Annotated in this window: 59 protein-coding genes and 2 tRNA genes (2 of these 61 only partly in view); 40 read left to right on the top strand and 21 right to left on the bottom strand. The window is 60.1% G+C overall.

Going from position 1 to position 56,605, the window contains the following annotated elements; genetic code table 11:
* The 3 genes from nfi to QMC96_00540 form a co-directional block, all read left to right on the top strand.
* Window positions 1–222: the final stretch of a deoxyribonuclease V gene (nfi, locus tag QMC96_00550; protein ID MDI6875247.1), read on the top strand. 480 nt of this gene lie to the left of the window's left edge; only the last 222 of its 702 coding nucleotides appear in the window; the start codon falls outside the window, past its left edge; it ends in the stop codon at window positions 220–222.
* A 466-nt stretch (window positions 223–688) separates the two neighbouring features.
* Window positions 689–1,144 (top strand): hypothetical protein, encoded by a 456-nt coding sequence (locus QMC96_00545; GenBank protein MDI6875246.1) that lies wholly within the window; start codon window positions 689–691, stop codon window positions 1,142–1,144.
* Window positions 1,145–1,281: 137 nt separating this feature from the next.
* Window positions 1,282–1,806, top strand: coding sequence for an HNH endonuclease signature motif containing protein (locus tag QMC96_00540; GenBank protein ID MDI6875245.1), 525 nt, complete (start codon window positions 1,282–1,284; stop codon window positions 1,804–1,806).
* A gap of 699 nt (window positions 1,807–2,505) precedes the next feature.
* Here QMC96_00540 and proS read toward each other — a convergent pair.
* Genes proS through QMC96_00525 form a run of 3 tightly spaced genes read right to left on the bottom strand, consistent with a single transcriptional unit; the run spans window position 2,506 to window position 5,352 of the window.
* Window positions 2,506–3,939 (bottom strand): proline--tRNA ligase, encoded by a 1,434-nt coding sequence (proS, locus tag QMC96_00535; GenBank protein MDI6875244.1) that lies wholly within the window; start codon window positions 3,937–3,939, stop codon window positions 2,506–2,508.
* Window positions 3,940–3,947: 8 nt separating this feature from the next.
* Window positions 3,948–4,514: a stage II sporulation protein M gene (locus QMC96_00530; GenBank protein ID MDI6875243.1), complete on the bottom strand. Its 567-nt coding sequence runs from the start codon at window positions 4,512–4,514 to the stop codon at window positions 3,948–3,950.
* Window positions 4,507–5,352, bottom strand: coding sequence for a DUF63 family protein (locus QMC96_00525; GenBank protein MDI6875242.1), 846 nt, complete (start codon window positions 5,350–5,352; stop codon window positions 4,507–4,509). Before QMC96_00525 ends, QMC96_00530 begins: the two co-directional genes overlap by 8 nt.
* A 12-nt stretch (window positions 5,353–5,364) precedes the next feature.
* Between QMC96_00525 and QMC96_00520 the strand changes: the two genes are divergently transcribed.
* Together QMC96_00520 and QMC96_00515 are read left to right on the top strand one after the other, a co-directional pair.
* Window positions 5,365–6,444 carry an NAD(P)-dependent glycerol-1-phosphate dehydrogenase gene (locus QMC96_00520; GenBank protein MDI6875241.1) on the top strand — a complete coding sequence of 360 codons (1,080 nt, stop codon included), beginning with the start codon at window positions 5,365–5,367 and terminating at the stop codon, window positions 6,442–6,444.
* Window positions 6,445–6,450: 6 nt separating this feature from the next.
* Window positions 6,451–6,900, top strand: coding sequence for a UPF0179 family protein (locus QMC96_00515; GenBank protein MDI6875240.1), 450 nt, complete (start codon window positions 6,451–6,453; stop codon window positions 6,898–6,900).
* Window positions 6,901–6,908: 8 nt separating this feature from the next.
* Here QMC96_00515 and QMC96_00510 read toward each other — a convergent pair whose 3' ends face one another.
* On the bottom strand, window positions 6,909–7,772 hold the full coding sequence (locus QMC96_00510) for an ADP-ribosylglycohydrolase family protein (protein MDI6875239.1): 864 nt from the start codon (window positions 7,770–7,772) through the stop codon (window positions 6,909–6,911).
* A 53-nt stretch (window positions 7,773–7,825) separates the two neighbouring features.
* Between QMC96_00510 and QMC96_00505 the strand changes: the two genes are divergently transcribed.
* The 13 genes from QMC96_00505 (at window position 7,826) to QMC96_00445 (ending at window position 17,907) form a co-directional block, all read left to right on the top strand.
* Window positions 7,826–8,107, top strand: a complete 282-nt coding sequence (locus QMC96_00505) for a UPF0058 family protein (GenBank protein MDI6875238.1) — start codon at window positions 7,826–7,828, stop codon at window positions 8,105–8,107.
* 7 nt (window positions 8,108–8,114) lie between these two features.
* A complete protein-coding gene (locus tag QMC96_00500; protein MDI6875237.1) occupies window positions 8,115–9,689 on the top strand; it encodes a tRNA uridine(34) 5-carboxymethylaminomethyl modification radical SAM/GNAT enzyme Elp3 in 1,575 nt (524 codons plus the stop codon).
* The gene (gene priS / locus QMC96_00495) at window positions 9,686–10,831 is read left to right on the top strand and encodes a DNA primase catalytic subunit PriS (protein MDI6875236.1); all 1,146 of its coding nucleotides are present in this window, start codon (window positions 9,686–9,688) and stop codon (window positions 10,829–10,831) included. The genes QMC96_00500 and priS overlap by 4 nt, the downstream gene beginning before the upstream one ends.
* Window positions 10,828–11,451, top strand: a complete 624-nt coding sequence (locus QMC96_00490) for a hypothetical protein (GenBank protein ID MDI6875235.1) — start codon at window positions 10,828–10,830, stop codon at window positions 11,449–11,451. The genes priS and QMC96_00490 overlap by 4 nt, the downstream gene beginning before the upstream one ends.
* 36 nt (window positions 11,452–11,487) lie before the next feature.
* The gene (locus QMC96_00485) at window positions 11,488–11,766 is read left to right on the top strand and encodes a 50S ribosomal protein L44e (protein ID MDI6875234.1); all 279 of its coding nucleotides are present in this window, start codon (window positions 11,488–11,490) and stop codon (window positions 11,764–11,766) included.
* Between the two features lie 6 nt (window positions 11,767–11,772).
* Entirely contained in the window at window positions 11,773–11,961 is a 189-nt protein-coding gene (locus QMC96_00480; protein MDI6875233.1) for a 30S ribosomal protein S27e, read from the top strand.
* 7 nt (window positions 11,962–11,968) lie between these two features.
* The gene (locus QMC96_00475) at window positions 11,969–12,757 is read left to right on the top strand and encodes a translation initiation factor IF-2 subunit alpha (GenBank protein ID MDI6875232.1); all 789 of its coding nucleotides are present in this window, start codon (window positions 11,969–11,971) and stop codon (window positions 12,755–12,757) included.
* Window positions 12,754–12,915: an RNA-protein complex protein Nop10 gene (locus QMC96_00470; GenBank protein ID MDI6875231.1), complete on the top strand. Its 162-nt coding sequence runs from the start codon at window positions 12,754–12,756 to the stop codon at window positions 12,913–12,915. The genes QMC96_00475 and QMC96_00470 overlap by 4 nt, the downstream gene beginning before the upstream one ends.
* Window positions 12,903–13,649, top strand: coding sequence for a proteasome assembly chaperone family protein (locus QMC96_00465; GenBank protein MDI6875230.1), 747 nt, complete (start codon window positions 12,903–12,905; stop codon window positions 13,647–13,649). Before QMC96_00470 ends, QMC96_00465 begins: the two co-directional genes overlap by 13 nt.
* A gap of 202 nt (window positions 13,650–13,851) precedes the next feature.
* A complete protein-coding gene (locus QMC96_00460) occupies window positions 13,852–14,037 on the top strand; it encodes a 4Fe-4S binding protein (GenBank protein ID MDI6875229.1) in 186 nt (61 codons plus the stop codon).
* On the top strand, window positions 14,021–15,217 hold the full coding sequence (locus QMC96_00455; protein MDI6875228.1) for an NAD(P)/FAD-dependent oxidoreductase: 1,197 nt from the start codon (window positions 14,021–14,023) through the stop codon (window positions 15,215–15,217). Before QMC96_00460 ends, QMC96_00455 begins: the two co-directional genes overlap by 17 nt.
* An 89-nt stretch (window positions 15,218–15,306) precedes the next feature.
* Window positions 15,307–15,954: a ribonuclease HII gene (gene rnhB, locus QMC96_00450; protein MDI6875227.1), complete on the top strand. Its 648-nt coding sequence runs from the start codon at window positions 15,307–15,309 to the stop codon at window positions 15,952–15,954.
* Between the two features lie 639 nt (window positions 15,955–16,593).
* Complete coding sequence (locus tag QMC96_00445; protein MDI6875226.1) at window positions 16,594–17,907, top strand: site-2 protease family protein; 1,314 nt, start codon at window positions 16,594–16,596, stop codon at window positions 17,905–17,907.
* A gap of 72 nt (window positions 17,908–17,979) precedes the next feature.
* Here QMC96_00445 and QMC96_00440 read toward each other — a convergent pair whose 3' ends face one another.
* From QMC96_00440 to QMC96_00415, 6 genes are all read right to left on the bottom strand, one after another.
* Window positions 17,980–18,831, bottom strand: a complete 852-nt coding sequence (locus QMC96_00440) for an ARMT1-like domain-containing protein (GenBank protein ID MDI6875225.1) — start codon at window positions 18,829–18,831, stop codon at window positions 17,980–17,982.
* A 43-nt stretch (window positions 18,832–18,874) separates the two neighbouring features.
* Window positions 18,875–18,948, bottom strand: a tRNA-Pro gene (locus QMC96_00435).
* 52 nt (window positions 18,949–19,000) lie between these two features.
* A complete protein-coding gene (locus tag QMC96_00430) occupies window positions 19,001–19,204 on the bottom strand; it encodes a hypothetical protein (GenBank protein MDI6875224.1) in 204 nt (67 codons plus the stop codon).
* A complete protein-coding gene (gene minD, locus QMC96_00425; GenBank protein MDI6875223.1) occupies window positions 19,201–19,986 on the bottom strand; it encodes a cell division ATPase MinD in 786 nt (261 codons plus the stop codon). Before minD ends, QMC96_00430 begins: the two co-directional genes overlap by 4 nt.
* Window positions 19,987–20,056: 70 nt before the next feature.
* A complete protein-coding gene (locus QMC96_00420; protein MDI6875222.1) occupies window positions 20,057–20,587 on the bottom strand; it encodes a hypothetical protein in 531 nt (176 codons plus the stop codon).
* A gap of 17 nt (window positions 20,588–20,604) precedes the next feature.
* Complete coding sequence (locus tag QMC96_00415; protein ID MDI6875221.1) at window positions 20,605–21,225, bottom strand: hypothetical protein; 621 nt, start codon at window positions 21,223–21,225, stop codon at window positions 20,605–20,607.
* 449 nt (window positions 21,226–21,674) lie between these two features.
* Here QMC96_00415 and QMC96_00410 point away from each other — a divergent pair, with 449 nt between their 5' ends.
* From QMC96_00410 to QMC96_00340, 15 genes are all read left to right on the top strand, one after another.
* Window positions 21,675–22,052: a roadblock/LC7 domain-containing protein gene (locus tag QMC96_00410; GenBank protein ID MDI6875220.1), complete on the top strand. Its 378-nt coding sequence runs from the start codon at window positions 21,675–21,677 to the stop codon at window positions 22,050–22,052.
* A complete protein-coding gene (locus QMC96_00405) occupies window positions 22,053–22,688 on the top strand; it encodes a response regulator (GenBank protein MDI6875219.1) in 636 nt (211 codons plus the stop codon).
* Between the two features lie 494 nt (window positions 22,689–23,182).
* Window positions 23,183–23,256: transfer RNA gene (locus QMC96_00400), tRNA-Lys, on the top strand.
* Window positions 23,257–23,340: 84 nt separating this feature from the next.
* The gene (locus QMC96_00395; protein MDI6875218.1) at window positions 23,341–23,592 is read left to right on the top strand and encodes a DNA-directed RNA polymerase subunit H; all 252 of its coding nucleotides are present in this window, start codon (window positions 23,341–23,343) and stop codon (window positions 23,590–23,592) included.
* Window positions 23,593–23,608: 16 nt separating this feature from the next.
* Window positions 23,609–25,168 carry a DNA-directed RNA polymerase subunit B'' gene (locus QMC96_00390; protein ID MDI6875217.1) on the top strand — a complete coding sequence of 520 codons (1,560 nt, stop codon included), beginning with the start codon at window positions 23,609–23,611 and terminating at the stop codon, window positions 25,166–25,168.
* Window positions 25,165–26,979: a DNA-directed RNA polymerase subunit B gene (gene rpoB / locus QMC96_00385; GenBank protein MDI6875216.1), complete on the top strand. Its 1,815-nt coding sequence runs from the start codon at window positions 25,165–25,167 to the stop codon at window positions 26,977–26,979. Before QMC96_00390 ends, rpoB begins: the two co-directional genes overlap by 4 nt.
* A 13-nt stretch (window positions 26,980–26,992) precedes the next feature.
* The gene (locus QMC96_00380) at window positions 26,993–29,629 is read left to right on the top strand and encodes a DNA-directed RNA polymerase subunit A' (GenBank protein ID MDI6875215.1); all 2,637 of its coding nucleotides are present in this window, start codon (window positions 26,993–26,995) and stop codon (window positions 29,627–29,629) included.
* Window positions 29,629–30,795 carry a DNA-directed RNA polymerase subunit A'' gene (gene rpoA2, locus QMC96_00375; protein MDI6875214.1) on the top strand — a complete coding sequence of 389 codons (1,167 nt, stop codon included), beginning with the start codon at window positions 29,629–29,631 and terminating at the stop codon, window positions 30,793–30,795. The genes QMC96_00380 and rpoA2 overlap by 1 nt, the downstream gene beginning before the upstream one ends.
* A gap of 11 nt (window positions 30,796–30,806) precedes the next feature.
* The gene (locus tag QMC96_00370; protein ID MDI6875213.1) at window positions 30,807–31,091 is read left to right on the top strand and encodes a 50S ribosomal protein L30e; all 285 of its coding nucleotides are present in this window, start codon (window positions 30,807–30,809) and stop codon (window positions 31,089–31,091) included.
* Between the two features lie 18 nt (window positions 31,092–31,109).
* Complete coding sequence (locus QMC96_00365; protein MDI6875212.1) at window positions 31,110–31,541, top strand: NusA-like transcription termination signal-binding factor; 432 nt, start codon at window positions 31,110–31,112, stop codon at window positions 31,539–31,541.
* Between the two features lie 321 nt (window positions 31,542–31,862).
* Window positions 31,863–32,414, top strand: a complete 552-nt coding sequence (locus QMC96_00360; GenBank protein MDI6875211.1) for a nitroreductase family protein — start codon at window positions 31,863–31,865, stop codon at window positions 32,412–32,414.
* 126 nt (window positions 32,415–32,540) lie between these two features.
* Window positions 32,541–32,813, top strand: coding sequence for a hypothetical protein (locus QMC96_00355; GenBank protein MDI6875210.1), 273 nt, complete (start codon window positions 32,541–32,543; stop codon window positions 32,811–32,813).
* An 893-nt stretch (window positions 32,814–33,706) separates the two neighbouring features.
* A complete protein-coding gene (locus tag QMC96_00350; protein MDI6875209.1) occupies window positions 33,707–33,937 on the top strand; it encodes a hypothetical protein in 231 nt (76 codons plus the stop codon).
* Window positions 33,938–34,034: 97 nt separating this feature from the next.
* A complete protein-coding gene (locus QMC96_00345) occupies window positions 34,035–35,933 on the top strand; it encodes a propionyl-CoA synthetase (protein ID MDI6875208.1) in 1,899 nt (632 codons plus the stop codon).
* 64 nt (window positions 35,934–35,997) lie between these two features.
* The gene (locus QMC96_00340) at window positions 35,998–36,240 is read left to right on the top strand and encodes a hypothetical protein (GenBank protein MDI6875207.1); all 243 of its coding nucleotides are present in this window, start codon (window positions 35,998–36,000) and stop codon (window positions 36,238–36,240) included.
* Window positions 36,241–36,438: 198 nt separating this feature from the next.
* Here QMC96_00340 and QMC96_00335 read toward each other — a convergent pair whose 3' ends face one another.
* From QMC96_00335 to QMC96_00320, 4 genes are all read right to left on the bottom strand, one after another.
* Entirely contained in the window at window positions 36,439–36,945 is a 507-nt protein-coding gene (locus QMC96_00335; protein MDI6875206.1) for a hypothetical protein, read from the bottom strand.
* Window positions 36,946–37,596: 651 nt separating this feature from the next.
* Window positions 37,597–38,637, bottom strand: coding sequence for a DUF1786 domain-containing protein (locus QMC96_00330; protein ID MDI6875205.1), 1,041 nt, complete (start codon window positions 38,635–38,637; stop codon window positions 37,597–37,599).
* Window positions 38,634–40,808: an anaerobic ribonucleoside-triphosphate reductase gene (gene nrdD / locus QMC96_00325; protein MDI6875204.1), complete on the bottom strand. Its 2,175-nt coding sequence runs from the start codon at window positions 40,806–40,808 to the stop codon at window positions 38,634–38,636. The genes QMC96_00330 and nrdD overlap by 4 nt, the downstream gene beginning before the upstream one ends.
* Window positions 40,809–40,852: 44 nt before the next feature.
* Complete coding sequence (locus QMC96_00320) at window positions 40,853–41,188, bottom strand: glutaredoxin family protein (protein ID MDI6875203.1); 336 nt, start codon at window positions 41,186–41,188, stop codon at window positions 40,853–40,855.
* A 411-nt stretch (window positions 41,189–41,599) separates the two neighbouring features.
* Here QMC96_00320 and thpR point away from each other — a divergent pair, with 411 nt between their 5' ends.
* Window positions 41,600–42,139: an RNA 2',3'-cyclic phosphodiesterase gene (gene thpR / locus QMC96_00315; protein MDI6875202.1), complete on the top strand. Its 540-nt coding sequence runs from the start codon at window positions 41,600–41,602 to the stop codon at window positions 42,137–42,139.
* Between the two features lie 23 nt (window positions 42,140–42,162).
* On the top strand, window positions 42,163–43,521 hold the full coding sequence (gene cca / locus QMC96_00310; GenBank protein MDI6875201.1) for a CCA tRNA nucleotidyltransferase: 1,359 nt from the start codon (window positions 42,163–42,165) through the stop codon (window positions 43,519–43,521).
* 901 nt (window positions 43,522–44,422) lie between these two features.
* Here cca and QMC96_00305 read toward each other — a convergent pair.
* From QMC96_00305 to QMC96_00290, 4 genes are read right to left on the bottom strand one after another with little or no spacing between them, the layout of a single operon-like run.
* Entirely contained in the window at window positions 44,423–45,445 is a 1,023-nt protein-coding gene (locus QMC96_00305) for a Coenzyme F420 hydrogenase/dehydrogenase, beta subunit C-terminal domain (protein ID MDI6875200.1), read from the bottom strand.
* Window positions 45,446–45,454: 9 nt separating this feature from the next.
* On the bottom strand, window positions 45,455–46,168 hold the full coding sequence (locus tag QMC96_00300; GenBank protein ID MDI6875199.1) for a hypothetical protein: 714 nt from the start codon (window positions 46,166–46,168) through the stop codon (window positions 45,455–45,457).
* Window positions 46,169–46,196: 28 nt separating this feature from the next.
* A complete protein-coding gene (locus QMC96_00295; GenBank protein MDI6875198.1) occupies window positions 46,197–47,705 on the bottom strand; it encodes a glutamate synthase-related protein in 1,509 nt (502 codons plus the stop codon).
* Window positions 47,702–48,754 (bottom strand): glutamine amidotransferase family protein, encoded by a 1,053-nt coding sequence (locus QMC96_00290; GenBank protein MDI6875197.1) that lies wholly within the window; start codon window positions 48,752–48,754, stop codon window positions 47,702–47,704. Before QMC96_00290 ends, QMC96_00295 begins: the two co-directional genes overlap by 4 nt.
* A gap of 397 nt (window positions 48,755–49,151) precedes the next feature.
* Here QMC96_00290 and QMC96_00285 point away from each other — a divergent pair, with 397 nt between their 5' ends.
* The 5 genes from QMC96_00285 to QMC96_00265 all read left to right on the top strand — a co-directional run bounded on the left by QMC96_00285 (window position 49,152) and on the right by QMC96_00265 (window position 52,770).
* Entirely contained in the window at window positions 49,152–49,283 is a 132-nt protein-coding gene (locus QMC96_00285; protein MDI6875196.1) for a hypothetical protein, read from the top strand.
* Window positions 49,284–49,502: 219 nt separating this feature from the next.
* Window positions 49,503–49,673 carry a hypothetical protein gene (locus tag QMC96_00280; protein ID MDI6875195.1) on the top strand — a complete coding sequence of 57 codons (171 nt, stop codon included), beginning with the start codon at window positions 49,503–49,505 and terminating at the stop codon, window positions 49,671–49,673.
* Window positions 49,674–49,804: 131 nt separating this feature from the next.
* Window positions 49,805–51,136, top strand: a complete 1,332-nt coding sequence (glnA, locus tag QMC96_00275) for a type I glutamate--ammonia ligase (GenBank protein MDI6875194.1) — start codon at window positions 49,805–49,807, stop codon at window positions 51,134–51,136.
* Window positions 51,137–51,229: 93 nt separating this feature from the next.
* Entirely contained in the window at window positions 51,230–52,426 is a 1,197-nt protein-coding gene (locus tag QMC96_00270) for an ammonium transporter (GenBank protein ID MDI6875193.1), read from the top strand.
* Between the two features lie 11 nt (window positions 52,427–52,437).
* Complete coding sequence (locus tag QMC96_00265) at window positions 52,438–52,770, top strand: P-II family nitrogen regulator (protein MDI6875192.1); 333 nt, start codon at window positions 52,438–52,440, stop codon at window positions 52,768–52,770.
* 1,105 nt (window positions 52,771–53,875) lie between these two features.
* Here QMC96_00265 and QMC96_00260 read toward each other — a convergent pair.
* The 3 genes from QMC96_00260 to QMC96_00250 form a co-directional block, all read right to left on the bottom strand.
* Window positions 53,876–54,373, bottom strand: coding sequence for a hypothetical protein (locus tag QMC96_00260; protein ID MDI6875191.1), 498 nt, complete (start codon window positions 54,371–54,373; stop codon window positions 53,876–53,878).
* 1,226 nt (window positions 54,374–55,599) lie between these two features.
* On the bottom strand, window positions 55,600–55,914 hold the full coding sequence (locus QMC96_00255; GenBank protein MDI6875190.1) for a hypothetical protein: 315 nt from the start codon (window positions 55,912–55,914) through the stop codon (window positions 55,600–55,602).
* A protein-coding gene (locus QMC96_00250) for an Mrp/NBP35 family ATP-binding protein (GenBank protein MDI6875189.1) crosses the window boundary here: on the bottom strand, window positions 55,911–56,605 show its 3' portion. The gene runs 250 nt beyond the window's last position; the window shows 695 of its 945 coding nt (coding positions 251–945); its start codon lies off the right edge, out of view; its stop codon occupies window positions 55,911–55,913. Before QMC96_00250 ends, QMC96_00255 begins: the two co-directional genes overlap by 4 nt.

Raw genomic sequence — 56,605 nt, 5'->3', positions numbered from 1 at the left:
CCCATCCGTTCAGATGGGAACGTGATTGGCATGGCAGTGCGGACGTCGGAGAGGGCAGCGCCGGTCTTCGTGTCCGTAGGGCACAGATTCGATCTCGAATCTGCTGTGAAGGTGGTTCTTACAGCATCCCGGGGTTACCGGCTGCCTGAACCTATCCGCCAGGCTCACCAGCTGGCAAACCGCGCTCGAATACGGGGTATAGAGGATCGATGCGTGCCGTGATCGCGAGCGAGTGGGGCAGCACAGCGGCGCAATGCTGCCGGGTGAAATGCAAAGCCCTGCCACACTTGCCGTATCGGACGGAACCGCGGGGGAGCGCATCCTGCAGCGCAGGTTCGACGGATATCATCGGAAATTTGCAGGAATCAATACTTTTAAGTCCACAAACCCCCAACTACATCGAGTAGGATCGGCTGGAGAGGCAGGATTTTCCCGCGGTTTGAACGGAATCCTGGTGCGAATCGGAGCCGCGTATGAAGCCGTTCGCGTCAGGGGACTCGAGGGGGGCAGCATGACAGAAATGCGCGCGGGATTTGCGTATTTCCCGATAACCGCCCTCCATGCGATATGTATATGAAGATACCCAGTACAACACAGAACTGAAGATGCACCGAACATCGATCGTAGTCACGAAGAGGATTCCTCCAGGCATACGGCAGGAACAGCCTCTTAAAAGGAGTAAACGCCCATGAGTTCACGGATCAATGCCCGCCACACCACCTGCCCCGGATGCCAGGAGGAGGTCTTTCTGGACGAGCTGGTGGGTGGACGCTGCCCGCTCTGCGGTTGCGCCCTTGAGGAGGAGGAAGACGCCTGCATGGAGTTCGAGGAAGGGCTGGACCGTTCCGATCTAGCCTGGATCGTATTGAACTACTTCATGTTCAAGCGGTTCGACGACATGGGAGTGAGCCCCCTCCAGATCATGGACCTGCTGACAGGATATGCAGACTCCTCGGGCTACGGCACGAAGAACGCGCAGACCAGCTACTACGAACTGGATCTGCCCATGTCCCGGTGGGACAGGCTGAAACCCAAGCGGTGCAAAAAATGCGGCCGAATCTTTGTCAATAATGGGCGAAAGGTCATGATCGGGGACCTGGCACTCCCCGGATATACCGTTCACTTCATCTGCCCGAACTGCTGAGGGCACTCTCACCTGTTTTCGCTCGGAACACAGTGCGATCCTGGACGATACCTGACTGCATTCGAACGGCTGCCAACGATGCGAACCTGTGCAAATTTCCCGCGCCGTCCGGCAACATCAGCTCCCGACTGCAGAGAATGTCAGGACGTCTGAACGAGAAACGGAGGCTGGCGGTCGGGGGCGGACGGGCAGCCGACCGCCGGGGTTCCAGGCTCGAGATCCAGCTCACACTGGACACGTTCGACACCCGCGTGGATCCCCTCTGCTGCGGACGGATCGAGTCGAATCGATTCAAGCGTCTCTGCTACCGCTGTCCGCATGCAGAACGAAAGGACGGGGAGCTGCTCTGCTCGCTCTCGGACCTTCCCGTCCGATCCTGGGACAAGTACGCCCTCCGGGGGTGGAAGAACGTCCGGAAAGCGATCCTAGAGCGCGACGCTTCCCGTTGCGCCCTCTGCGGCGGAAGTACCGCGCTGCATATCCACCACATCGACCAGGACAAGACAAACGACGATCCCGGCAACCTTCTCACCCTGTGCGGGATATGCCACGCGCGGGTGCATACGGTTCTGCAGAATACGGAAGAGTCCGGAAAGGGCCTGGATGCGCTCCGCAGCGTGCATCCCCCGCAGGGCAGCCCGGAAGAATCGGAGCCGAACTGAGAGGATGGCGGTTGGGCAGGAGGGCATCCTCCGACCCCCCGGGAACCGTGCCCGTCACAGGGCCTCCCTCCATTCCCCGATGGCTTCGACGCCGCACGGGTGGGGGGGTTGCCAGAAAACCTCTCGCCGCCAGAGCCCGGCGCCGGACGCACAGGGATATGCTGGGATTGCACATGGAATGGGGCGACCGGATTGGGGCTCCTGCCGCACGCCGGCTCCGACCCCTTCCTAGAGGTCGGTGCCTGCTCTCCCTGCAGGCGTTAGGGTTGCAGCAGCCCAATAGGATTGCCATTCCGGATCTCGCACCGCGGGATCGGAGACAAGGGGGATTCGTCCCCTTGGTGAGATAGGCCTGAAGAAGGAATGCGGGGGAACGAAGCCGTGAAAGGTCCATACGGGAAGGATCTGGCATTCCTTCATCCCGCGTAGCCTGGTCCGATACCTTCGGTTCGGCAAGATCCGGCGGCACGCTGCCCGGTCCCCGCCGCATTCGATCGATCCTTCGGATCGGTCGTCTCCAATGTCTGGGGGACTACCCGATCGGAACGCCAGCACTCCGATGGATCCTCCGCTGCATCCAGACCCGTGCTCGTGGCTGGTGCGAACGCCACGATCAGGATATGCGATGCAGGAGACAGAAAGACAGCCAAGCGCGATCCGTACCGCGTATCTCGGAAAAAGGGGATACGAGAGTGGTTGTCAGTAGGAGCGGGCGAGGAGAGCAGGCAGCCCGACTTTCCCGCAGACCGGACAGGGACCTTCCTGCGGCACTGCTATGGGGCACTGAAGATCTGTTCCGAGAATGCTCGCATCGACGTCCTTCTCGATGAGTTCTGCACACTCGGAAGACCCGCACCAGTGGATCACCACCATGCCCTGCTTCACCGCCTGGATCGCACCATCCAGATCGGACGCCACGCAGATCCGTGACTCCAGCCGCGCTCTGGCCCGAACCCGGATCTCTTCCTGCAGATCGGTCATGATCCCGTTCACCCCTTCCAGGATGGCGGAACGCTCAATCGAGGTGCGCCTGCCCAGCCGCGTCACGGCGGTTACAACCCCCGCGTCCAGGTCCCGGGGCCCGATCTCCAGCCGCAGGGGGACTCCCCGCATCTCCCAGTGATAGTACTTTGCACCGGGGCGGATCTCGCGGGTGTCCCGTCTCACCCGGATACCCCCCTGCCTGAGCTGCTCTTCAAGCTCGATCGCTGCCGCACTCACGTCGTCCCTCCGCCTCCCCATGAGGATGGGCACCACCACCACCTGGATGGGTGCGATCAGCGGAGGCAGAATGAGACCGCGATCATCTCCGTGCAGGCTGATGAGAGCCGCGATGCTTCGTTCGGAGATGCCGTAGCAGGTCTGGAAGGCATGCCTCTGGTCGCCTGTGGCGTCTTCGTACTGGATGTCGAAGGTCTTCGAGAAGTGATCTCCCAGGTGGTGGACAGTCCCGATCTGCAGCGTCCTTCCGTCCGGCATGACGGTATCCACGGCGATCGTGTAGTCTGCACCCGGAAATTTGTCCCAATCCGGCCGGCGGGACACGACGACCGGGATGCAGAGCCGGTCGTAGAACTCCCGGTAGAGATCGATCGCCCTCTTCACCTGCTCTTCCGCCTCCTCCCATGTGGCGTGGACTGTATGCGCCTCCTTGAACGATGTGATCTCCCGCACGCGGATGAGCGGGCGGGTATGCTTCGTCTCGTAGCGGAACGTATTCACGACCTGATAGAGCTTCAGGGGAAGATCCGCGTGCGAACGGATCCACAGGGCATACATCGGGTAGATCGCCGTCTCGCTCGTCGGACGCAGCGCCAGGCAGACGTCCAGCTCGGTCGACCCGCCGCGCGTCACCCAGTAGACCTCGTCCTCGAACCCTTTGATGTGCTCCGCCTCCTTCATGAACTCCTGGAAGGGTATCAGCAGGGGGAATAGCGCCTCCTGGTGATCCCGATCCATCAGTTCGCGGAGCTCGTGGTATACCCGCCTCCGTATCGCAAACCCGTACGGATACCAGACATACAGACCCTTCACCGGATACCGCACATCCAGGATCTCCGCCCTCCAGAGCACCTCGTTGTACCAGCTGCTGAAATCGTCTTTCTGGGGGAGGGCGCCCGTCTCTTCTTCCATAAAACACCTCAAATTACAAAATTTATGATTTCTGGCGTAATAAAGGCCTCTATCATCGACGCGACAGCGAGCAGGGGGACGACGATCGTGACGAATTTTCTGCCGAGGCCAAGCGCGTGCATCGCCGCGTCCTCCCCGAAGAACCACTCCCTGTAGAGCGCATGCGCCAGCATCAGCCCGAGCGATCCGGCGATGATGAACGAGGGCACCTCGAAGAGTCCGTGCGGCAATATCGCCGCGGCTACGAAGAGAAAGCCCTGCTGCTCCCGCACCAGCTCCAGGACCCCGCCTATCACCACGCCGTTCACGAGGAGGATGAAGAGTGTCAGGAGTCCGAATGATGCCCCACCCAGAAAGAGGAGGATGCTGGCCTGAAGGTTGTTCAGGAAGATCTTCGCTGCGAGGATGAGGGGATCGCCGCCCAGGACGTCGCCCACAATCTGCTCGCGCATCACCTCGAGAAGCGCTTTTCCCGACTCCGGACTGATAGAGACGGCCGCTGCACCCAGGAGGGCGGCGATACAGAAGATCACCAGGGTGGCAGCAATCGCCCTGCCGTACGTCAGCTCAAACATACAGCACCATCCGCATCATGTCCCTCACGCCCGGGGCCAGACCCACCACGATCATGGCCAGGATCACCAGGTGCCAGAGGGTCGAGTTCCCCTCCCTGCGGTACATCTCAAGCACATAGAGTGCAGGCACCACAACCGCGAGTTTGAGCGGGAACATGGCAAACGCGGTCCCGGTCCACTCGATCAGCACCGATCCCACCACATGCTGCTCCACGTACTGCAGGGGATGCAGGTCGATGCCAAAGGATGTCGCGCTGGCATCCAGCATGTGCCCGAAGATGAGGCATATATAGAGCGGATCGGCAACAAACTTCCATCCCAGGAGATACCGCACGGATAGCCAGACGGCGGCGGTAGTGCCGAAGGCGATGGCGAGAATGATCCCGAGAACATCCAGAGCGATGAGCGTCTCCGATATTCCGAACAGGAGGAGAACGAGCGCGACAAAAGCACATGCGACGATACCGATCCCCCGGTAGAGGCGCAGCCTGGCATCCGTGCTCGCGTTTGCGCGCACCCGCCGGGCCGTGTAGAGCGCACCCACGGTAAAGACGAAGAGGGAGAAGAATATGAGCGGCGTCACCAGAAGGAACTGGAGATCGGACTGTATCAGGCCGGTGTCCTGCACGACGCGGAGCAGCCCCCCAAGGACGACGTAAGGGAGTGTGGAGAGGATGAAGTCCCGATCCACCGCGATCCCCTCCCTCTCGAACCAGCGGTGGATCAAGTAGACGGCGGCGATGAGGAGGAGCGCGTAGGTCAGCGTATCGACCAGAGTATAGGGCTGACCGTAGCGTATGGGATCGATGTAGTATTTGTATACGAACTCCCTAATCATACCTGATATTAAATGAGCGCAGATGGCATAAAAGTACTCAAAAGGAAGGTTTTCGACAAGTCCAAGTGGATGCAGCTGCCCCGGGACGTAATCATCGGGCACGGCGTGCTGGACCAGCTGCCGGCAGTCAGCGAGGATCTGAAACTCGGCGATTCTGCGCTCATCATTTCCGGGAAGAGTACGATGCAGGTGGCGGGCAAACGGGTGGAAGAACTGCTGTCTGCTTCGTACGATACCTCGGTCCTCATTGCGGACGCGATCACGCCGGAGGTGATAGCGCAGGCGGAGTCGGATGCCGCCTCTGCAGACTTCCTCATCGGGGTCGGCGGAGGTCGCGTGATTGATATCGCGAAGATCGCCTCTTTCAACCTCGACCGCCCCTTCATCAGCGTGCCGACTGCCGCCTCCCACGACGGCATCGCTTCCGCGCGAGCGTCGGTGCCGACCGCAGAGGGAGCTGCCTCGCTCGAAGCCCATCCGCCCATCGCCATCGTCGCGGACACCGGCATCATCGCCTCCGCTCCGCACCGTCTGCTCGCCTCCGGATGTGCGGACATCATATCCAACTACACGGCTGTGCTGGATTGGGAGCTGTCCCATCGCCTCCGGGGGGAACCGGTATCCGAGTACGCCATGGCGATGTCGCGCATGACGGCGGAGATACTGGTGAAGAATGCGGATGCGATCAAGCCGCACCAGGAGGAGAGCGCCTGGATCGTCACGAAGGCGCTCGTCTCCTCCGGGGTGGCGATGAGCATCGCCGGCTCTTCGAGGCCGGGAAGCGGCGGCGAGCACAAGTTCAGCCATGCTCTGGACATCCTCGCGCCGAAGCAGGGTCTCCACGGCGAGAAGTGCGGCATCGGGACGATCATCACCATGTACCTCCACGGGGGCGACTGGCGATCCATCCGCAGCTCCCTGATGACGATCGGAGCCCCGACGACGCCGTCGGAGATCGGGATCGAGGATGGGGTCGCCGTCGAAGCCCTGCTGATGGCAAAGACGATCCGCCCGGAGCGGTTCACCATTCTGGACATGGGGATCACGAGAGAGGCCGCACAGAACCTGGTGCGAATGCTCTATCGGGAGTGAGGTCGAATGACGGATGGAAAACCGAAGGTGACCGTGATCGGCGCCACGCTCGCACGGCCCGGTCTCGACTTCATTTACGAGGGGGAACTGCCCGAGTGCGAGGTCTGCCGCGTGCGGAAGGCGTGCCACAATCTTCAGACGGGGAGAAAGTACCGCATCGTGGGCATTCGGGCAACGACGAAGCATGAGTGCCAGGTGCACGCCGGGGGCGCGTGCGCCATCGAGGTTGTCGAGTCGCCGATTGTCGGACTGATCAGTGCGGATAAGGCGATTGTGAACTCCAGAATTCTCTTCGAATTCTCCTGCAGCAGGAGGGAGTGCAAGAGTTACGACCTCTGTCACCCGGAGGGGATCATCGAGGGGGAGAGGTACGTAGTGGGGGAGATACTGGGCAATGCCCCGGAAGGCTGCGAGAGGGGCAGGGTGCTGAAACTGGTGGAGCTGCGCCCCGTATAAGCCCTCTTTTACGGACGTGAGACGGAGCAGAGATCTGCCGCGAGTTCGAGCAGGCGGTGCGCATCCTGCAGATCCTGCAGCCAGGGAGAGGGGATGGCTGCAAGGGTCTGCTCGGCGCCGGCAAGGGCTCCGCATATGGCCCCGACGGTATCCGCATCCCCGCCCAGATTCACCGCCGCGATGATCGCGTCGGAAAACGTCTCGCTCTCCAGGAACAGGGTCACCGCGCAGTGTGTGGCCTCCACGGCATCCAGGGACGGCAGCAGGGGATACCGTCCGAAGTCCTGCATGCGACAGAGAAGCTCGGTGTCCTCGCACTGGTCGAGCGCGAGATCGAAGGCCCTCTCCCGGGAGGCCCCCCGGCACAGGCTGCTCACCATCTGGTTGACGAACGCGGAGCACTCTCCCGCGACAGGATCGTAGTGTGTCAGGCGGGAGCAGCGGAGGCTCACAGTGCGCACGGCAGTGGGAGGGTAGAAGATACCGAGTGGCGGGCCGCGCATGACGCTGCCGTTGGATCGGCTCTCCCCCTTCCTCTGGTGGATCAACCATGCCGCCGTCTCGGGGCTGCACCCCCGCTCGATCAGATCGAAGGCGGCGGACGAGGTGGGGCCGAAGAACGACGGATGGGCATGGTAGGCGGCAACCAGCCGCTGTGCTACATCCTCTGCACAGAATCCCCTGCAGACGACGAGAGAGCGGGCAATGGCGATGGCCTGCAGGGTGTCGTCCGTGTACCCCCCGCGCCGGATACCGTGCAGCCCCCCTCCGATCATCCGGGTTATCTTCCGTCTCGGGGCGGGCAGACCCTCAAGCGGAGCACCCATGGCGTCGCCGACAGCGAGCCCCAGAAGGGCGCCGGCAGCATTCATCCCGTTCAATATAAAAACCACCATAAAATTATATGTAGGAAGGAAAAATAGTAATGTTTAAGAAAGGTGATGATGTGCAAAAAGAGGAACTGCTTCATCTACACATGCTGCTTGTTCATATCAAGAAATACTATGAAAGCGTAAGCGGGGTGGAGGTTCTGACCGGCAAATACGACTCCCTCGCGATCTCTCCCGTGCACATTCATAAAAATAAAATCCTGCATAAAAAAGCCATTCTCACACTGGGCGAGGAACTCGTGCAGCATATCAACATGCACCAGGTGCCGGGTTATGCGCACGATCTCGGCTCAAGAAAGGTGACGGCAGAGCACTAACAGCGCGATGGACGAAGAAGCCATCTATCGGGAGATCATCTCCCGGATCTCTTCTGAGCGACCGGGATCGTTCGATGTCGAAAGAATAAAAATCGATGTCTGCCGGAAATATGGTTTTTCCCCCATTCCCAAGAACTCGGCGATTCTGGCCGCCGCGGATCCGGAGAAACGGGATCTGATCCGAAGGATCCTGCAGGTGAAACCCACGCGGACCCTCTCGGGGGTGGCGCCCGTTGCCGTGATGACGTCCCCGGCGCCCTGTCCGCACGGAAAGTGCCTCCCCTGCCCCGGAGGGCCCGAACATCCGTTCCGGAGCCCTCAGAGCTACACAGGTGAGGAGCCGGCCGCGCTTCGCGCGCGGGAGCATGCGTTCGATCCGTACAGACAGGTGCATGCCCGGCTGGAGCAGCTCCTCCGCCTGGGGCATCCGGTAGACAAGGTGGAGCTGATCGTGATGGGGGGGACGATGACGGCACGTCCCGTCGAGTACCAGGAATGGTTCGTGCGCCGCTGCATCGAGGCGATGAACGCGTTCGGCAGCCCTGACGCTGCGCCTTCCGGCAGCCTCGAAGAGGTGTTCCTCGCGAACGAGACCGCTCTGGCGCGATGCGTCGCGACCACCTTCGAGACACGCCCGGACTGGTCCCGTCGGGAGCAGATCGGGGAGATGCTGCGCTTGGGGGTGACGAAGGTGGAGCTTGGCATCCAGCATTCGGAGGATCGCATCCTCGCCCTGAACCGGCGGGGATGCACGGTCGAGGATGCCGTGCAGGCGAACCGGCACCTTCGGGATGCCGGCCTGAAAGTGGGGTTCCACGTGATGCCCAACATGCCCGGGAGCAGCATCGAGACGGACCGCAGGATGTTCGAGACGCTCTTCGAGGATTCCCGATTCCGACCGGATTTTCTGAAGATCTATCCCACGCTGGTGACGCCGGGATCCGGGATCGAGGATCTCTACAGGCAGGGGGAGTACCAGCCCTATGCGGAGGAGGAACTGGTGGATCTGATCGCATACGCCAAATCCATCCTGCCCTCGTACGTGCGCCTGCAGAGGATACAGCGGGACATTCCCGCCAGATTGATCGTGGCCGGCTCCCGCCACTCGAACTTCCGCCAGCTGGCAGCCCGAAGGCTGAAGGAGTGGGGCAAGCGCTGCCGCTGCATCCGCTGCCGTGAAGCGGGGAGACTCCCCCCGCGGGAGACTCCGGGGATTGCCGTGCTGACCTATCCCTGCTGCGGGGGTACCGAGCACTTCATTTCTATGGAGGCGGGGGAGGCGCTGATCGGGTTTCTGCGCCTCCGATTCCCGTCCGCCGCCTTCCGGCCGGAGCTCGACGGCGCGGCGCTGATCCGGGAACTGCACGTTTACGGGAGCATGGTTGCCCTCGGCGCCCGCGCAGCGGAGGCGGAGTGGCAGCACCGCAGCTACGGCAACCATCTGCTCCGTGCGGCCGAGGAGATCGCCGGAAGTGCAGGGTATGCACGGGTTGCCGTCATGTCAGGGGTGGGGGTCCGCCCCTATTACAAGAAGCAGGGATATCAACGGGAAGGCCCATACATGATCAAGAGACTGGCATGAGACCCGCCACCGCCGAGTTCCTGAAGCAGCGGTTCACCGAGTACTACAGGAGAGTCAGCATCACCCCCCCGGCGGCGCTGGAACAGCGGGAATGGGGATTTGTCTTCTTCGACCCGGGCTCAACCGACATCCGCATGCGGCGCCACATCGGGTTCGGGAGCGCTGGGGAGCTCTCCGAGTACGTCCGGACGCTGGTTCCGGCGCACATCTACTACTCCAGTGCATACTACGAGGCCCCCTCCGCCGCGACGATGCCCGAGAAGCGCTGGAGCGGTGCGGACCTCATCTTCGATCTCGATGCCGACCACATCATGCGGGGACCCTACCATATGATGCTCGAGCGGGTGCGCGAAGAGGCGGAGAAACTTCTCCGCATGCTGATCGACGAACTGGGTTTCTCCGAGCGGAGCATATCCGTCGTCTTCTCGGGGGGGAGGGGATACCACATCCATGTCAATGACATCGCGGTGCGGACCTGGGGGAGCCAGGAACGGCGGGAGATCGTAGATTACGTCTGCGGGATCGGGCTGGACTCCCGATGCATGGCGCCCCACCGCTCCAGGCCTGCGCGCGGCTGGCGGCTCCGCTACCAGACGACGTTGCTTGAGTATCTCCGCTGGATACTCCAGCTGCCGGAGGGGGAGGCGCACCAGCACTGCATGAACGTAGCGGGCATGCGCGATAAGGAGGCGAAACGGCTCTGCAAGTACGCCGGAGATCTACTGAGCAGCGCTTCGCCCCGCCGTATGGCCGCATTCATGGCGAATCCGCTGCTTCAGCGGCTGATCGCGGCCGAACAGGGCGAGTTTTCCGCGAGGCTCCGCAAAACCGCCGCCCTCGCCGACGAGCCGGTCACGACCGACGTCAAGAGACTGATACGCCTGCCCACCTCGCTCCACGGCGGGAGCGGAATGCGCGTCACTCCTCTTTCCGTCCGCGATCTGCCGCAGTTCGATCCCCTGGTCGATGCAGTTATATTCGGGGAACGAGATGTACGGGTGGAGGCGAGCGCCACCCTCTCGATGCGCCTCCTCGGGAACACCTATGCGGTCGAGAAGGGAGAGAATACCGTTCCGGAGGCGCTCGCTGTATTCCTCTGCTGCAGAGGCCTTGCAGAGATCGCCGGGAGCAAAGGAGCATGAGACGCGAAGATCTCTTCCTCGTGCTGATGAATGAGAGGGAGAGCGAGAAGCTCTCCGAGATCCAGAGCGACACATTTGAGCATGCGCGGACGTACCTGGAGGAACTCTACGGACAGCTGCGCAGGCTGGAGGATCCGCTGAGCGATCAGGCGCGAAGCGTGATTGAGGAGATCAACTACATCCGCGACACCATCCGCTTCGTCTTCTATCGGCGAACCTGGAAGATCCTCACCCTCTCCTGCAAGCAGGTGGAGAACTACTACCAGGATAAAGACGAGATGCGGCGAATGCTCTCAGCGGAACGGGAGATGCTGGAGCAGGTTACGGCGGCCATCCTGAAGTGCAGGGAATGTCTGCTCGAGAGCCGGCTGGATCTCAACGGGAGCGAGCCGGAGGTGCCTGCGGCAGTCCTGCCGGCGGCCAAGGGCAGGGAGGAGTCAGAAGATGCCCCCTCCCTGCCGTACAGTCTCGTGCGGATCCTGAGCGATGTGGACCCGTTCATGGGTATGGACGGGAGGATCTATCACCTTGGGAGAGAGGATATCGCGACACTTCCCTTCAAGAATGCGGATGTACTCTGCGGCCGCAACATAGCCTTAAATATCAGGCCTATCAAATAATACTGGTATTCGAACTCAATACATGGGGCTCATTTTATGAAAATGCCAGCAAAATTCACCACGTACTGCCCTCACTGCAAGCGGCACGAGGTCGTGGAGGTCGAGAAGGTTAAGAAAGGGCGGTCCAGCGGTCTCAATTGGATCGACCGCCAGAAGGCGCGGCGCGGCACGGTGGGCAACAGGGGTAAGTTCTCCAAGGTGCCCGGCGGTGAGAAGCCCACGAAGAAGATCAATGTGCGGTATCGCTGCACGAAGTGCAAGAAGGCATTTCTGCGCGAAGGGTTCCGGATCAGCAAGTTCGAGTTGACGGAGTGAAGATCTGTGGTTCGACTGGAGAGAGAGAACAGGACGGCGTTCTGCCGCGTAAAGTGCCCGGAGTGCCAGAACGAGCAGCTGGTATTCGAGCGGGCCAGCAGCCGGGTAGACTGCGTGGTCTGTGGAGAGGTTCTTGCCGAACCGACCGGCGGAAAGGCGGTTATCAGAGGAGAGATCCTCGCGATCGTGAAGTGATTGCCGCATGCACGAGAGATCATGGCCGGACGAAGGCGAACTTGTGGTCTGCACGGTCCAGGAGGTCCGGGACTTCGTGGCATTCGTCAGTCTGGATGAGTACGGGGGACGCCAGGGCCTCATACCCATCTCCGAAGTCGCGACCGGCTGGGTAAAATACATCCGGGACTATATCCGGGAGGGGCAGAAGGTCGTATGCAAGGTGCTGCATGTGGATGCCCAGCGAGGCCATATCGATCTCTCTCTCAAGGATGTAAACGAGCATCAACGCCGCGAGAAGATTAGGGAGTGGAAGAACGAACAGAAGGCTCGTACTTGGATCGGATTCGTGAGCGAGGAGACGGGCGAAACCCCCCAGAAGATCGAGGAGAAGATCTACCAGGGTTATGGTCTCCTGTTCCCCTTCTTTGAGGATGCAGTCGTCAACGGAAAAAAGGCAGTAGATAAACTGGGGTTCGAGGATCCGGTCGCCTCAGTCCTGTTGCGCATCGCTGAGGAGAACGTTAAGATTCCGCGCGTGACCATCACGGGTTTCCTGGAACTGACATCCAGAAAGTCCGATGGCGTCAATGTCATCCGGCGCGCCCTCCGCAGCGCCCAGCTGAAGATGCCGGACGTGGACATCGAGCTCTCGTACGTGGGAGCTCCGATCTACCGCGTGAAGGTAACCGCGCCGGATTACAAACAGGCGGAGAAGGCCATTGAAAAAGCTGCCAATGCTGCCATCCGCGTGATGGAGAAGGCAGACGGCATCGGAAGATTCAGTCGGAAACAGAAGGCGGGTAAAGCCGCATGAGCCGCTGCATCCGACGCTGCCCTCGGGACAGGACGTACACTCTCTCACCCTGCTGCCCCCTCTGCGGTCAGGCGACCGTACCGGCGCACCCGGCACGATTCTCGCCCCTGGACGCGTATGGGCCCTACCGGAGGAGAATGAAGGCATGGAGCGCGTAACCGTTCAGTTCCTGGATACGACCGACGTGAAGGCGGACACCCTGATCGAGGGGCTCCCCGGCATCGGACAGGTCGGCAAACTGGTGGCGGAGTACATGATAGAGGAACTCTCCGCAGAGAAGATCGCCGAGATTCATTCCATTTACCTGCCGCCCCAAGTGATCATCGATCCGCAGGGGATCACCCACCTGGCCAATAACGAGCTCTACTTCTGGGAGGGTGAGGGCAGGAGGATCGTATTCCTGGTGGGTGATCACCAGAGCACGACGAGCGAGGGGCACTACATACTCTGCCAGAGCTACCTGGATGTCGCCGAGCATATGGGCGTTCGCCGACTGTACACCCTGGGCGGCTATGGGGTAGGGCACCTCGTGGATACGCCCATGGTCCTGGGCGCCGTGAATATGCCCCACCTCCGCGCCGAGGCCGAAGCGGCAGGCGTGACGTTCCGCCGGGACGGTACCGTCGGGGGAATCGTCGGAGCCTCCGGGCTCCTCCTCGGTCTTGGGGCGTTGCGGAACATGGAGGGGATCTGCCTGATGGGGGAGACCTCCGGGTATCTTGTCGACCCGAAGAGCGCATCCAGAGTTCTCTCCGTGCTCTGCAGACTGATCGGTGTCGCCGTCGATGCAACGACACTCCAGGATCGCGCCGCGGAGATGGAGCAGGCGATCGACCAGATCCGCGAAGGCGAGAAGGCCAAAGCGAAAGACGAGCTGAACTACATCGGATAGCCTCCCGGGAGGGCGGGCAGGTCGCAGGATGCCTTCCCTGCCCGTCCCGCCACACTTTTGCATCTGTCACGGCAGGGGAGCTATCTCCTTCCCATGAGCGATCCGCCCGGTCGGGACTCACTGTGGGAGAGATGGTGATGCAGCAGCCGATCCGTTCGATAAAAAGGAAGTATTATCGGCGTATCTGCCCAACATCAGATGAATGCTCACCATACGTAGAGATGTCTGTGGCTACTGCGGTGCCTGCGTTTCGGTCTGCCCGGCGGGAGCCCTGGAACTCATCGACGCCTACCTGACCGTGGATGACCACTGCACCGGCTGCAAGATCTGCACGAGAGCCTGCCCGCTGGGGGCCCTGGAGGTCGTGGACGATGAGACGGCAGTATGACGTCCTGGTCGTTGGTGGTGGGCCCGGCGGGGCGATAGCCGCGCGGACAGCGGCGCGGAAGGGGCTCTCGGTCTGCCTTGTGGAGAAGCGGCCGGCGATCGGCGTCCCGGTACGCTGCGCAGAGGGGATCGGGAAGGACATTCTGACCGAGTTCGTCGAGCCCGACGAGCGGTGGATCGCTGCGGATATCGAGCGGGCCCGAATCGTCGCTCCCGACGGATCCTCGATGACGCTCGAGGCCGGGATGGCCGGCAACGAGGTGGGATACATCCTCGACCGAAAGGTCTTCGATCGAGAGCTTGTCTGGCAGGCGGCGGAGGCGGGAGCGGATGTCTCCGTCAAGACCCGTGCGACTTCGCCGATCCTGGAGGGAGGGAGGGTGCAGGGCGCCGTGGTGGAACGCTGCGGCCAGGTTGAGCGGGTACGCGCCGATGTGGTCATCGCGGCGGATGGGGTGGAGTCCAAGTTCTCCCGCTGGTGCGGGATCGATACGACTGTCCCTCTCCGCGAGTTGATGAGCTGCGCCCAGTATCTGCTAACGGATATCGAGATCGACCCGCGTGCGACGGTCTTCTACCTGGGCAATGAGGTCGCCCCCGAGGGCTATCTCTGGGTCTTTCCCAAGGGGGAGCGGTCTGCGAACGTCGGCATCGGAATAACGGGCAGAAAGAGCGGATCGGGCCATCGTGCAAAGGATTATCTCGACCGCTTCGTCCGGCGTCAGTTTCCGGGAGGAAAGGCGATCGAGTGCATTGTGGGGGGCGTTCCGGTCTCGAAGCCTCTCCCATCCACAGTGGGGGACGGCCTCATGATCGTGGGGGACGCCGCCCGCGTCGTGGATCCCCTGACGGGCGGCGGAATCTACAACGCGATGTTTACGGGAGATCTTGCCGCCACAGTGGCCGCCGAATGCATCGGAGCGGGAGACTGCAGCCGTGAGCGGCTGATGGCCTACGATACTGCCTGGCGCACCTCCCGGATGGGTAAGGCGATCGAGCGCAACTACAAGATCAAGGAGTACTTCATCACCCTGTCCGACGAGAAGCTGAATGCGCTGGTACATACGGGCGCCAGTATCGATCTTGCCGAGTTCAGCACGTTCACGCTCATCCGTGAGCTGATCAAACGGAACCCGAAACTGCTGCTGGAGTTGAAGGCCCTCCGGGATGCCCTGTCCTGACGCCTCGACTCCCTGTCTGCGGCAATAGCGCGCCGGAGGGGGAGACAGCGGCTGGATCCTCGAGAACGATGCTGTTGGAGGAACAACCGATGGCAATCTGCGGTGTGGACGAGGCGGGGAAAGGAGCCGTGCTCGGACCGCTCGTCGTCGCCGGTGTGAGCTGCCGATCGCTGGAGGACTGCCTCGGCCTCGGGATCCGGGATTCCAAAGAGCTCTCCCGCCGGCAGAGGGAGAAGCTCTTTGCCATGATCGAGGATCGCTTCCTCACCGCCCTGGCGGTCATCCCCCCCGCGGAGATCGATGCTGCACGACCGGGGATGAGCCTGAACCGCCGTGTTGCGAAGGCCCATGCCGAGGTGATCGCTCACCTCGCGGTCCCGACCGCGTATGTCGATGCCTGCGACGTGAATGCATCGCGTTATGCCCGCATGGTCGGAGCACACCTGCCTCCGGGGATCGCGGTGGTGGCCGAGCACAGTGCCGATAAACGATACGCCATCGTTGGTGCAGCCAGCATCGTGGCGAAAGTCAACCGCGACCGGGCGATCGACCGGCTCAAGGAAGAGTACGGCGATATTGGAAGCGGCTACCCCTCTGATGCGACGACGATCGATTTTTTAAAGGCGTATATGCAGGCGGAAGGAAAGGCGCCGCCGTTTGCCAGGAAGAGCTGGAAGACCATCACCAGCCTCTCGCTCCAGCTGGAGCAGTCCCGGATCACGTCCTTTCCCGGATAGGGATGCAGTACCCCCATACGAAATCGATCCGAAGGGGCTGCGTTCGGTCCTGCAGGGGATTGGGTGTGAATCCCTGCGGGGCGGCCGCACCGCAGGCGTGCCCGATCCTTCTCGTCTCCAATCCGGCCCGATTTCCCACGGGGTGAAATCCCCTCCCCCCGATCGGCTGCGTCCCCGCGTGCGATGGAGCCAGTTCGGCGATTCGGAGGGACTCCCTGGTGCGATGGGCCCTGATGGATCGTCCTAAAATCCCCTCAGGGCAAACGTGGTGCATTCCCGTCCCCTGCTCCCCCTATCCGGGCCTGTCCCAATACCAGAGGAGTCGTAAGAGAGAAGCGGACTCGTATCCCGCACCGCGCTCTGGACGATCAGGGGCGGGATACCATTCTGTCGAAACCCGCCGGCCTACGCACGGACATATAATCCCGAGGAATCGATACGACTCGGGCAATCGCGCCCAATCTCCAGATGGTGCGACACATGCAGCTGTCCCCACGTCGCAGGCTGCCGGAAGATCCCGCCCCGCGTCCCCGGAACGCCCCTCATGATAAAGGCCTGGATTTCACATCCCGATTGCTGTTGAGAGATCCATGCGGCGGGGCACCATCTTTATGTCGATCGGGATCGAATGATTACAGGATGAACTGGGTCCTGATCGCGCTCTTTTTCGTCGCTCTCTACGCTATTGTCGCAGGGTATATCCAGAGGAAGGGGCTGTGGGCCGAGAGAATCACCTTCTACGGCCCCATCATGATGATTAGAAGCCAGAACGTGGCTTTTTTAGACCGGTTTATCCCCTATCGGAGAATTCTGCGCTGGTACGGATCAGCCGGAGTCGCCATCGTCGGAGTGGTTCTCGTCGCGATGGCAGCCCTGCTCCTTCTCGGCGTGGCGCTAATCGTTGCCCAGCAGCAGCAGAATGCGATCGATCCCTGGAACGTGCTCATCATCCCTGGCGTGAACGAGTTCATCCCCTCCACGTTCGCCGTCTGGTTCAGCCTGTTCCTCACCATCGTCATCCACGAGTTCGGACACGGTATCCTGTGCAGGGTTGAAAACATCAAGGTGAAGAGCGTCGGGCTTCTCCTGGCGGTGGTTCCCATCGGGGCCTTCGTGGAGCCCGACGAAGAGGATGTGGAGAAGAGCCGCAGTGCAGAGAAAGCGAGGATGTACGGTGCAGGGATCACCAACAACCTCGTCCTCGGCGCGATCTGCTTCGTCCTGATGATCCTGCTCGTGGGGATGGCAGTTCCCACATCGGAACCGGTCGTCTACGGCATCTACCAGAACTACGCCGCGGATGCTGCAGGAGTTCCGACGAACTCGATCATCCGCAGCATCGACGGGATCCCCGTTCGAACGCCCGCAGATGTCGCTGCGATTCTTCAGACCACCGAGCCCGGTGATACGATAACCCTTGCCGTCGAGAAGAACGGTGTCATGCAGAGCCATACGCTGACCCTCACGGAATGGCCGGATGTATTCGGCGACAGGGACTCCGGTTTCATGGGAATCGAGTACTACAACGGTGAGGGGGTCATCCGCTCCATCCAGTCGATCCGATCCCCCTTCCAGATACTTGGCCTGCTCATCCTGCCGCTGGACATCGATAACCGCTTCGGATTGATGCCCATACGCTTCCTGGGGTTCGATGCGCCCGAGATGGCATATTTCAGCGTCCCGTTCAGCCAGTTCTGGGGAGTGGTCCACCTCCTCTTCTGGGCGGGCTGGTTCAACGTCAACGTGGGGCTGTTCAACGCGATCCCCATGATCCCCTTCGACGGGGGGTACATCTTCAAAGAAGGCGTGGACCGACTCTTCAACCGCTGGGGACTGTCCCGCTATGCCCCTTACGTAATCTCCTTCACGAGCGTGCTCATGCTGATGCTGATCCTGCTTACGTTCGTTCTCCCGCACATCTTCCGGTATATGGCAGAAACCGGATCCCTCTGACGGGTGGGCAGAGGGATATCCGAGGCCCTTCCCCGATGAGAGACGGGGGCAGTCTTCGTCGGCGCAGAACGACTAGGGCACGAGCATCGCGACCAGGGAACCCCTGGGAACCCCCACGCTCTCCGCGATTGTATCGCATTTCACGGCCATGAGGTAGGCGGTGGGCGGCAGATCCGCATACTCTGTCAGGGATTCGTAGTTGGCCATCCCCTTCGCGATGACGAGCGTGGCTTCCTGCAGGGCATCGGCGAGATCCTCGGGCGCCTTTTCCAGGGTCACTCCGATATCCCCGCTGCCCGTCGTCGTAAGCCGATCGACCACCCGATCCAGACCCAGCAGACGGGCATCCTCGCACGTGGCATCGTTCAGTATCGGAGCCCCCTTCACGGCCAGGGTCACACGCGATCCGCGCTCCTTTAAGCAGCGGATCAGAAGCGCGTCCATGACGATCTCGCCGCAGTTGTCCGTGAAGTAGACGATGCGTGCAGTCCGCTGCGCTATCCCATCGATATCGTCGATGGCGAGCCCGTCCTTCATCTTCTCCTGATAGTAGCGGAGGAAATCGTCCGTCACCTCGTGCGACTGCACGCCGTAGTCGAACGTGTTGGCAATGACGCTGGCAATGATGTGATCGCGCAGCGTATGGAGAGTCGGCCCGATGCGCTCCGCCGCCTGAATCGCCTGGGCGTTGCAGGACGCTTTCAATCCGGCATAGGGATCGGGATCGTCCAGCAGCTGATAGGCCAGGCGGTGGATCGTGGACGCGATCCGCGGGGCAGGTTGGTCGGGTGAGAACTTCTCGCGAAGGAGAGCCCGGCAGGCTGATGTCACCCGCTCGATGCGCTCCCGATCGTCCGTCGAGAGCCGGCTCTCGAACTCCACGCGGGATAGAAGACACTCAAAGCAGCGGGGTTTGATCTTCATGAAAACTGGAGCTAACTCTTTCACGGGAGGGCAATAAAATCTATGGGGCCACCGCGATTTGAACGCGGGTCAGAAGACCCCCAGTCTCCTAGGATGCCCAGGCTACCCTATGGCCCCCTATCACGTTTGTGCGGATCCCTTATCTACCTTCGCTTCCCGCGGCAGGCCCCTATATCCTTAGTTTCTTGAACTCTTCGACGTTTTTGGTCAATTCTTCGAGCTCGGAATCGGTCACCTTCATCCTGCTCTCCATCACCTCAAGCTCACCGAGGAGCTGCCGGATCCGCACCAGCATGATGTACATGATGAAGAGCAGGAGAACGATCACGGAGCCCAGGAATATCAGCAGGATCCCTTCCAGACTCAGACTCATCGTCGCCCTCTGAACAGTGCTCTTGCAAATCGATCGATAAAACCGTCCTTCTGCTCTTCCACCTTCTCGTCGATCGGGCAGCCAGCCAGACCAGCTGCGATCTGCCGTATCGCTCTGGCTGCCGGTGACGTGGGATATTTGAGCACCACGGGCGTCTTGAACGATGCCGCCCGCCGTATATTGGGATCCTCCGGGATCGTTCCCAGAATCTCGACCCCGAGAACTTTCTCCACCTTCTGGTTGACGAAATCCGTCTTATCGGCACCGACCCGATTCAGGATCGCGCCCTGAATCTTTCCACCCACGACCTCGGTCAGGATTTTGGTCTTGAGGGCATCGACAAGTGAGGAGAGCTCCGGGTTCACCACCAGGATGACCGCGTCTGCAATGGCCAGCGGAATCACCCCGTCCCGACTGATCCCCGCAGGTGCATCGATGATCAGGAATTCGCAGCGGTTCACGAGCTCTTTCATCACGTCCTTCAGCCGTTCGGGATCCGCCTGCTGGAATCCCTGCAGGGATATCCCGCTCGGCACCACCTTCAGACCCCCCGGTCCCTCGTAGATGGCATCGCTGACCCGGGCACGACCGGCGAGCACCTCATGCAGGGTGACGGGGGCATCCTCAAGGCCAAGAATCAGCCCCAGATTGGCCATGCCGATATCGGCATCCATGACATATGTCTCTTTACCCAATCTGGCCAGCGATGTTCCCAGGTTGACTGTGACCGTGGTCTTTCCCGTGCCGCCCTTACCGGAAGCGATCGTATAAACCCTGACCATTCAACACCTTCACATGGAACTATTGTCGTAAATTTATTTAAGGATAATTAATATATCGTTGCACGAAATGTTACAGCCACCTGCCTAAAATTATTTTTACATCCTCTTCTATCGACTTCATCCAGCTTTCCGGTATTGTGCGATGTGCTTTTACGATGCCGATCAGAGACGAACCCCGATGGCGGATCCCGAAGAGCTGCACGAGCGGATCGTCGGGCTTCTCGCCTTTTGTGAACAGGTGGCTGTAGATTGCTGCATCTTCCTGGTTGCCGGGACTGGACGAAGCGACGACCAGTCCGTCCTGTGTGGCGAGTGTGAACGACTGGAGACCGTACTTACCCGCGAGCGCCCGGATGCTCTCCGTCATGCTGCTGAACCCCTGGATGAGATCCACGCTCTCCGGCATCTCCGCGCCCTCTGCCTCGGGGGGTGGGCGGGTCGTGATCATACCGGAAGATCCAAGGGGCGGAATCGCCGCAAGATCCAGTTTCCGATGAATCTTTGCCAGATAAACTGCAACGATCGCCTCCAGTACCACACCTGCGAGCAGGAGGACCGTTATGATCTGAAGGATTATCAGTCCCAATGTTGTGTTATCCATACCTATCATCCTCGCATCTATTCCTCCTCGATCAGATGCTCGAGGTGAAGACGTCTCACCGTCCTCTTGCAACTCTGCCGGATCTTATCGGCCAGGCTCTCCAGGTCCATGGAATCCAGCGCTTCCAGATCCCGGTTGATGCTGGAGAGGGCTTCTGAATCTTGGACCCGTGGCGAAGGTGCAGTGCGCGGCCGGTCTATCGCTGGAGGCGCTGCGCCGGTATCGGATTTTCCGGTCGGGCTGGATCTGCTGACCGCCTCCCGTGCCACGACGCCTTCTCGTTCATTCTTCGCTCCTGCTTCAGATCCCAGGAGATCCAGGAGAGACGTGGCTCTTTCCACGAGCGCGGATCTGTTGAACTCAAACGCGAGCTGCAGCTGCGTGCTGGAGAGATGGCGGAGTTCGGCATCCACATCAGATCCCCCCTGGTCAAGAATCATCCTCAAGGCGTCGTCCCCCTTCAGATGACGGCACTCCGCGAGAACGCACCTGCCTCGGTCCAGGACGAGCGTGGAGACTCCCGTACTGGCGGATATGGTGCAGTAACCGCAGAAGGGCGATTCGTTCAGCTCCCGAAGCAGCGCCTCCAGTGTGACGCCTTTCTTCATGGAGCGGAACGTGCCTCTCGGAAGTTGCATTGTACTAATAAATGTTTCTTCATTTTATAATACTATTGATCTTGATTTTTAAAATATTTCTGCCTTTTTAACATTTATATTAGAAATTATTACGACATTCTTCCTTTGATTCGTGTTTGGAGAGTCTTTTTCCGGCAGCCTCTGCATCCCGGTCGAGCCTTCTTGAGATCCCCCATCGCCACCTCCCCTACGTTCCCGCACGCCCTCCCCGGCGCAATGGATGGCGTTCTGGTTACCAGGACGGCAGCTCTTGGCGGGCAGGAGGCGATCGCGCTGTTGAAGGAGAGAGAGGCGGTCAGCATGCCATATAAGATGAATTCGGACCTGTTCTTCAGTAAAGACTAAAATGTATCACTATTTTTAATCTGTTCAAATTAAAGGTCGCAAGAGAAAAAAGATATATTGATATAATAGAAATGTAGCTAGAGAAATATTGGAGCAAATCGGTGATGGATGCGCATCCGGTAACAAAAGAGACTGTCGCACGAGCAATCGACAGAATCAGGTCCATACACGGCGTGATAGCATGCGCACTTGTAACTAAGACCGGCATCATGATGGGGAAATACTTTGAGGAGGGGGGCGAATCCGCACGGCTGGTGGGTGTTATGTGTGCAAGCATACTCTCCTCGGCCGATGCCGTAGCGAGTATCCTCGACCTCGGTTCGCCATCATCCATTATTATTAACTCCGGAAATGCAAAGATTTTACTGATGAGTGCCGGGGAGAAGATCCTTCTTATCGCTGTCGTCCGGATATCGACAGCTGATCAGGAAACAATCGAACAGCTCCGAGAAGTTGCCGATCGAATTGGGAGTGAGTGGTAGATGTACACGATCCTTGTAGTGGATGACAGTCCCTTCATTGTCGACGTATTTGTGACCATGCTGGAAAGGGGCGGGTATCGAGCGATTGCATCATACAGTGGACAGGAGGCCCTCGATATCCTGAAAGAGGTGACACCCGATATCATCCTCCTCGATATCATGATGGAGCCGATGGACGGATGGGAGACGCTGGAGCGCATCAAGAGCAATCCGAATTGTCATGACATTCCCGTTCTCATGCTCACAGCAAAGCAGCTGACTCCGGATGAAGCGCAGGAATACGGACCCTACATCGAGGATTACGTCTTGAAGCCCATTACGCACCGCGAGCTCTATGATACCATCGAACACGTCCTGAACCGCAGAAAGGCGATTCGACTGGACGTGGAGGCGGCACGAAAGGCCGGACTCGATCATCACGTAATCGAGGAGTATGCCTCGCTGAACAAGAACGTCGACGTCAACAAGCGGCTGCTGAAGATTCTGGAGACGACGTACGATGTCCACGACCCCAAGATCAAAGTGAGCGAGAAGATATCGAATGCCATCAAGACGATGGCTCTCTCCATTCGAAGCCAGGAAGAACGTCTGGAGATGCTCAGAGCCGACCTCGGGCGTGTTCTCGAGAAGAGATAGAATCTCACCCCCGCTTTCTTTGCCATTCGACCACTGCGACGGTTGGAACCGCGAGAACAACCGCCGTTGTGCAGATCTGTCGGCGAAAATACGCCAACCCGGGAACTGGATTCTCCCCACTCCGACGGGGCCGCCGATCGCCCGTAATTACAGACATTGCGCGCAGGACCGGGCGAGCAGTACATGGTGGCCTGTGAGATGTTGTCCGATCGCCCATGAGAAAATTTTCGATGCTTTCAGGAGACGCCGGAAAGGGAATCGCAGACGAGTGCAGCGCCAGCGGGCACGTACAAGGCAACCGACGCTTTCGTGCCAATCCATGAGTGAAGGGCCGAGCACGGAACCGCACCGATGCCTCTGCAATGAGTTTTTAAAATCGCATTGCGATTACCGATGAGGCGTTGGGGAGGGAGGGGAGCCCCGATTTGCGCCGGTAGTGAGAAATTTTATATACTTTTCCCGCATTGTAATAATGCCAAATGATGCTACCCCTTGGGCCCGTAGCTCAGCTAGGTAGAGCGTCTGGCTTTTAACCAGATGGCCGGGGGTTCAAATCCCCCCGGGCCCGCTACCACAGCCATAATCTGTGGTGGGTTTTGAGCCGGTGATGAGCATATCGATAATGAGGATCTCTTTGTGAGCAGGGGATGTGATGAGTACCCCATTAAACGTGCTTGAGCATGCAATGGTGCCGGAGCACCAGATTATGAGTGAGGAGGAGATCATGCAGCTACTCTCCACCTACAGAATTACACCCGAACAGTTACCCAAAATATATCACGACGATCCCGCAGCCAAGGCAATAAAAGCCAAACCCGGGGATATACTGAAGATCATACGCACCAGTCAGACAGCGGGCAGATCCGAATCCTATCGCCTAGTTGTCAGAAGGCCCAAAAAATAATAGCGGAGCTGATTTCTTGTTGGATAGAAGTGTATTGTCTAGGGCATTCTTTTCTCGGGAGCATGTTGCGCGCCACCAACTCGACTCTTTCAACCATTTTCTCCAGTACAATCTCCAGAAGGTCGTGAACGAACAACGTATCATCGAGACGGACATCGAGAGTCGCGGCAAGAGCAACGAACCGGTATGGGTCGAACTCGGCACGATCGAGGTGAGAAAGCCCGTGGTCCGTGAGGCGGACGGATCTCAGGCCGACCTCTTCCCGAGCGAAGCCCGGTTGCGGAACCTCACCTATGCAGCACCCATCCACCTGGACATGACTCTCGTCCAGGGGGGGGAGCGTCAGGAACCGGTGATCGCGACCATCGGACAGCTGCCCATCATGGTGGGATCGGCCGCCTGTAACCTCTACGGGCTCTCCGACGAGGAGCGGATATTGCGCGGGGAGGATCCTCTGGATCCCGGAGGCTACTTCATTATCAACGGGACCGAGCGCGTTCTGATGACCCTTGAGGATCTCGCCTCGAATAAGATCATGACAGAGTACACCGAGCGCTACAACGAGCGCATCTACGTGGCGAAGGTCTTCTCCCAATTCCGGGGCTACCGTGCCCTCGTCGTGGTCGAGAGGAACCGGAAGAACCTCCTCGAGGTTTCGTTCCCATCGGTCGCCGGCCACCTCCGCTTCGTTGACCTGATGCGGGCGCTCGGCATGGTGAGCGATCACGATATCGTGAGCGCGGTATCCACCGATGAGGATATCCTCACGTTCATGATGCAGAACCTCGAGGAGAGTGAGTGCGACAGTGTCGATTGCGGGATCATGTATGTGGGCAAGAAGCTCGCGCCGAACCAGACTCGGGACTACCAGCGGAAGCGGGCCGAGTTCGTTCTGGACAACTACCTGCTGCCCCACCTGAACTACCTAATCCCCCCCGGCATGAAAGAGGGCGACGAGGGCTACCGGCAGACGATCGAAGGGGTTCGTCTGGCGAAGGCGCATTTCCTCGGACGGATGGCGGAAGCTTGCTTCGATCTCGTCCTCGAGAAGAGGCATATCGACGACAAAGACCATTATGCCAACAAGCGTCTGAAGCTTGCCGGCGACCTGATGGAGGATCTCTTCCGTATCTCCCTGAATCGGCTGACGCGGGATATCAAGTACCAGCTGGAGAGGGCAAGCATGCGGCACCGCGATCTCTCCATCGCCACGGCGGTTCGTGCGGACGTCCTGACGGAACGGCTTCTGCACCCGCTTGCCACCGGTAACTGGGTGGGCGGGCGCACCGGCGTCTCCCAGCTGCTGGACCGGATCGATCATATGAGCGTGCTATCCCATCTGCGGCGGGTGATATCCCCCCTCTCGCGCTCCCAGCCGCATTTCGAGGCGCGGGATCTCCATCCCACCCAGTGGGGGCGCATCTGCCCGAGCGAGACGCCAGAAGGGCCCAATTGCGGCCTTGTGAAGAACTTCGCGCAGATGGTCGAGATCAGCAAGGGCGTGGAAGACGAGGAGGAAGTGAAACGCATCCTCTATAGCCTGGGCGTCGAAGAGCTGCGGAGGGAGACTGCATGAAGAAGGCACGGGTATTCGTCGACGGCGCGCTCATCGGTCTTGTGGACGATCCGCGGCACCTGGTCAGCCAGATGCGGAAGATGCGCCGCCGCGGCGAGATCTCCGGCGACATCAACGTATCCTACAAGGAGTACAACAACGAGGTGGTGATTCTCACGGATCGCGGCAGAGCCCGCCGTCCGCTGATCATCGTGGAGAATGGAAAACCTCTCCTCACAAACGACGATATCCGGGAGATACGGGACGACGGGGCGGACTTCAGCGTCCTTGTGCGGCGCGGTCTCATCGAGTTCATCGATGCGGAGGAGGAGGAGGACCTCCTGATCGCAATCAATGAAGAGGATCTCACATCCGATCACACCCATCTGGAGATCGATCCCTCCCTGATCCTGGGCATCGCCGCCGCGCATGTCCCCTTCCCGGAGCACAACGCCAGCCCGCGCGTGACGATGGGGGCCGGGATGGTGAAACAGGCGCTGGGGTTCGGCGCGGCGAACATGAAGCTCCGCCCGGACACTCGGGGGCACCTGCTTCACTACGTGCAGAAGCCTCTCGTGCACACCCAGACCTCGGAGGTGATCGGATCCGACGACCGGCCGGCCGGTCAGAACTTCGTCGTGGCGATCCTGAGTTACGAGGGATACAACATCGAAGATGCGCTCATTTTCAACAAAGCGAGCATCGACCGAGGGATTGGACGCTCCCACTTCTTCCGCACCTATGAGGGGGAGGAGCGCCGATATCCTGGCGGACAGGTTGACAAGATCGAGGTGCCAGACGAGGAGGTCACTGGCGCCCATGGGGCCGAAGCGTACAAGCATCTGGACGCAGACGGCGTGATCAATCCGGAGACGGTCGTTTACGAGAAGGATGTCCTCATCGGCAAGACCTCACCGCCGCGATTCCTGGAGGAGCCGACGGGCGAACTGATCGCCGTGGAGAAGCGCCGCGATACGTCGGTCACCATGCGCAGCAACGAGCACGGCATCGTGGATACGGTGATCATCACCGAAGGAGAGAACAGTTCCCGTCTGGTCAAGGTGCGGACCCGCGACCTCCGTATCCCAGAAGTCGGGGACAAGTTCGCCTCCCGCCACGGACAGAAAGGTGTTATCGGCCTCATAGCGCCTCAGGAGGATATGCCCTTCACCGAACAGGGCGTCACGCCGGATCTGATCATCAATCCCCACGCCATCCCGAGCCGGATGACGATCGGCCACATGCTGGAGATGCTCGGGGGCAAGGTGGGAGCCCTGGAAGGGCGGCGGATCGACGGAACCGCCTTCACCGGTGCTTCCGAAGAGGAGCTGCGGGACTCCCTGAGGAGACTGGGATTCTCGCATACCGGTCGCGAGGTGATGTACGACGGCATAACGGGGCGTCAGTTCGAGGCCGATATCTACGTAGGGGTTATCTATTACCAGAAGCTCTACCACATGGTCTCGAGCAAGATGCATGCCCGCTCCCGTGGACCGGTGCAGGTGCTCACGCGCCAGCCCACGGAAGGGAGGGCCCGCGAGGGAGGCCTCCGGTTCGGCGAGATGGAGCGGGATGTCATGATCGGGCACGGGGCTGCGATGGCGCTCAAGGAGCGGCTCCTCGACGAGTCCGACAAGGTCGTCCAGTACGTCTGCGCTCGGTGCGGCATGATCGCCATGCTGGATCGCAAGCGCAACGTGACCCGCTGTCTCGCCTGTGGGGGAGAGACCGAGATCTATGCCGTGGAGATGAGCTACGCGTTCAAACTCCTCCTGGACGAGATGAAGAGCATGGGCATTGCCCCCAGGCTGAAACTGGAAGACATGGTGTAAGGGGGGAGAGAACATGCCAAGTCCAAAGAGAATAGGAAAGATAGAGTTCGGGCTGCTATCGCCCAAAGAGATACGCAGGATGAGCGTACGGAAGATCATCTGGGCTGACACCTACGACGAGGACGGATACCCCTACCCCCAGGGTCTCATGGATCTGAACCTCGGTGTCATCGATCCCGGTCTCCGCTGCAAGACATGCGATCAGAAGGCGGCCGAGTGCCCCGGACACTTCGGGCACATCGAGCTCGCGAAGCCGGTGATCCACGTGGGGTACACCCGTCTCATCCGCAAGCTGCTCCGCGTCACCTGCCGGGAGTGCAGCCGCCTCCTGATGGGCGCGGAGGAGATCGAGAAAGTCACCGGCTCGGAAGACGAGCTCGGCGAGGTCGTGACGGAGAAGGACATCAAGAAAGAGCAGATCTGTCCCCACTGCGGAGCCCAGCAGCTGAAGATCAACTTCGAGAAACCCACCACGTTCTCGGAGACCTGGGTCGAGGACGGACACAAAATGGAGCACAAGCTGACACCGGCGGACATCCGCGCCAGGCTCGAGCGGATACCGGACGAAGATCTCCGCCTCCTCGGCATCAACCCCGAAGTGGCCCGCCCGGAGTGGACGATCCTCACCGTGCTTCCCGTCCCCCCGGTGACGATGCGCCCTTCCATCATCCTGGAGAACGGGCAGCGGTCCGAGGACGATCTCACCCATAAACTGGTGGACATCATCCGGATCAATCAGCGGTTCAAGGAGAACCAGGACGCCGGAGCCCCCCAGCTGATCATCGAAGACCTCTGGGAACTGCTCCAGTACCATGTCACCACATACCTGGACAACGAGGTGGCCGGGTGCCCGCCTGCGCGGCACCGCAGCGGCAGGCCCTTGAAGACCCTCTCGCAGAGGCTGAAAGGCAAAGACGGTCGTTTCCGGGGATCGCTCTCGGGCAAACGCGTCAATTTCTCCGCCAGAACGGTCATCTCACCGGATCCCAACATCAGCGTCGGCGATGTCGGGGTCCCCCTGGCCATCGCCAACGAGATGACGGTGCCCGTGCGGGTCACCCAGTTCAACATCGAAGAGGTGCGCCAGTTCGTCCTGAACAGCCCGAACCGCACGTCCGTGAACGGCCCCTGCGGCGCCAACTACGCTATACGTCCAGATAACCGCCGTGTACGGCTTTCGGAGACCAATCTGGAGACAGTGGCCAGCATGCTCGAACCGGGCTGGACCGTGGAGCGTCAGCTCCGGAACGGGGATATCGTCCTCTTCAACCGCCAGCCCTCGCTGCACCGGATGAGCATCATGGCCCATCGGGTGCGGATCATGGATGGAAAGACCTTCCGACTCAATCCCGCCGTCTGCCCGCCCTACAACGCCGACTTCGATGGTGACGAGATGAACCTGCACGTACCCCAGACCGAGGAGGCGCAGGCGGAAGCCCAGATCCTTCTGGCAGTCCAGGAGAACATCCTATCGCCCCGCTTCGGCGGACCGATCATCGGCGGCATCCACGATCACGTATCCGGCATCTTCATGCTGACGAACGGCACCCGCTGGTTCAGCAAGAGCGATGCCCTCTTCATCGTGCGGCAGAACGCCCTGGACAGCCTGCCGACCCCGGGGAAGGTGGTGGATGGCATACCCTACTGGTCGAACAAGCAGATCTTCTCCATGATTCTCCCGAAGGAGCTGAACATGGTCTTCCGCGCCAGTTCCTGCCAGAATTGCGATGAATGCAAGAGAGAGGGATGCGAACGGGACGCTTACGTCCGCATTGTGGACGGCGAACTGCTCTGCGGAACCATCGACAAAAAGGCGGTAGGCGCCTTCGACGGCCAGATCGTTCACCGCATCATCCGCCAGTACGGCTCTCGAAGGGCGGCCGATTTCATCGACGATCTCACCAAGATGGCGATTCGGGGCATCATGCTGAGCGGGTTCTCCTTCGGGATCGACGACGAGGATCTTGATAAGACAGAGCACGGACAGATTCGTGAGGTGCTCGAGAATGCCGCAAACGATGTGGAGCGGAGGATAAGGATCTTCCGCGAGGGTCAGCTCGAGCCCATGCCGGGACGGACGCTCGAAGAGACGCTCGAGATGCAGATCATGCAGGTGCTCGGACGCGCCCGTGATCGGACGGGTGAGATCGCCGGGCGGCACCTCGGGCTGAACAACAGCGCCGTGGTGATGGCCGTCTCCGGGGCCAGGGGCTCCATGCTCAACCTGACGCAGATGGCCGGCTGTATCGGGCAGCAGTCCGTGCGCGGAGAGAGGATCATGCGAGGCTACGAGGATCGAACTCTGCCGCACTTCCGTAAGGGCGATCTCGGAGCAGATGCGCACGGCTTCATCAAGAACAGTTACAAGAGCGGGCTATCCCCGACGGAGTTCTTCTTCCATGCGATCGGAGGGCGCGAGGGGCTGGTCGACACGGCCGTTCGCACATCGCAGAGCGGCTACCTGCAGCGGCGGATGATCAACGCGCTGCAGGATCTGAAGGTCGCCTACGATGGAACGGTCCGGACGACGGGGGGACGAATCATCCAGTTCCGGTACGGGGAGGACGGCACAGACCCCTCGAAGAGCAGCTACGGGAACCCGGTGGACGTGAAAGGCATCGTTGAGAGTGTCCTGAAGGAGGAGTGCTGATGCTGGAGCCTGAAATGGAGGCGAGAATCGCCGAGGCTACGCTGCCGGAGAAGACAAAAGAGCAGCTCCGCCTCCACCTATCCGAGAATCACGTCACGGAGGAGCAGTTCAACCGTATCCTCTCGCTGGTGCTGCAGGAGTACCAGAACACCCGCGTGGAGGCTGCCGAGGCGGTGGGCATCGTGGCCGCCCAGTCCATCGGGGAGCCCGGGACGCAGATGACGATGCGGACGTTCCACTATGCGGGCGTGGCTGAGATCAACGTCACCCTAGGTCTGCCGCGGCTGATCGAGATCATGGATGCCAGAAAAGAGCCCAGCACTCCCACGATGACGATCTTCTTAAACCCCCTGTTCGCCGGGGATCGCGACAAGGCGCGGGAGATAAGCTGGCAGATCGAGGCCGCTCCGCTCCATGAGTTCGGCGATATCACAATCGACATGGAGAACATGGTGGTCGGAGTGCAGCTGAACACGGCGGTCTGCGAGAAACGGAAGATCGCTCCCGCGACCATCATGGAGATTGCGCCCCGCAAGATACGCGAGCGCCGGCACTTCCGCGACTTCGAGTCCACTGTGGACGAGGCACGGGCATCGCTCACCTTCATCCCCAAGAACCGGGAGAGCTACCAGAATCTCTTCCAGCTCGCAGAGCACGTCCGAAACGTCATCGTGCAGGGGCTCGATGATATCGAGCGCGTGGTCGTGCGGAAGGAAGGCGAAGAGTATATCCTTTATACTGAAGGTTCCAACCTTAAAGATGTGTTCGCCGTCGACGGTGTGGATACCACGCGCACGAAGACGAACAACATCAGCGAGATCGCAGAGGTTCTCGGGATCGAGGCAGCCCGAAACGCGATCATCTTCGAGGCCCTGAGCACGCTCGGTGAACAGGGTATCCTTGTGGATGTCCGCCACATCATGCTGGTTGCAGACATGATGTGCATGGAGGGCGAGGTGAAGCAGATCGGGCGGCACGGGATAGCCGGCGAGAAGGAGAGCGTGCTCTCACGGGCTGCCTTCGAGGTGACCGTGAATCATCTCCTCGATGCCGCGATCGCAAACGAGGTGGACGAGTTAAACGGGGTGACCGAAAACATCATCGTCGGGCAGCCCATCCAGCTCGGGACGGGCGATGTCAAACTGATTGCAAAACCCATGCTGTAGGTGAATTCTACATGGATTTCAACACATCATTGCGAAGGGCAATGAAGACGGGAAATGTTGTCCTCGGAACCAACGAGACCCTGGAGTGCATCCAGGAGGGCAGAGCAAGGCTCGTCGTGATCGCACGAAACGCTCCAGCAGGCATCAGATCAGCGATGCAGGGGCAGGAGAATGTCCGCGCGTACATCTACGACGGCTCCAGTGTCGAGCTCGGTATGGCCAGCGGCAAACCGTTCATGGTGAGTGCGCTTGCGGTGGTCGATCCGGGGGAGTCCGATATTCTGGAGATCCAGTAAGGCTGAACGAGGATAGATATGGGAGAGATTAAGCTCGATGAGGATTCCATGCACCTCATCTCGCAGTTCGAGAGCCTTACGGGAGCCGGGAGCCGCGATTGCATCGTCGACGACCGGAACGGACGGATCATCTTTGTGGTGAATCCCGGAGAGATGGGACGGGCTATCGGCAAGAAAGGCGCAAGTATCAAGAATGCCTCCGAAGTGATGGGGAAGAAGATCGAGGTCGTTGAGTACTCTCCGGATCCCGAGCGGTTCATCCGCAACTGTTTCCTGCCGGCGAAGTTGACTTCGGTCGAATTCCAGGAAGTCGACAGCATGAGAATTGCGCAGGTTAGCGTTCCTGACGAGGAACGCGGCATCGCCATCGGCAAAGAGGGCAAGAATATCTTCAAAGCCAAGCGGCTGGCGCAGCGGCAGCACGATATTGCCGACGTGCGGCTGCTCTAACCCTTTTTGCTAGAATTGAGTTCTTTTACCGCTCTTTCGTACATTCGTGCGCGGAAGGCGCATCGCTTGCTGAACGGCGCATGTCCGGGACGGCGGGAGCGGAAGCCTCCCGAGGGGATCTTCCCGCATTCCATGAACGGAAAAATCCGCCGCCTTCCGCGCCGCTCCTCCACCGCGCCCGGGGGGAGAGGCCTGTCCCGCGATACTTTCTCGTGAGAGACGGTAACCAGATCGGGAGCGGAGAAGTGGAAAGGAATACCCTCCATCGCATCGATCGGCCTCACCGTCAATTTATATATTCCACCGCACAGAGTGCAACCCATGGGTCTGTTGGGCAGGTCCCGCAACCGTGAGGTGAGTGCGGGAGATTTTCTGGAACTTGCGAAGAATCGCTACAGCGTGCGAACGTTCGAGAAGCGGAAGGTCGAGGAGGAGAAGCTGAATGCCGTGCTGGAAGCCGCCCGGCTTGCGCCAACAGCAGCGAATCGTCAACCGTTCCAGCTCATCGTCATTCATACGGATGGAAAAGAGGCGGACCTCCGGCGCATATACGACAGGGACTTCTTCTGGAGCGCGCCGCTACTGATCTGCGCGTGCGCCCTTCCATCCCAGGCCTGGACGCGCGCCGACGGCAGGAACTACGGCAGCGTGGATGTAGCCATTGCCGTGGACCACCTGACCCTCGCTGCGGCGAGCATGGGCCTTGGCACACACTGGGTGGCGGCATTCGATGTCGGTGCGGCACGGGAGGTGCTGGGCATCCCGCCCGACGTGGAGCCCGTTGCCTTCACCCCGCTCGGTTACCCGGCGGATCGATCCGCTGCCAAGAAGAGAAAGCCGATCGCAGAACTGGTGCGGTATGATCACTGGTGATCGTGCGAGGGATCGGACCGCCGTGCACAGATCCCGCCGCCGAATCGGGATGAATCCTCCCCCGCGCGATGCGGGAGACCCTGCTTCAGCCTGGCTGCCGCCGGAGAGACGGTGAGGAGACCCCTCATGAGGGAGCGAGATCGTGACGAGGGGCGTATACTGCAGGCTATCGAGGCATTCAACGCCATGCGGGCACCGGAGGCGAGAGCCCGCCTTGCGAGGCGATCGGGAGAGCGGGTCTGGATCGAGTTCACGGGCTGCTTCTGCGGAACGTGCGGGTTCTACGATTACTTCGAGGATCTGCGAATCGAGCTCGAGGAATGCGGCCTGATGGCGGCTCTTTCCGCAGTCACGGATACGGAGGACGGAGCGGTGGTCGAGTTCAGCCTTGTTCCCTAGAACTCTATCCGCACAAGGGGCAGCCCGTAGCACGGCAGTTCCACCCGCCGGTCCCGATGTCGCCGCATGCAGCGATTTACGGCGAGACAGGAGGTGGAACTCACCTCTCCGAACCCCCCGCATCATTCGTACGCCGCTCCCCGATCCAGTTCATCTCTCTTGCCACGTGCAGTACCGCACCCGGTGGGGACGGGAAAGTGAGTGCATCCTCCTTCCCCCTTTCCGATGCGATAGAACCGGATACCATCCGATCCCGGCCAGCGGAGCTCACGAAGGGGCGTTCGCGGCCGGCTCGCACGGGGGATAATGGCAACACCATGGAGAAGCGAGGGGGTGATTCGAAGGGGGAACCGGATGGCACCCGCACTCTCTTCCGCATCTGCATTCTGCGAAGGGACAGGAGTCTGGACCATGAATGCGGGAAGGCCGGGCTCAAGAGAAGAGCTCCCCGGCGTATTTTCCGCCTGTCCCGCGGATGACCCGTCGATGATCCGGATTCCCCCCCTCCCCGAGGGGGAGGGGAATCGTGCGACAGGCCCGTACCGGAACTGTACATGCCGGGCAGGATGCTCTGTCGCACGAAGGGTCCGGAGGAGCGGGGGCCTTCCCCGGAGAACCCCCGAGAGCCGTACCCAGGCCCTTGATGAGGATTTCGACAGAGCCGAAGGCCGTTCCCGTCACGCCGGCAGAGAAGACCCGGCTTAACTCCTGAACTCTTCATCCCTCTCCGCTAAACTGTCTCCCCGGATCGCGGCCCATGGCAGCCCCGAGGGAGAGCCGGTGGTGGATGCTCCTCCCTATCTCTGACCGAACCCCTGTCACAGGAGAGCGCGACAGTTTCACATCGGGACGGGCGATGTCTTTTTTATAGAGGTCTTCCCAGATGTGGCTGCATGCAAGACGGCGTCGTGGTCGCCCATCTCGATGCGGCGGAGAAGGTATACCCCGTGCGGATCCTGAACAAGCAGGAGATCGCGGAATGGATCGCCTCCAGGCTTCAGAATGCGGAGAGACTGCACCGGGTCATCACCGCCCTGTACTCCTGGCTATCCATGACGGGTGCCCGGGGAGATATTCGGATCCCGAGGGATGTCGTGATCAAAGCAGTCGATGAAAGCGCGTAGGCATCCTTCCGACCCCGAAGCCCCCGCAGGGAAAAAAATAAAAAGTGTTATTTGGCCCCCATCGCATCTGCTTTATATTGGATGAGGAGCGGGTCATGTGAGCACGTATGCGCAGATCCACAGGCAGTCCCTGATGGAGCCGGAGCGTTTCTGGGGAGAGGCTGCAGGAGAGGTCTCCTGGTACCGCAGCTACGATCGCGTCCTGGACACATCCCGCCCGCCCTTCCACCGCTGGTTTACCGGCGGACTGCTCAACACCTGCTACAATGCTCTGGACGTCCACGTGGAGAACGGGCGGGGGAACCAGCCGGCGCTCATCTATGACAGTCCTGTCACCGGCACGGTCCGTCAGTATACCTACGCGGAACTCCTGGACCAGGTGACCCGGTGCGCCGGTGGGCTGCTGCAGGAGGGCATCGGCAAGGGCGATCGGGTCGTCATCTACATGCCGATGGTCCCGGAAGCTGTGGTCGCCATGCTCGCCTGTGCCCGTATCGGTGCCATCCATTCCGTTGTCTTCGGGGGTTTTGCCGCGAAAGAACTGGCGACCCGGATCTCGGATGCCCGACCGAAGCTGATCCTGTCCGCCTCCTGCGGAATCGAGGTTACCCGCCGTATCCCCTACAAACCCCTGCTCGATCAGGCAATAACGCTGGCTGCCGCGAAACCCGAACGCTGCGTCATTCTGCAGCGCCCCGAGTGTCCGGCATCCCTGATCGACGGGCGCGACAGGGAGTGGGACGAGTTCGTGGACGCAGAACCGGCTGCATGCGTTCCGGTATCCGCAACGGATCCCCTCTATATCCTCTACACCTCCGGCACGACGGGCATCCCGAAGGGTGTGGTTCGGGACAACGGAGGCCACCTCGTCGCCCTCAAGTGGAGCATGAAGAATATCTACGGTGTCAATCCCGGGGAGGTCTACTGGGCCGCCTCCGACATCGGCTGGGTCGTGGGGCACTCCTATATCGTCTACGGGCCGCTCTCGTATGGCTGCACCACCATTCTGTACGAGGGTAAATCCGTGGGAACCCCTGATCCCGGCGCTTTCTGGAGGGTGATCTCACAGCACGGCGTTTCCGTGCTGTTCACCGCCCCGACCGCTTTTCGAGCGATACGCCGCGAGGATCCAGCGGGAGATCACATGCGCAAGTACGATCTATCCCCGCTCCGTACCTTGTTCCTGGCCGGTGAACGGTGCGATCCCGATACACTCCGCTGGGCAGAAGAACGCCTTTCCGTTCCCGTAATCGACCACTGGTGGCAGACCGAGACAGGCTGGGCAATCGGGGCGAATCCGGTGGGCTTGGAACAGCTTCCAGTAAAACCGGGCTCCTGCACCAGGGCCATGCCGGGATACGATGTCCATGTTCTGGACGATCAGGGCAACGACCTGGATGGGGGCGCCACGGGTAACGTGGTCATCCGTCTGCCGCTGCCCCCGGGTTGCCTGACGACGCTCTGGAACAATGACGCGGAATTCGTGAAGACTTACTGCTCGCGATACCCGGGTTATTACCTGACATCGGATGCAGGATACATCGATTCGGATGGGTATATATGGATCATGGGGCGGACAGACGACATCATCAACACAGCCGGCCACCGCCTCTCCACGGGCGCCATGGAGGAGGTGGTTGCATCGCACCCCGACATTGCCGAATGCGCCGTCACCGGTGTATTCGATCCGGTCAAGGGCGAGGTCCCGCTGGCTCTCGTTGTGCTCAAGGCGGATGTCCAGCGGAACCCCGAAATCATCACGCGAGAACTCATACAGCTCGTCCGCGAGAAGATTGGCCCTGTCGCCTCCCTGAAATCCGCCGCCGTCGTCAAACGTCTGCCCAAGACCCGGTCCGGCAAGATCCTGCGGGGAACCATCAAGAAGATCGCCGACGGTGCAGCGTACCAGACTCCGGCAACTATCGACGATCCCGCGATTCTGGACGAGATCAGAGATGTTCTCGCCGTGCTGGGTTACCCGCGCGACAGGCCGTGAACTCTCTCCTGCCGGTTTATCGGAAGCTTTAATGAGGATCCATACCCTGGATCGTGCAGTTTCCATGGCGCAGAAGGCACACGTGCGGAAGGAGGAGGCGGAGATCATCGGCGAGATGCTCGGCATCCCGTGGGATCGGGTGGATATCGAGCGGTTCCGGCGGGGCTTGGAGGTGGAGCTCGAGCAGCTCCCGCGGGATCCCTCGCGGGGCGTCACCCGCGACGACCTCCTGATGAGCGGCAGGGCAGCCTACGAGCACCTGCAGGAGTCGAGAGACTATTACGAACTGAAAGAGGGGGAAGGCTAGTTGGACGTCCAGCAAGGAATCGCAGTGCGGAATCATGGATGAAGCGGGGTATTGATGTCGAGCTGGATGCTGCCGCATCGACCGCGATCCTCGGATGGGGTTCCTTTCACCGCCGCCGTTGACCGGGCGGGATCCTCTTCTGTCGGGCGGTGCCCTCCCGTGATAGCCTGTCCGTGCATCCTTGGAACCGATAGAAAGCTACCGGGCACATGCCGACTCCGCCGGCGGAGTCGGCAATCCGCAACCCTTCGCGTATCTCAGGCGGGGATCGCGCAGTAGCCGCCGGATGGCCTTTCGATTCTGATGCGTGCAGCGGTAGCCCTCCTCGACAAACGAGCACCCCTCCGTGCCGATGTAGTCCGCGAGAGAGCGCCCGCCCAAGGCATTACAGTGAAACTGCCCGATGAACTCTTTTTTCGGGGCATCGTGCATCTCGGCATAGTGCAGGGTCTCTTTATACCCGAAGTATATCCCGGACTTCATGCCGTGGCCGAAGATCCAGAGCGACGAGACGTCGGGGTTCCGTATCACCCTGCTCCCATCCTCGGGCGTATAGCAGTCGTATACGTTGAAAGGAATACCGTGCTTCAGGAAGTGTTCGATGAGGATGTCCACGCCGCACGCGTACATCCTTTCGTCTGTCGTCTCGAGGAAGGGAATCCTCTTCTGGTGGCAGATCATGATACCGGCGTGCCTTCCATCCACGCGGGTTTTCGTGTACTGCCGTGCAAGACGTCTAGCTTTATTGTTATATCGGAAAACGTCAATGCTGCTCCAGCAGAGAAGGTTTACCAGTCCGCAATCCCAGATCATCCGGGGTATCTTGAAATAAATCCAGGTTAAGCCTAGAAAGAAGAATATAACCAGTTTAAATTCGAAATAACCCATCGGGATAAAAATGGGTGCATACCTGTCTTAATAATTGCGATACGGCGCAATACCGGTGTAACCCGAATATCTCGATATTCGTATTGTCCCGCAGGAAAAAGAACTTTGTTGTAAATGCAATGCGCAAATTCTCAAACGGCCGTTAACACAATTTTTGTTACAAAAACGTCCGGCAATTCCGATGTGCTGCAGCCTTCCACGGCTCACCTGATGGAACATTGCAGTGCCATTCTCTTCGGTTCCACTGTGCCCGGGGTCCCGTCGCGCCAAACGTGAGCCGACAGCCCGTACAGACGTAGCGTCTTTGCGCGCTAGATGGGCGCCTCCATCGATAGCTGCCCCCATCCTCTCCTGAACAATGTCCCGAGCGATCCCCAGAAGATTCCTCCCTCCCGATTCGGCTCTTCCTGCTCTGGCGGATGTAGGAAGCTGGAGAGGGACTGGCATGCGCGATGCGCGATCAGGAATTCATGGTGCCGCCTGCGATCCGTCGAGGGGTCCTCGCACCCGTTCCCATGCCGAAAGGAGGCCAAAGCAGCCGGTGAGCATCATGTTGCCGTGCGGAGCCGCCTGGTATGCATCGGGCAGCAGCCGCTTCCGGTTCGGGCCGGTAACCGCGATGAAATCGGATTCGAGCGGCTTTCTTATCGCCACGCCATGCCCGCCTTCGCCGAAGATCTCCTCGTTCCCCAGCGAGCCCTCCTGCAGTTTTCGGATGAACCGGATCAGGCTGGAACGGTCCAGAGCGGCCGTATGGTGCTCGAAGAGCCCGTGCACCTCCTCCCCCTTCAGGGTGAAACAGAGTGTATGGCCGTTGCCAGCATTCACGAGAGTCAGACCCCCGTTTGCACGGTCCCCGATAACGGGATCGGACAGGGCGCCGATCAGGGCGGCCGGGCCGGTATCGATCACCAGGGCGCCGGCCGCCTGTTCCCGCACCGACTGCATCCGCGTCATCTCCGGCAGGGGGGGATCGTGGACGAGAGAGAACAGGTTCCAGTCTCCCGCTTCCAGAGATCGCAGAAACATCTCGAATCGGAAGATGCGGTTGCTGCGATCCGGGCTGTACCCGTGATCCTGGACGGCAAACGCAAGGTGCTCCGGATATCGCATCCCGAACGCTTCGAACGTCGCCCGCAGTTCTGGCTCCATGTAATCCGTCATGTGGATGACGGCGGCGGAATCGGGAGGGTGATCCACCACCTGGATGCCCATCTCCCGAACCCTCGCGGGGTTGTCGTGGATGGTCCTCGCCGCCGCCTCCGTGGCATACACCTTCAGCCCCGCACGCAGGTGCCGTGCGATCGCCGCTACGTTGGAACCACCGCCCATACAGTGCCCACGGAGGAAGATGTCCTCTCTCCTCGCCGTCGCCGCCTGAATCCGCGTTGCCACGATAACCGTCGGCGAGGGCAGCACCAGCTGGCAGGAGCTCTCAAGCGGTCTTTCGGGCTCGTGTACGAGAATGTCCTGGGTACCTCTCCCCACGTCGACTGCCAGGAGGGTCAAACCCGAATCCTCCTGTCCACAGTGCGCCAGGTCGCATCGACCCCCTTCTCAGACCTGCGCTCGTGAAACCGCTTCAAACAGACGGTGAGATCCCGCGTGAACGCAAAGTAGCCGATCTGTGTGTTGCGGCAGAGGTTCATCGCCATGTCCATCAATCCGCGCGGGTCCGGCCGCGCCTCGCCGAGCCAGATGTGGAAGATATTGCCGCCGTCGATGATGGGGAAGAATACGTGCTCGATCTCGATCCGTTTCGTCAGCGGGATCGGGGCATTCGGCGCTACGTGCGTGCCGTTTGTGTAGTAGATGGGAAGATCCCGGGTGGTGCCGAGCCTCTTCAACGCGGTCTCGATGTCCCCCTTGATCACGCGGACGGCATGCTCCCGATAGGTCTTGTCAAGAAGGTCGGCGACGGCGAACCGCTGACCGGTCGTCTCCGCCGGTGTGCGCGCGAGCGCGATCTCCATGCCGTGCCGCTTTGAGAGCTCCCGGGCGTACAGTTCCATCTCGGTCATCGCCCGAACCGCGAGAGAGAACGCCGCCCTGGATTCGTGCAGCTGCTCTCCCAGATGGTGTTGAACCATCTCGTTCACGCCCACCACCCCGATGGTATAGACGAGCCCCTCAAGATCGACGGCAATCGCTCCCCGTTCACCCGTGTTGGGATCCTTTGGGCGCTGCATGGCAAAGGGCATTCGCCCCTTGGCGGCGATGAGCGCGAGCCACCGCCGCTTGATCTTGAACACCTCGACGGCGATGTCCATCAGCGAACGGAGTTCTGCGAACAGGCGCTCATCGTCGCCCCCGGCTTTGTACGCCGCCCGTGGGCAGTTGATGGAGACCACCTGCCAGGAGCCCATGGAGAAGTGCTTTCCCTCCAGGAACTCCAGCTTCTCGATGAACTCGTCATCCTCGTTTGCGAGGGACGAGAACTGATACGCGCAGCACTGATAGCACGATATTCCCTGGCCGGCGCCGCGATACGCGGGAATCTGATTGTCATAGTAGGGTGTGCCGAACTTGGATGCGAGTTCGAACGTCATGAGATAGAGATCGCGGTACGTGGGGAGATCCGGATGGGCACGGTTGAACTCCTCGTCCTCGCGAGTGAAGTCCGGCTCGATGCTGATCTCGGGTTTCGGGAAACTGAAGGGCTTTCCCCAGTAATCCCCCTCCAGCATCACCTCCATCAACGCCTTGAAGAGGAGACGGACCTCGCGCTCGAACTCCCCGTAGGTTCTTCGGGGCGCCGAAGTGCCGTTCCAGACCTTCCCTTTGTATACGCAGGGGCGGTCTCTCCAGAGCCTGGGCACGCCGGGGGTCAGCTGAACCGAGGAGAATACGAGCTGCCCGCCGCGGGCGACCATCATCTGGGTCATCTCGTATACGAACATCTGCATTAACTGCCGTATCTCGTCGTATGCCATGCCCTCGAAGTACGGTGCGAGGAAGGTCAAGAAGTTATAATAGCCCTGCCCGCCGGCGAAATTGGTCTGAGCGCTTCCGAGCGCTTTTACCGCATGGAGTACTGCAACCTCCGCCCGTTTGGCCGGTCCGGCGACCGAGGCTTTTGTGCCGTTCCCATCCGGCATCAGACCGTAATAGAAGAAGTAGCGGAGATCCCAGTCTTGGCAGAAGGGGCGGGTGCCGAAATACTCGAGATCGTGGATGTGCAGGTTTCCGGCGAGATGGTGGTCGGCAAGATCGGGGGGGAGCTGCAGGAGGTACTGCTCTTTGCTGATCTTGTCCGCTTTCTTCTTGTGGGACGTCTCGGCGTTCTCCTGGAGGTTGGCGTTGTCTTTGGCCTCGAACCCCCTGCCCACATCGATGAGGTGGGCATCGTAGACCGGGGTGCCCACCCGCGTGGATACATTCCTGTACTGCGGATACCCGGCTTCAAGAAGGGTCGTGTTCACGATCTCACGGATGAGCGCCCCGCTCAGCGACTTGAGGCCCATCCTCAGGATCTGCTGCTCCACCCTCCTCGCGATCTCATGCGCCACCTCCTCGCTTGCCGCCGTATGCCCGTAGAAGATCTCCACGAGTTTGGTCTCCTCGAGAAGTTGCTGAACGATCTTCTCCCGGTCCCATTCCAGGATGTGCCCGTCGGAGGTCCGCACTTTGGGAAGAGGCGGGGCAAAATCTCCATCGAGCGTGGTCTGCCGGGTGGACATTGGCTGCGGAAGCGGCGCGTACTGCTTTGTCTGCCGTGCCACCCTTACTCACCTGATACCAGCTCTTGTATCCGCTCCTCCCTGACCCGACCCGAACTGAAGAGTTCTCCGGAGGTGAGGAACCTCTCCCCCCGGCGAAGGACCGGCGCCTCACGCGCGAATACCCCGTGGAGACGGAGCTCTGCGAGGGGTTCCCGGCTGGACATGTCCTTCTCGATGAAGGGTATGCCCCTGCTCTTCAGGTAGTCCTTCAACGTCTCGCAGTTGGGGCAGAACTCTAAAGAATATACTGTCAACTGCGGCGCAGAGGATGTGGAGACGGGAATCGCGTGGTGCAGCATAGCGTTCGTGCCCTTCGCCTCTTTCGTCTTCTCGCCCATAACCTTCGACACCTCTCCAGATTCTCTTTTTCTCTTTAAAGTGCTTACAGCTCTATTAGATCTACCATAATGTTAAGTTAAGGATCTGATTCCAGCTTTGTTCTGCGGGCGGCCACGATCTCTTTTTCTCCCAAGACACGATGCTGGGCCGGGTCGCCGCGGGGATCGACCGGGCATCTCCGTGGGAGGTACTGCCCCCCGAGATGCATCTGCGCCTTCTGCGGGGGCGGGAGTGCACCGCCGCTCGCACGCGGGGCAGGCAGACCGCCCGGAGGTTTGTTTGCCGTACTACCCCGTGCGGTGGCGGTGCCCGCCATGATCGTCCGTTCCCCATCGGGACGGGCGGGACCTTCGCGGGAATGCTCCTGAGAACGATTACTCTTATACCCGCGCATAAAGTATATTTCTATGATGGTACGCACGTTCGTCGCAGTCGAGATCTCGGAGGAGATCCGTAGCAGAGTGCAGGAAGCCCAGCGGCTGCTGCTGCAGAGTCAAGCCCGCCTGACGCTGGTCCGTCCGGAAGCCGTGCATATCACGCTGAAGTTCCTGGGAGAGATAGAGCACGGGGAGATTGAACCGGTCGTACAGGCGCTCTCTTCCATCCGCTTTCGGTCTTTCCAGATATCCGTCGATGGGGTTGCCGGTAATCCTCCGTCGAAGCCCCGCGTCGTCTGGGGAATTGTGCGGGACGGCGGCGAATGTGCGGCGCTGGCACGACAGGTGGAGGCTGTGCTGGAGCCACTGGGAATAGAGAAGGAAGGGCGTCCCTACCGCCCCCACGTCACCCTTGCGCGGATCCGCCAGTTCGATCCCACGCTTCTGCGGCAGGTGAAGATGCTCTCCACCATGGCGCTCGGGTGCGCGACTATCTCCGCCCTGAAGCTGAAGAAGAGCACATTGACCCCGGATGGTCCAATCTACGAGGATATTGCGGAGGTGCCCTTCTGAACCGCACTCCCCTGGAGATCGAGGTGCTCGATAGGATCCGCCCCACGGAGGAGGAGCGGGCCCTGGTTCTGTCCGTTGCAGAGCGGCTGGTACGAGCCATCCGGGCGAGCGGCGTCGCCAGACCGATGATCGTGGGATCGGTCGCACGGAATACATGGGTGAGGGGCGATCTCGATCTGGACATCTTCCTGCTCTTTCCAGCCTCGATCTCACGGCGCGAGCTGGAGGAGCAGGGGCTGTCGCTGGCACGGCGCCTTGCCCAGACGTACGGCGAACGGTGGCAGGAGAAGTACGCGGAGCATCCCTACATCAACACGCAGATCGGGGGCATTGACGTCGATCTCGTCCCCTGCTTCGAGGTGGAGTGCGCACGGGAGATCCAGAGCGCGGTCGACAGAACGCCGTTCCACACCCTATACCTCATGGAGCGGATCGGGGAGTGGGTGGACGATGTGCTGCTCTGTAAACAGTTCATGATGGCCGGGGGGATCTACGGATCGGACCAGATGACGGAGGGGTTCTCGGGATACCTCTGCGAACTTCTCATCCTCCACTACAGAGGGTTCCGAGGTCTGATCAGGGCTGCTGCAGCCTGGAAGAAGCGCACGTACATCGACATCGAAGGGCATGGAGCGAAGCAGTTCGACGAACCCCTGGTGGTCATCGATCCGATCGATCCCGCCCGCAACGTGGCGGCTGCGGTGTCGCTCACGCGGAAATTCGAGTTCGTGGAACTGGCCCGGGGATACCTGGAGCGCCCCTCGCCCTCCTTCTTCTTCCACACCCCGCAGCCGCCCATGCGGAAGGAGGATTTCATGCGTGTCCTCTCCGAACGAGGCACGGCGCTCTACGCAATCGTTCTGTCGACGCCCCCGTACATCCCCGACGTGGTGGTGCCGCAGCTGCGTAAAAGTCAGGATGCGGTCGTCGGTCTGCTAGAACGGCATGGTTTTTCCGTGAACCGTTCGGACTGCTCGATGAACGGCGGGAAGAGCATGCTCCTCTTCGAGCTGCTCGAAGACACGCTCCCGCCGGTGAAGCGGCACGTGGGACCGCCCCTCTGGTCGGCAGAGAATGCGGCTAAATTTGCCCGCAAGTACCAGCAGAACACCTACGCCGGTCCTTTCATACAGGACGGGATCTACATTGTCGAGATTCCGCGACGGTATCAGCGGGCCTTCGACCTCCTGTCCTCACAGGAACTGCTGGAGGTGGGTCACGGACGGCATATCAAGCAGGTGCTCAAAGAGGGATGGACGGTGCGTGCCGGCGCCGAATGCTGGGAGGAGGAGTTCGCCGAATTCATCGGCAGATTCCTCTGCAGGATCTCTCCTCTGACACGGATCCGGCGCCGGGAGGAACGCCAGGCGCCAGGCGCGTGAGGTTCGCGCTCCTCGATTTTCCCGGAGCCGCTTTGGAACTCTCCGGTGGAAGCCGCGATCTGCATTCTCTCCTACCTCTCGGAATACCCCCTCCCGCTCTCTGTTTCCGTCCCCTCGGTCGCGGGAGGCTTGAACCCGACCGCAACTTCAGGGGAAGGAGCACGGCCCGTCTTGTCAGGATTGCATTGGGATTTCGGATTCTCCTCAATACCCCTGCTTGTGGTCGGAGGGTTGCTCCCCGATCCAGGTGTGCGGCTCCCCTATGCGCGGGCATCTCGCGTGGGGGCGGGGCTCTGTTGGAGAAGAGGGTGCACCCCCGCACCATACCTGCGATAACCTCGATATTACCGGCTGTCTTCGCGATGCCAGGGATGGCTGTTTCCCTCCAGGTCCGGCTGCCCGGGGAACTCCACGCATGCTCCCTCCCTTCAGGCCCCATCACGACCTATGGAGGGGGTGCGCCCTCCCCCCCCGAACCCATACACCTCCGCACCCGTTAGACCCTTACGGGTGCTGACGGGATCCGGTCTCACCCGGAGACGAAGAACGAGATTGCACTCGGTCTCCTGCACCCTGTTCCAGGCGTATCTTACGAATAGAGAGACTCCCCCCATTTACCGCCGCTCCGATAGACACGATAGCCCCGATCCCGAACGCAGGAACGATCCGGTATGCTCCCCCCGCGAGGAGAAGAAACCCGGTTCGGTTCCAGCTTGCCGATCGCAGTACCGGATATCCTTCCCATTGTATGTCCGACTATCGCAGGTGGGAGTTGATGACTTCTGTCCTCTTCGGATCAAGAAGCCCGATAGCGGGGGATCTCGCATCTCTCGAAGAGGCGCCCCCGCCCATGGCAGAAACCCGCCAGATTGGTGAGAAGCCTCCCTGTGGCGGCCCCTGCCTAACTCCTGCGATTTCTCTTCTGCGCGGCCAGTCTCTCGATAGCGTCTTTGTCGACCTCTGGGCTTACGATCAGCCTTCCCGTGCGAACCGCATCGTCGACGAAACCCTTCCCGAGCTCGGTCCGGAGAATGAGCGTGGTGCAGCCTTCCTTGCTTCCGATACCGCCTGCTGAGATGTCTGCCTCCCGTGCGGTGAGGTCCGTGCATGCATGACAGCCGGGGCGCACGCATTCTTCAAGCCGGGTGAGGGGGATCTCGATGGCGCGGCCATCGGTAAGACCGACGATGAGCTTCCCCTTCACGTCCAGGCGGCGGATCTGCCAGGGTTCGATCCGGTGCTCCCGCCCGAGCTTCTCCTCCATGAGGCGATGGAAATCGAAACTTTCCGTGCAGAAAAGGCCGATTACCAGCCGGATCGACCGCGTGAAGGGGCGCAGCAGCGGATGCTCGCTCCTGCGCATCCGTGCGAGTGCTGCGGCCACGCAGGGAACCCCCACCACCGCAATCCTGCGGTGCTTGCGGATCATAACCGCCTCTTTGAGGGCAGCTACGAGCGGCACCCACCAGGCGTAGCGGCTCCCTGCCTGGTGGATCAGCGCATCGGTCTCGGTGATAACCACCGACGAAGGGCGATGCGTCCAGCGGTCCTCGGCAACGGTAACGACAGCGTCGATCAATCCTTCCTCGAGGGCGTTATGGAGGATTGCGGTCACCGCTCCCCCGCTCTGTCGTCCCGGCACCTCGAACGCGGCGCGTGCCGTCAGCCAATCGATACAGTCCCCGGGAGGCTGCTCGGTCGCAGGCACGGGGGATGCCCTCGGGCAGACCTCGTAGCATGCACCGCACGGCACATCGTCCGTCGCCTGCTTGCAGTAACCGCAATGGACAGGGTGGGCCGAATCAGCCCCTGTCCTGAAGTAGATTGCGTCTGCCGGGCAGACAGCAACGCACGCCCCGCAGCCTGCACAGATTCCCGCGTCCCAGACCGCCTTCTCCAGATCCTGATAGCATTTCCCTTCCATGCGCTTCATCTACTCCCACGTGTACTTGCTCGCAAAGGGGCGGCTGCTGGCCGGGCCGATGCGGGTGAAGTCGGATTCCAGAAGCGGCGCTGCATCCATCCCGAAGTGATCGGCAAAGTCCCGAATGATCGGGGCGATCCGATCTCGGTGTTCGTCTGTAAACGGCTGTCTCTTCGCCCCCACACCCAGATGCTTCTCCTGGACGTCGCCGCGAATGAATATCTCCCCGCCATGGATGCCGCTGCCGATTCCGCGTTCTTTTACGGCAGCATCGCAACCGCACCCCAGGACGACGATTATGCCCCCGGCCATGTACTCGCCCAGAAATGCGCGGGCCGTACCTCCGGCTACCAGGATAGGGCGTTTATCCAGGTACTGCTTCATGTGGATGCCCCCGCGGTAGCCGATATTCCCGCGGACATAGAGCCGGCCGCCCCGCATGCTGTGGGCGGTCGCGTCCCCGGCACTGCCGTGAATGACGATCATTCCGCCGTCCATGGTGTTGCCGGGTGCGTGCTCTGCGTTGCCGTGCACGATCAGCGTCGGTCCGCTCATGAACATTCCGAGATCTCCTCCTGGGACGCCGTTCAGCGTGATGGAGATGCCGTTGCCCTTCAGTCCGTCCGCGATGAACCGCTGGCCGAGGACGTGGTCGACCTCGATCGCGTCGGCCCCGTCCTTCACCGCGGCCCGGATCCGCTGGTTGAGCTCGGTGTAACTCATACCTCTCGCATCGATCTGCACTCGCATGCTATGCCCCTACCGGTTTGACGTCCAGCACTTTCAGGATCCCTTCATCCAGGAGATATCCTCTGAGCCGGTCCCGATTGCCCCGCAGGCTCTCGATGCTGTTGATACCGGCTGCACCCATCAGTTCGGAGATCTCCAAGGTCCATGCATGGATCAGGTTCTCCACATGGACGGACTGCTCCTCCGGGTCCAGCCGCCGCACCAGATCCTCCCGCTGGGTGGCAATCCCCCAGGGGCAGAGCCCGCGGTAGCAGTTGCCGCAGACCCGGCAGCCCATGGCGACGAGCGCCGCCGTTCCGATGTACACCGCATCCGCCCCGAGCGCGATCACCTTTACGACATCCGCGCTCTCCCGTATGCCGCCGCTCGCAATCAGAGAGACTTCGTTGCGGATACCCTGATCCCGCAGTTTCTGGTCGACGCTGGCGATCGCCGCCTCGATCGGGATGCCGACATGATCGCGAAAGACCCGCGGCGCTGCCCCTGTCCCGCCACGGAAACCGTCGATCACCACTGCATCGGCGGCAGAACGCGCGATGCCCGCTGCTATGGCGGCTGCGTTATGAACTGCTGCGATCTTGACAAAGACGGGTTTTTTCCATTCCGTCGCCTCTTTCAGGCTCCTGACGAGCTGCTTTAGGTCCTCGATACTGTAGATGTCATGGTGCGGGGCCGGGCTGATCGCATCGCTGTGGAGCGGGACCATGCGGGTGCAGGAGACATCCGCGCATACCTTCTCGCCGGGGAGGTGTCCGCCGATCCCCGGCTTCGCACCCTGCCCGATCTTGATCTCCATCGCGGCTCCGCGCTCCAGATAATCGATGTCCACGCCGAAACGGCCGCTCGCCACCTGGACGATCATGCGATCCTGGTAGGGATAGAGCGCCCTGTGCAGCCCTCCCTCCCCGGTCCCCATGAACGTGCCGGAGCGTGTTGCCGCTTTCGCCATCGCCAGCTGGGCGTTCAGGCTGATCGCTCCGTAACTCATATGCGCGATCATAATCGGAGTCTCCAGCTGCAGGGCGGGGGAGAGTTGCGTGAGGAGTTCGACGTCCCCGTCTTCGGTCCGGATCTCGAGCCGGGCGGGCTTCTTCCCGATATGGGTGCGCAGCTCCATGGGTTCCCGTAGAGGATCGATACTGGGATTCGTCACCTGGCAGGCATCCAGCACCAGACGATCGAAGATCACTGGATACGGGAGAGCGTTCCCCATGCCTGAGAGGATGATCCTTCCAGAGCGAGCCTGGTTGTAAATCGCCTCCCGCGCCTCGCGGGTCCAGAGAGGATGGCTGCGGTAGTCGACAGGGCGCTCCACGAGATCGATGGCATCCCGGGGGCAGAGGGCAATGCAACGGTGGCAGGCAGTGCACGTTCTGGAGTCGATATGAATGCGCTCTCCATCTCTCCGGAACACCCCGTAGGAACAGTTCTCGATGCAGCGCTCACAGAGCATGCACCGATCCCTGTCTATCTTGATTCGGTAGCGGCCCGGCAGGCTCCCAAGGGTCACCTCACGACCCTCCCGACGACTGCTTCTCCTGCACCCGGCATGAAAATGCCATCCACTTCCGGCTCCATGGCACGGATGGCCGCCTCCTCGCTGCTGATGAACAGCCGATCCCCGCATTCCCCGGCGACCAGCGGACGGAGCTTGATGCGGTCCGTGAATCCCACGATGCCGTCCGGGTTTGCCACGACGATGGCAAAGGGCCCGTTCATCATCGCCGGACCGTATGCCAGGCGGAGCGCGGTGTAGAGTTCCCGTTCTTTTTGAGGCATCTGTTCGATCTCGTCCCAGAACGGGGGTGCAAGCGCCCTCACTGCCATCTCATCGGATAGGCGGTGCCTGCGGACGAGGAGATCGATCAGGTAGGCGACCACCTCTGTATCCGTGAACATGGTGCACTGGTACCCGAAGCTCTCGATATACCGGCGGTTTGTCCCGTAAGATGTGATCTCCCCGTTGTGCACCACACTCCATCCCAGCAGGTTGAAGGGGTGTGCGCCGCCCCACCACCCAGGAGTATTTGTGGGATAGCGGTTGTGCCCCAGCCAGATATAGCCCCGGTAGTCCTCGATCCGAAAGAAGTTTGCCACATCCTCGGGCCAGCCCGATGCCTTGAATACCCCGATGTTCTTCCCGGACGAGAAGATGAGGGAGCCTTTGCGCTGACTGTTTACCTGCATCACGATCCGTGCAACGATGTCGTCTTCCGGGGATGCGGACCAGGGCATCAGTCTCCGGTCGGGTTCGAAGAAGTAGCGCCACGGGGTGTGAATCTTGCGCACATTGGGCTGCTCGTATGTGGGGATCTCCTCATCGTGAACGATTCTTCCCCATTGCCCAAGCAGATCTTCTAACGACTCCTTCGTCCCATGGATCTCGTCGAAGAAGACATGAAGCGCGTAGTAGTCCTTGAACTCGGGATAGACGCCGTACGCTGCATACCCTGCACCCTCACCGCTACCGCGTTCGTTCATCGTCGAGAGGGCTCGCCTGATATGCGAACCATCCATCGCCTGCAAAGAGCGGTCAATAACACCGATAATGCCACACATTGCGATCACAGTGCCGTGCACGGGGGTGCACAAACAATATCCAGAACATATCCATAGAACTTCCATGTTATCACATTTAAATTTTTCTCTATCCCGGTGCACATGATTCAATCATAGTGCACCTTCCCTGTACGCGTACCGAGGCTCACGCCATAGTATCGTCCGCATATGCACCCATTGCACCTTAACCTCCGCCCCCCCCGCTTCATCCCCCCTCATGGATGTCGCCTCACGCCTTCTCCGAAGACGCATATCAGATTTCTACTGCATGCCTTCAATCCTACACGCAATCCTCGTTCGATCCCCCGTGACCACGCATGGCAAAACCCGCTATCTGTAAACGGTTTCGGACACATGCTACACGATGGGCAGGACAAGCGGAGCGAGTCTTTGCATCATGCCGAAGTTTGATACCGGAGAGATGGATGCGTTCCGCAAGAGCGTTGAAGTGGTCGTTTCGATCATGCGCGCCATCAGCGACCGACCGATTCGCGCGATGCTTCTCACCGCGCAGTGCTGCTGCCCTTGAGCCATAGGAGGAAGGAATCTTCGGTCTGGACCGATCCATCGAGGATTCGAGCCCGAACGCCAGGTTGGTGGAACCATCGATCGTCGCTTGCCCGTCAACCCATTGCCGTCCTGGCTGCCTGATCAGGGCTGTCGACGGTGATGACGGTGTTCCCTGCGAGGCTCCGTGCTTGGATCGGGAGCGAAGACTCATGGAGTCACTCCGACGGAAGGAGCGCCTATGGTCAGCCGCCATGCGCGCGGGCATACGGAGCAGGAGAGGGAGTCGGGCTATCCTGAACCGTTCAGGATACCGAAGGGCACCCAGTTTATCCGCATTGATCCAGTCAAGGAGAGCCCTCCACTGCTTGGCGAGGCGTGCATCATATATGCGCGGGTCACGAATATCTGAATACGGATGTAAACCGTTCTTTGACAGGGAAGGCTGCCAGGGCATCCGGCACTTCTCGGTTGGGGACGGGAGTGTTGCTGACAGCAGCGAAATGGAAAATTTTATATATAGAATGGTAGAAGCTATTTGCCATGAGTAGAGATGTTGTCGGCGAGACGCTCGCGCGGATCGAGGCCGATCTGGTCAGGTTCATCCGCCTCCAGTTTGCAGACATCGTGGGGATTCCTAAAAACGTGGCGATTCCCGTAGAGCAGGCGGAGAAGGCCCTGACAGATGGTATATGGTTTGACGGCTCTTCCATTGAAGGTTTTGCACGGATCGAGGAGTCGGATATGCTGCTCAAACCCGATCCGGCTACGTATACCGTCCTGCCCTGGAGGCCGGCGGATGCGCGGGTGGCGCGCTTTATCTGCGACGTGTACACCTACGGCAACAAGCCCTTCGAAGGGGATCCGAGATATATACTGAAAAAGGCGATTGCAGATGCCCAGAAGATGGGTTTCAGCACATTTAATACCGGTCCGGAGCTCGAGTTCTTCCTCTTCAAGATGGTGGACGGCAAACCCTCGGTCCAGTTTCAGGATGCGGGAGGTTACTTTGACCTGGCGCCGAGCGACGCAGCGGAGGATGTGCGGCGTGACATCGTGATGGGGCTTACACAGATGGGGTTCGAGATCGAGGCCTCCCACCACGAAGTGGCGGAGAGCCAGCATGAGATTGACTTCAAGTACTCCGACGCCCTGGATACGGCAGACAAAGTGATCACCCTCAAGTTCGCCACGAAGACGCTGGCTCTCCGGAGAGGGCTGCATGCAACCTTCATGGCCAAACCCATCGCGGGTATCAACGGCAGCGGTATGCACACCCATGGTTCTCTCATGAAGGACGGCAAGAACGCATTCTATGATCCGGATGGCGACAGACAGCTCTCGGACACGGCGCGCTATTACATTGGAGGGCTGCTGAAACACGCCAAAGCGATTACCCGGGTCGCGAATCCCACGATCAACTCCTACAAGAGACTGGTGCCCGGCTATGAAGCCCCTGTGTATATCTCCTGGAGCGCCTCGAACCGATCCGCTCTCGTACGCGTCCCGGCAGCCAGGGGCAACAGCACCCGTGCGGAGTTCCGGAGCCCCGATCCAATGTGCAACCCCTACCTCACCTTCGCATGCATGCTCGCGGCGGGGCTGGATGGTATCCGGAATAAGGTGGACCCCGGGGAGAGCACAGACGTGAACATCTACCACCTAACGGAGAAAGAGCGTAAGAAGAGGGGCATCGAGATGCTGCCGGGCACACTCAAAGAGGCGAACGGTTTCCTCATGGAAGATAAGATCCTCTGCGATACACTGGGCCCGCACGTCTGCGAGAACCTCAACCGCATCTGCGAGCTCGAGACCGATGCCTACCGGCTCGCCGTCCACCCCTGGGAGCTGGAACGGTACCTCGCCATGTACTAATTTTTTTTCGTTCAGGAAAATAGAAAAATTTATAAAAAATGGATAATAACTTCCTTCCAACATCACGAAAGAGAAAAGATCTGGAGAGATGGAATGGCACTCGATACAGGGACAACTGCATGGATGCTCACGGCAACGGCACTGGTCATGCTGATGACGCCTGGTGTGGGATTCTTCTACGGCGGGCTGGTGCGGAGGAAGAACTTCATCTCCATGGTCGCCCTCTCGTTCCTGGCCTTCGCGCTGGTGAGCGTCCAGTGGATCCTCGTGGGGTATTCCCTTGCGTTCGGGACGGACCTCGGAGGGCTGATCGGCAACCTCGAGTTCATGGGGCTGAATGGAGTCGGGCTCGAAGCGGGCGATGCAGGGTACTCACCGATGCTCTTCATGGTGTTCCAGCTGGTCTTTGCGGCGATCACCATGGCCATCGTCACATCGGGAATGGCTGAGCGCGTCAAGCTTTCGTCCTTCGTCGTCTTCGCCCTCCTCTGGACGACGTTCGTCTACGACCCCCTGGCGCACTGGGCCTGGGGCGGCGGCTGGGCGATGACTTTAGGCTCGCTGGATTTCGCCGGAGGGACCGTCGTCCACATCAGCTCCGGGTTCGCAGCCCTTGCCGTGGCGCTGGTCATCGGGAAGCGTGCAGGCTTCGGGGAGTACCCCATGGAGCCCCACAACATACCCATGACGCTCCTGGGAACCGCGCTGCTCTGGTTTGGCTGGTTCGGATTCAATGCAGGTAGCGCTCTCGCCGCGAACGAGATTGCGGTGAATGCGTTTGTGGTGACCAACACCTCTGCCGCTGCCGGCGCACTCGCCTGGCTCTTCGCCAGCTGGCTGAAAGGCAGGCCAGCCTCCCTGGGCATGGTCGGGGGTGCCGTGGCCGGCCTCGTCGCGATCACTCCTGCGGCCGGATACGTGGGGCCGATCGCTGCTCTCGCCATCGGCGCTATCGCCGGGCTGATCTGCTATCGGGCAATGCTCTTCCGTATCGACCGCAAGCTGGACGAGAGTCTGGATGCATGGGCAGTCCACGGTATCGGCGGCCTCTGGGGAGCGATCGCCACCGGGATCTTTGCAACAGCCGCGATCAACGGATACCCGGGGCTTATTGAGGGGAACGTGGATCAGTTCCTGGCCAACGCGGGCGGTGCCTTGGCGGCTCTGGTCTACGCATTCGTGATAACACTTGCAATCGCGAAGTTCATCGATCTGACAATGGGTTTACGCGTCTCCGAGGAGGAGGAGTATGTCGGCCTGGACATCTCCCAGCACGGGGAGCGCGCATAACGGGAGGTAGCATGAAACTGATAAAGGCTGTCATCCGCCCTGAAAGACTCGAGTTCGTTAAGAAAGCCCTGGAGGACAGGGGTATCTTCGGAATGACCTGCATGGAGGTGATGGGGCGCGGGGAGCAGAAGGGTATCGCTCTCAAGTATCGTCGCAGCACCATGACCATCGAGTTCATCCCGAAGGTCTGCATCGAGGTCGTGATCAAGGATGAGGATGCAGCGAGGGTTCTCGATGCCATAATAGGTGCGGGCAGGACAGGGAAGATCGGCGATGGACGCATCTTCGTCATCCCCGTGGAGCGATCCATCCGGGTGCGTACAGGCGAGGAGATGCAGGGTTAGGAGGCAGGAATCCCCCTCCTATGGCTCTGGAGAAATCCATCCATCGTATCATTCAAGAACCGATTCTACTGTTCTCGAGAACGACGAAAGATACTCGTCGCATTCCGAGGAACAGCGGGAAGATGCGAACCACATCCGGCGGAAAAAATTCACACGGCTGTATACAACCCCCTCGACCCCTCCCACCGTGCGATCGTCCCGGCTCAAGAAGCTGCGGTACACGGGAAGGCATGATCTGTGGCAGAATGTGCTGAAATCGCTGCCGGCCGCAGGAACGGGCAGAGATGGCGGGGATGCAGCCCCGAATAACTTCCGATGGCACTCGGACCGCTGCTGGGGATCGTTATTGAAGCCCCTCGTCAACGGCGTATCCTGCATTCCGACCACCAGGTGAGCCGGAAGAGACGTACCCGAAAAATTCAGGATGAAACCGACAGCACACCGGTGCCACCTCGGACTCCGCAAGCGGAGAGCCTATCAGGCGATCTTCCCAAACTTGTACATCCCGGCCCCGAACTCCCAGACCTCGATCGCGTCCACTACGTCACCGATACCAAGGCGATCCCCGCGAAAAAAACGGAATATCTGATATGATGGCTATAAATGCGAAGGGGAACAAGGTAAGCGCAGGTCGATCGGGACCTCACCCGGAAACAAGGAGGGATTGAGCGGATTTTCAGCGGGATGGAGGTCTTCAGGCAGATTGTTGCCCGCTCCGAACTGGAATTCCAGGACGCCCACATTTGACCTGTGCCCTCGCGATTCGGATTATTCTTTTGTTGACATCGGCCCTCGATGGCCGTGAACGCCGAAAAAGCGGCTCTGTGGAAACGCACATGATTCGAAGTTCAAGCATGCTGGATGAAAAACAAATAGTACTTTTTGAAGGAGTCCCTGGAGGGGGGAGAAGGCTGAAAGGAATGTGGAACACGCAATCCCGGTGAGGGAACCAGCCGGATCTTCGATCGAAAGCGTAGTTACGTCCGAGAACTCGGATGGCACACTCCCCCGCCGGAGTATGAGATATCACCGAGAAGTCGCGTTTGCGGAGTGGAGATTCACCGAGACTTCTCTGTTTCTGCCCTTCTGACCCCGGACTGGAGAATCAGCGGTTAGCCGATTCGTCTCGGGCACAGCAGGCCCCCTGGCATTCAAGGAGTGGTTCCTCGATGCAGGGTGTGAACGCGCAGCCGCAGAATCCACCGGCGTCTACTGGGATGGCCTCTATGCCACCCTGTAAGACCATAACGAGATCATCGTCGCCAACCCCATTCTCATCCAGAATATCCCCAGAAGAAGAACCGATATCGTCGATGCCCCGTGGATAGCCCAGCTGGCATTGAACGACCGGATCAAACCCTCCTGCATCTTTCCCAAAGAGCAACGGGAGATCCGCAATCCCGCCCGAGCCCGAGAACACCGGGTCAACAACCGCACGATGCTCAAGAACCGGGTACACCGAATCCTTGCATCGGCATCCATCAGGATCCGTTCGGTACTTGCGGTTGTCTTTGAAACACCCGGACGGCATATTCTTCAGGGTCTCCTGACAGGAACCGGTCTGGACATGTTCCTGGTATCGATTCCCCGTGAGAAAGTCCAAGCGAAAGAACCCGATCTTCGGAGTGCCCTACAGCATCACCTGGAGGCATCGCAGATCCCCATCATCGATCAGTGTCTCTCCCTCATCGACCAGACGAACCGCCGGATCGATGCACGGGATACGGAGATCCGTGCACGAATGAAGGATCAGGGGGGCGGATCTGAAGATTGCGGTGTCCATCCCCGGTATGGGAGCGGTCAGCGTGATGACCGTCCCGGCCGAAATCGGGAGTTATCACAACTTGGCCATACCCGAGAAACCGGCTGCCCGGTCAGGATTGGTGGTCCGGATTGGTCCCGTCGATCTCCCAGTCTGCTGATCATCTGACTGCCGGCCCGAGTACGAAACGAGGATCTCCCCCTCTCCGAAGAACTATGGTCGAAGCGGCTCAAGCTGCGGTGAAAATAAAAACAGCCGGCTCCGATCGTTCCTCCCGCGACTGAAGTGGAGAAAGGATACGAAGCGGCGATTGTTGCCGTTGCTCGAAAAATCCTATCTTGTGGACGATGCTCAAGAAACGAGACTTCTACTCGGAAGAGCGGGTTCCTCGGAAATGGAGGTCTGTCTCCCTCACAGCATCTTCCCATTCCCTGTCCATCCCGTAGGTTATCGAAATCCTTCGCAGAGCCGGATACAGGATCCAGGAACTCGATCCGTCGGGCGGGTGATCCGGATCTTACTTTTTCGTGGTAAACCCTCATCAGGAGCATGGTGACGGCTCTGATATTCCAAGGGAGAGGGGTTCGCACCTCCCTCCCCTTTCGTGCGATAGAGAGGCTTCCACCCGGTATTCATCGTCCTATACGGGCTTATCGCACGATCCCCCTCTCCGAGGGAGCAGCCCTCTCCGGGCTGCGGTGGGGAGAATCATCGACGGGTTATCCGTGGGATCGGTACGGAAATACACCGGAGAACGTTTCTAAAGAGCCGAAATAGCGTCAAATTTTGCAGGGTGCGGATGGCTCACCGTATCCCGAAGACCAGTGGTCACGAACTCCACGGCATCGTGCAGGAGGAGCGTGCGGCATGCAACCCGGAACCCGCGGGATGCTGTTTCGGCTGCATGGCACTACATGCCAGATCGCGGTGAGGAGAAAATGCGGGCGCTCCTGGCTCCACCTCCCGGATCCACAGATACACCCCGCAAACATTATTCAGCGCTCTCCTCCCCGGCCGGTCCCGATCAAAACGTCGGGGCTTACGAAAAAGAGCGATAAAAGGGGGATCTAATCACGGCTGAAATTTTCCTGCTCCAGCATCAGCGAACCGAATATCAGCTTCTCCAGAACCTGCGCTACATACTTGGCCTTCTGCGCCTGCTCCATGTCCTGATACCTGTGAATGTCGGCATGGATCTGGAGGCGCCAGAGCGCGAATCGGAACCGCTCGGATGCATCCACATCGAGAGTGATTGCCTCTCTGCAGATCTTCTCAAGAAGGAAGGGGAACTGCTCCAGATCCTGGAGTGACCGAACCACGTCGTTGAAGATCTCAAGCGGTTCCTGATCCCCCCGCAGAACATCCATGTACTCGGGGTTCATTCGCCCTCAACTACCTTGATCAGGTTCTCCATAACCTGGTCGACAGCCGTCCAGGTGGGGTTGTCCGTGCCCCTCCGTATGATGAACGGCCTTCCCTCGTCGGCAGCCTTGCGCATCTCCGGGTCTACGGGAATGGCACCCAGGAAGGGTACGCCGAGCTCCTCTGCAGCCTTTTTGCCGCCACCGCTCCCGAAGAGGTCGATCTCCTCTCCACAGTGGGGGCAGACCATCCCGCTCATATTCTCTACGATCCCGAGAACTCTGAGATCCAGCTTCTCGATGAATTTGACGGCCTTTCGGGCATCCAGAGTCGCCACATCCTGCGGCGTGGTCACGATGACTGCACCGGTGATGTGCGGCGCCAGCTGGATGATCGAGAGCGCCTCGTCGCCCGTCCCCGGAGGGAGATCGACGACCAGGTAATCGAGATCGCCCCAGTCCACGTCCTCGAGGAACTGACGGATCGCTGACATCTTCATCGGGCCCCTCCATATGATCGGCGTCTCTTTCTTCGGCAGCAGAAACGCCATGGAGATCACGCTGAGATTCCCCGTCACGCGCACCGGCTCTATCTTGTTGCCCAGGATTCCGAGCTGCTGCCCCTCCACGCCGAGCATGCTGGGGATATTGGGGCCGTGAATATCCAGATCCGCAAGCCCGACCTTGTATCCGTGGTTCGCGAGTGCCGTAG

This window comes from Methanomicrobiales archaeon (genome assembly GCA_030019205.1).
Classification (GTDB): domain Archaea; phylum Halobacteriota; class Methanomicrobia; order Methanomicrobiales; family JACTUA01; genus JASEFH01.
The sequence above is the reverse complement of the archived record's forward strand: the minus strand, read 5'-3'. Positions and strand labels throughout refer to the sequence as shown.

Excerpts from the sequence above, each read along its gene's own strand:
- QMC96_00545 (MDI6875246.1), top strand. The coding sequence starts at position 689 with ATGAGTTCACGGATCAATGCCCGCCACACCACCTGCCCCGGATGCCAG.
- QMC96_00540 (MDI6875245.1), top strand. The coding sequence starts at position 1,282 with ATGTCAGGACGTCTGAACGAGAAACGGAGGCTGGCGGTCGGGGGCGGA.
- proS (MDI6875244.1), bottom strand. The coding sequence starts at position 3,939 with ATGGAAGAAGAGACGGGCGCCCTCCCCCAGAAAGACGATTTCAGCAGC.
- QMC96_00530 (MDI6875243.1), bottom strand. The coding sequence starts at position 4,514 with ATGTTTGAGCTGACGTACGGCAGGGCGATTGCTGCCACCCTGGTGATC.
- QMC96_00525 (MDI6875242.1), bottom strand. The coding sequence starts at position 5,352 with ATGATTAGGGAGTTCGTATACAAATACTACATCGATCCCATACGCTAC.
- QMC96_00520 (MDI6875241.1), top strand. The coding sequence starts at position 5,365 with ATGAGCGCAGATGGCATAAAAGTACTCAAAAGGAAGGTTTTCGACAAG.
- QMC96_00515 (MDI6875240.1), top strand. The coding sequence starts at position 6,451 with ATGACGGATGGAAAACCGAAGGTGACCGTGATCGGCGCCACGCTCGCA.
- QMC96_00510 (MDI6875239.1), bottom strand. The coding sequence starts at position 7,772 with ATGAATGCTGCCGGCGCCCTTCTGGGGCTCGCTGTCGGCGACGCCATG.
- QMC96_00505 (MDI6875238.1), top strand. The coding sequence starts at position 7,826 with ATGTTTAAGAAAGGTGATGATGTGCAAAAAGAGGAACTGCTTCATCTA.
- QMC96_00500 (MDI6875237.1), top strand. The coding sequence starts at position 8,115 with ATGGACGAAGAAGCCATCTATCGGGAGATCATCTCCCGGATCTCTTCT.
- priS (MDI6875236.1), top strand. The coding sequence starts at position 9,686 with ATGAGACCCGCCACCGCCGAGTTCCTGAAGCAGCGGTTCACCGAGTAC.
- QMC96_00490 (MDI6875235.1), top strand. The coding sequence starts at position 10,828 with ATGAGACGCGAAGATCTCTTCCTCGTGCTGATGAATGAGAGGGAGAGC.
- QMC96_00485 (MDI6875234.1), top strand. The coding sequence starts at position 11,488 with ATGAAAATGCCAGCAAAATTCACCACGTACTGCCCTCACTGCAAGCGG.
- QMC96_00475 (MDI6875232.1), top strand. The coding sequence starts at position 11,969 with ATGCACGAGAGATCATGGCCGGACGAAGGCGAACTTGTGGTCTGCACG.
- QMC96_00470 (MDI6875231.1), top strand. The coding sequence starts at position 12,754 with ATGAGCCGCTGCATCCGACGCTGCCCTCGGGACAGGACGTACACTCTC.
- QMC96_00465 (MDI6875230.1), top strand. The coding sequence starts at position 12,903 with ATGGAGCGCGTAACCGTTCAGTTCCTGGATACGACCGACGTGAAGGCG.
- QMC96_00460 (MDI6875229.1), top strand. The coding sequence starts at position 13,852 with ATGCTCACCATACGTAGAGATGTCTGTGGCTACTGCGGTGCCTGCGTT.
- QMC96_00455 (MDI6875228.1), top strand. The coding sequence starts at position 14,021 with ATGAGACGGCAGTATGACGTCCTGGTCGTTGGTGGTGGGCCCGGCGGG.
- rnhB (MDI6875227.1), top strand. The coding sequence starts at position 15,307 with ATGGCAATCTGCGGTGTGGACGAGGCGGGGAAAGGAGCCGTGCTCGGA.
- QMC96_00445 (MDI6875226.1), top strand. The coding sequence starts at position 16,594 with ATGAACTGGGTCCTGATCGCGCTCTTTTTCGTCGCTCTCTACGCTATT.
- QMC96_00440 (MDI6875225.1), bottom strand. The coding sequence starts at position 18,831 with ATGAAGATCAAACCCCGCTGCTTTGAGTGTCTTCTATCCCGCGTGGAG.
- QMC96_00430 (MDI6875224.1), bottom strand. The coding sequence starts at position 19,204 with ATGAGTCTGAGTCTGGAAGGGATCCTGCTGATATTCCTGGGCTCCGTG.
- minD (MDI6875223.1), bottom strand. The coding sequence starts at position 19,986 with ATGGTCAGGGTTTATACGATCGCTTCCGGTAAGGGCGGCACGGGAAAG.
- QMC96_00420 (MDI6875222.1), bottom strand. The coding sequence starts at position 20,587 with ATGGATAACACAACATTGGGACTGATAATCCTTCAGATCATAACGGTC.
- QMC96_00415 (MDI6875221.1), bottom strand. The coding sequence starts at position 21,225 with ATGCAACTTCCGAGAGGCACGTTCCGCTCCATGAAGAAAGGCGTCACA.
- QMC96_00410 (MDI6875220.1), top strand. The coding sequence starts at position 21,675 with ATGGATGCGCATCCGGTAACAAAAGAGACTGTCGCACGAGCAATCGAC.
- QMC96_00405 (MDI6875219.1), top strand. The coding sequence starts at position 22,053 with ATGTACACGATCCTTGTAGTGGATGACAGTCCCTTCATTGTCGACGTA.
- QMC96_00395 (MDI6875218.1), top strand. The coding sequence starts at position 23,341 with ATGAGTACCCCATTAAACGTGCTTGAGCATGCAATGGTGCCGGAGCAC.
- rpoB (MDI6875216.1), top strand. The coding sequence starts at position 25,165 with ATGAAGAAGGCACGGGTATTCGTCGACGGCGCGCTCATCGGTCTTGTG.
- QMC96_00380 (MDI6875215.1), top strand. The coding sequence starts at position 26,993 with ATGCCAAGTCCAAAGAGAATAGGAAAGATAGAGTTCGGGCTGCTATCG.
- rpoA2 (MDI6875214.1), top strand. The coding sequence starts at position 29,629 with ATGCTGGAGCCTGAAATGGAGGCGAGAATCGCCGAGGCTACGCTGCCG.
- QMC96_00370 (MDI6875213.1), top strand. The coding sequence starts at position 30,807 with ATGGATTTCAACACATCATTGCGAAGGGCAATGAAGACGGGAAATGTT.
- QMC96_00365 (MDI6875212.1), top strand. The coding sequence starts at position 31,110 with ATGGGAGAGATTAAGCTCGATGAGGATTCCATGCACCTCATCTCGCAG.
- QMC96_00360 (MDI6875211.1), top strand. The coding sequence starts at position 31,863 with ATGGGTCTGTTGGGCAGGTCCCGCAACCGTGAGGTGAGTGCGGGAGAT.
- QMC96_00355 (MDI6875210.1), top strand. The coding sequence starts at position 32,541 with ATGAGGGAGCGAGATCGTGACGAGGGGCGTATACTGCAGGCTATCGAG.
- QMC96_00350 (MDI6875209.1), top strand. The coding sequence starts at position 33,707 with ATGCAAGACGGCGTCGTGGTCGCCCATCTCGATGCGGCGGAGAAGGTA.
- QMC96_00340 (MDI6875207.1), top strand. The coding sequence starts at position 35,998 with ATGGCGCAGAAGGCACACGTGCGGAAGGAGGAGGCGGAGATCATCGGC.
- nrdD (MDI6875204.1), bottom strand. The coding sequence starts at position 40,808 with ATGTCCACCCGGCAGACCACGCTCGATGGAGATTTTGCCCCGCCTCTT.
- QMC96_00320 (MDI6875203.1), bottom strand. The coding sequence starts at position 41,188 with ATGGGCGAGAAGACGAAAGAGGCGAAGGGCACGAACGCTATGCTGCAC.
- thpR (MDI6875202.1), top strand. The coding sequence starts at position 41,600 with ATGGTACGCACGTTCGTCGCAGTCGAGATCTCGGAGGAGATCCGTAGC.
- QMC96_00305 (MDI6875200.1), bottom strand. The coding sequence starts at position 45,445 with ATGGAAGGGAAATGCTATCAGGATCTGGAGAAGGCGGTCTGGGACGCG.
- QMC96_00300 (MDI6875199.1), bottom strand. The coding sequence starts at position 46,168 with ATGAGTTACACCGAGCTCAACCAGCGGATCCGGGCCGCGGTGAAGGAC.
- QMC96_00290 (MDI6875197.1), bottom strand. The coding sequence starts at position 48,754 with ATGTGTGGCATTATCGGTGTTATTGACCGCTCTTTGCAGGCGATGGAT.
- QMC96_00285 (MDI6875196.1), top strand. The coding sequence starts at position 49,152 with ATGCCGAAGTTTGATACCGGAGAGATGGATGCGTTCCGCAAGAGCGTT.
- QMC96_00280 (MDI6875195.1), top strand. The coding sequence starts at position 49,503 with ATGGTCAGCCGCCATGCGCGCGGGCATACGGAGCAGGAGAGGGAGTCG.
- glnA (MDI6875194.1), top strand. The coding sequence starts at position 49,805 with ATGAGTAGAGATGTTGTCGGCGAGACGCTCGCGCGGATCGAGGCCGAT.
- QMC96_00270 (MDI6875193.1), top strand. The coding sequence starts at position 51,230 with ATGGCACTCGATACAGGGACAACTGCATGGATGCTCACGGCAACGGCA.
- QMC96_00265 (MDI6875192.1), top strand. The coding sequence starts at position 52,438 with ATGAAACTGATAAAGGCTGTCATCCGCCCTGAAAGACTCGAGTTCGTT.
- QMC96_00255 (MDI6875190.1), bottom strand. The coding sequence starts at position 55,914 with ATGAACCCCGAGTACATGGATGTTCTGCGGGGGGATCAGGAACCGCTT.